Here is a 57,671-nt window from a genome sequence, read left to right on the forward strand (position 1 = left end):
GTTCTGTATTCTTTGGTTTGTTTATCTTGTAATTTGTTGTATTTTTTTTGTAAATTGATGGGGTGCTCTCCTTTATTAAACTTTATCCAAGTATTTTTTAGGGAAAACACTAAATTAAAATTAGGCTCAAGATAAGTTAAAAACTTTCAAAGGAGTTTTTCTCAAAGAGTGTGCAAGCACAAGAACTATGATCCTGCCGATGAAAAACAAGTATATAATCCATTCCCGAATTTCAGAAAAGAAATTTAGAGAAATTCTCAAGTATTTTGCAGAGGATATAGAGGCTACTAAAATAGCAAATTTAACCGGGATTTCTAGAATTTCCATCAACAAAATTCTAAAAAATATCAGAATTCTTATGTCTCAAGAGTGTGAAAATATAAGCAAATTTAGCGGTGAAATTTCCAGCTCGCAAGCTCGCCTAGAAGCTTCGCTTTGAGATTGACGAAATTACTTCGGAGCCAAAAGAGTAAGAGGTAAAAGAGGTAGAGGAGCAGCAAATAAAACTCCGGTATTCGGTATGCTTAAAAGAGACGGTATGGTATATACCCAGATAGTTAAAAACTGCTCTGCTAGTGAGTTGATACCGATATTATCGGAATTTAGCGAATTAGACGAGAGTGTTATTCATTCTGATTGCTGGAAAGCTTATGATGGATTAGTAGATTACGGAGCCAAAGCTCATTATAGAGTAAAACATTCAAAGAATGAATTTGCAAATGGTAAAAACCATATAAATGGCATTGAGAATTTCTGAGGATATGCCAAACATAGATTATCTAAATTTAAAGGCATTAAGAAAGAAAATTTCTTACTTCATCTTAAAGAATGTGAATTTAGATATAATAACAGCAAAGATACGAAGGAGCTCTATCATATTTTATTAAAGATGATAAGAGAGAATCCGCTTAGCTTATCTTGAGCCTAAAATTATTTGGAGCATCATGAGTATTTACGAGCTAAAACCCAAATTTCAAAACCTGCTTCGTCCCCTAGTAAAACTTCTTTACAGTGCTGGTGTCACGGCAAATCAAGTCACATTAGTAGCCTGCGTTTTGTCTATTTTGCTAGGTGCATTACTAGTCAAATTTGCCGACGTCTACACTCTATTTTTTCTTCTACCGATTTGGATGTTTTTACGCATGGCATTAAATGCTATCGACGGCATGCTGGCCCGCGAATTTAATCAAAAAACGCCGCTAGGAGGCTATCTAAACGAAGCTACCGACGTCATCTCTGATGCCGCTCTTTATATTCCGTTTGCTTTTGTGGCGCCTTTTGGCTGGGGTGTTATCTCGCTCGTTATTTTTCTGGCCTTTATGAGCGAGTTTTTAGGTGTTCTGGGGCAGGTGCACGGTAGCGGTAGGCGTTACGATGGACCTATGGGTAAGAGCGATCGCGCATTCGTATTCGGGCTTATAGGCACTATATATGCGGTATTTGGTCAGCTGCCCTCATGGTTTAGTTGGACGCTTTACGCGGTGGCGCTTTTACTTGTGCTTACCTGCATAAATCGCGTAAGAAGGGGTTTAAAAAGCTAGTTTAATAAAATACGTGGCATAAATTTAAGGAATGAAGCAAAAATAGGATGACGTATTTTTGCAAATTTATGCCTAGACTCCCATAAATCAAACGATATAAATCCCAAAACAATATCCAACTGCAATGCTATAACATTTGGCGTAGTTTACGGTACGGCCAAATTTGGTTTAAAAGTTTTATAAAGTACTAGCGTGGGGTTAGTGAGCAAGCAGTAAATTTCAATCTATGCGCAGATAAAATCTTTAAAAAATAGCCGAAAAATATAGCATGGTCGTGGGGAAACTTTATCAAAAAGATAGCCAAATTTACGGATGACGCAAGCTAGTCAAATTTAAAAAACAAGGATTACGATAACCGTACAAAAAACTAAATTTGGCGAGCATATCAAATTTATAAATTCAGTTTTTACTAAAGTTATCTCATTGCCAAGGCGAGTGGGTATTTTCGTTTGAGTGTATGTTTGGTGGTTAAGATCGCTTTTATTAAGCAAAGACTATGTAATACTCGTGTTGTAAAACGAAATTTGTCGCCCACCGAAATTTTAAAATTTAGCGAGCGGGAGCGGATTACGGGTGCGAGAGAAATCGCGAGAAATTCTGCGCGCTGTTTTATGCGGCGTTCACGTGCCCGCAAAGATTGCCCAAGCGACGGTTATTCGCCCAGGAAGTATTTCAGATCCGCCTGTGCGTCGCCGCTGATTAGGCGAAGGCCGAAATTTTGCACCAAAAAGCCTAAAATTTCGTCGTTGAAAAACTCAGGCACCGTAGGGCCCACGTTGATATTCTTAACGCCTAGGCTAAATAGTGCAAGCAGGATGATGACCGCCTTTTGCTCCATCCACATCAGCACGATCGAGACCGGCAGATCGTTTACGGCGATGCCCGTAGCCTCGCTAAGCGCTAGGGTGATCTTGACCGCGCCGTTGCTGTCGTTGCACTGGCCAAGGTCGATATAGCGCGGAAGCTCGGTGCCAGGTACGTTTCCGAAATCCACGTCGTTGAAGCGGAATTTGCCGCAGCTGGAGGTCAAAATCACGCAGTCCTTCGGCAGGCTAAGCGCTAGCTCGCGGTAATACTCGCGTCCCTTGCCCGGCGCGTCGCAGCCGGCGATGACGAAAAAGCGGCGGATTTTGCCAGATTTGATCGCGTCTAAAATTTGCGGCGCAAGGCTCAAAATCGTCTTGTAGTGTCCGCCCGTCACCAAGCTCTCGTCGCTATCCATGCTCACGTCGCCGCATGCGAGCGCGCACTCGATGAGCGGCGTAAAATCGTCGTTTTGGATATGCTTGACGCCGTCGGTGCCCGCGATAGAGTAGCCAAACAGCCTGTCTGCGTAGCTACAGGATGAGCGAAGCGGCACGATGCAGTTGGTGGTCATCAAAATCGCGCCTTTAAATTCGTTAAAAAGCTTGGTCTGATCAAACCACGCCTTGCCGACGTTGCCCTTTAGATGCGGATACTTGCGAAGTTGCGGATAGCCGTGCGCAGGGAGCATCTCGGAGTGGGTGTAGATATTGATGCCCTTGCCCTCGGTCGCTTTTAGCAGCGCCTCAAGAGCGTGCAGGTTGTGGCCGCTAACCAAAATCGCCTTGCCCTCGACCTTGTTTTGGCTAACTTTAACCGGGGTCGGTACGCCGAATTTTGCGGTATGCGCCTCGCTTAAGATATCCATCATCTGCACGCCCGCGCTTCCGACGGCCATCAGCTGCGCGATATGCTCGTCAAAGTTAAAATTTGAGTTCGTCAGCGTGAAATACAGCGTGTCTGCCATAACGGTATCGACCGCGCTAGTATCGGCGCCGAGCTCGTGCGCGTGGTGGCGGTAGGCGCTAAGGCCCTTAAGCCCGAAAACCATAGTGTCTTGAAGTAACGCCAGCGTGGAGGTTTTGCCGCAGGTGCCGCGGTCTTGGCCCTTGGCGCCGCAGCCTTCGGGCGCGCTCATTTGACACTGATGACAGAACATCTCTTGATTGTAACTCATAGAAAATCCTTTATAAAAAAATTAGTTGAAGATTTTAAGATTTTATTTATAATAACGACTTGATCGCCGTCAAGAAACGGCGAAAATTTATCAAAATTATTTATAAAATGAGAATTTAAATTTTACAAGTCAAATTTGAGTTCTTGCGGGGCCGGGGCGTTGTGCAATTTTGAGTCAAATTTTAAAATTCCAACTACAAAATCGCGATCGGCGCACTATGCTCGGGTAGTAAAATCGCTCAGCAAACGAGCCAACGCTATGGCGCGACTACAATCTTGACGGCTCTACTAAATCTGGGTGGTTGCGGCAGATCGGCGGGCTGTGGAGGCAACTAGTTGCCGCGCAAAACGATCAATAAACATAGGTTGGCAAATTTAAAGGTATTTCCCCAGGCGTAGCAACCAGCAGGCGTAAGGATGGGATTGCTTGCTTCGCTTAAAGAATGCGAATTTTGGGTATAATACCGCAAAAATACAAAACAATCGAAGTGATATTTCTATAAAAGAAATTTATCATATTTTTAAAATCAATAAGGGTTTTGTAGACGGCAAGTTGGAGTCGCAGCTAAAATCTGCCTAAGTTTCTTTAAACTTATATTTGGAGCATCATGAGCATTTGCGAGTTAAAATCCAGAGCTTCAAACCCGCTTTGTTCGCAGGCAGGCGTCGCCGCAAATCTGCGCTACTCGTCAAATTTGACGCGCAAACAAGGCAAATTTAACACAAAGGACGAAAGATGAAAGAGTTTTTAGCGGCCGCGCTTGATTTTATCCTTTGCCGCATCACGATATTTATCACGGGCGTACGGCCGCCGCAGGAGCTTTTAAATATCGGCGAGGGCTCTAAAATTTACTACGCAAACCACGCTAGCCACGGCGATTTTTTGCTGATTTTCGTCTCGCTGCCCTACCGCGCGAGAAAGCGCGTGCGCCCCGTCGCGGCGGCGGAGTACTGGGAGAGCGGGCCGGTGCGTAGGTTTCTTGCTAAAAACGTGTTTAATATGGTGCTAATCAGCCGTCATAAAGATCCGTTAGAGGCGCTAACGCAAATGAGCGAGGCGCTGCAGACGCACTCTCTCATCATCTTTCCCGAAGGCACGCGCAAGACGGACGACGATCTCGCGCTACAGCCGTTTAAAAGCGGGATATTTCGCCTGGCGCAGCAGTGTCCTGACGTCCCGCTAGTACCCGTATGGATCAAAAATGCGCGCAACGTCCTACCTAAAGGCTTTATGATACCCATTCCGCTGCTTTGCGAGCTGATAGTGGGCGAGGAGATAACCTACGGCGGCGAGGGCAAGGGCGAGTTTTTACAAAAGGCGCAGGACGCGCTGCTAGCGATGAGCGATACGCAAAATGATAGAACGAAAGCATAGCGCGGCGGCTTTGGCGAGGGCGGTAAATTTGAGTCCTATAAATTCGCCACGCAAGACGGGGAGATTTGCGACCGATTTTTACGGCAAATTTGACGGCGAGCCTTCTAAAGCGGCAGCTAAAAGCGTCAAATTTAAAAACAAAGCCCAGGCCAAAACGCTCGCCTCGCCGCAAATCAAATTTGACCTAATCGCAAGTCCAAAACGCGAGCTTTTTTCGCTAACAAATTTAATCAAGCAAGCGATCCGAAGGGCAAACCAAATGCGCGTAAATTTGACTCGCTCGGGCGCTTCAAAACAGACGTCAAATTTAGCTTCAAATTTAACCAAAAGGCACTAAAATGAACCCGCAAAATCATATCTTAAATCTATTTTTAGGACTCATCGCGGTGCTGGTCGTATCTAGCGCCATTGCATTTATGCTAAAGGCAAAATTTGGCGCCGAGAACAAAACCATTGCAAATTTAACCTCGCGCATAAACGCCTGGTGGGCGATGATTTTGGTGATTTTTTCGTTTACGTATATGGGCAAAAACGCCGTGATATTTTTGTTTTTGCTAGTATCTTTTGCCGCATTGCGCGAGTTTTTGTCGCTCATCTACATCCGCAGGGGCGATCACATCGCGCTCGTGGCGTGTTTTTACGTGATTTTGCCGGTACAGTATATATTTATCTATGCTGATTGGTACGCGATGGCGATGATATTTATCCCGGTTTACGGATTTTTGTTTTTGCCGATTTTGGCGGCTATTTGCGGCGATGCGGCATATTTTTTAGAGCGCTCGACGAAGATCCAGTGGGCGCTGATGATCTGCGTGTTTTGTATCTCGCATATCCCCGCGCTTCTTTTGCTGGATCTTGAGCGCGGTAATAGCATGGAGCTGATGCTGTTTTTGATTCTGGTCGTGCAGGCTAGCGACGTGCTGCAGTATATCTGGGGCAAGCTTTTTGGCAAGCGCAAGATCGCTCCTAGCATCAGTCCGTCTAAAACTGTGGTCGGTTTTGCGGGCGGGGTTCTTAGCGCTAGCGTGCTGGCTGCGTGCCTGCATCATCTCACGCCTTTTGGTGCGGTAGGGGCGTTTTTCATCGGGCTTGCCGTTTGTATGATGGGCTTTTTAGGAGGGCTCGTTATGTCTGCGATCAAGCGCGATCTGGGCGTCAAGGACTGGGGCTATATGATCAGCGGGCACGGCGGGATGCTTGACCGTATGGACTCGCTGTGCTTTGCGGCGCCGATATTTTTTCACATAGTTAGATATTTTTACGCGTGAGGTTTTGATGAAAGTTTGGAGCAAAATTTTACTTTTAGCACTCGCGGCAAATTTTGCCTTTGCATTTTCGGCCGAAAAGCTCGTGCAAGACGCTAGAGCTCAGGTCGGGCAGACGCTGTTTTACGATCCTTCGTACGAGAGGCTAGCCTATCCGATGGGCGACGTGGATATGATAAAAGGCGTTTGCACCGACGTCGTCGTTAGAGCGCTGCGCGGACAGGATATCGATCTGCAGCGACTCATCCACGAGGACATGGGCGCAAATTTTAGCGCCTATCCAAAAAACTGGGGCGCGAAAAAGACCGACAAAAACATCGATCATCGCCGCGTGCCAAACATCGCGACCTATCTAAAACGCAAGGGCTACGAGGCGAAAGGCGAGTTTAAAGCCGGCGATATCGTGACGTGGCGGCTGGATAACGGCAGGCCGCACATCGGTATAGTTTCGGATAAATTTGCCGCTAGCAAAACCCCGCTCGTGATCCACAACATCGGGCTTGGCGCGCAGGAGGAGGACGTGCTAAAGGGTTACGAGATAACGGGGCACTTTAGGATAAAATAAGTAGAAAAATCGATAAATTTAAGCGAGAAAGGCGAAAAATGGAGTTTAAAGAGAGCTATTTTATAACCAGCGACGGGGCGAGGATATTTTACAGATACCGCCTTGCTGACGACGTAGCGTGCGAAAACCCGAGCGATCGCGAAGTAAATTTGGGTTCGGATAGTAAATTTGACGGGTCAAATTTGAGCGCCGAGGCCGCAAACAAAACGTCAAATTTGGCTAGCGAGCAAGCGCGCCGCGCGGATGAAAATGCGGAGCTAAATTTAAGCGGCGAAGGTAAATCTGGCGAGCAAAATTTACCAAACGGCGGCGAAAATTCGGACTCAAATTTAAGCGAAGCTAGCAAATGCGGCGCGTCAAATTTGAGCAAGACGCCTGGCGAAAACGCCGAGCAAAATCTCAAATTTAAAGCCGCGCCAAATGCCAAAGCCGTAGCGATATTTCACCGCGGACACGAGCACTCGGGCAGGACGACGCACGTAGCCGACGGGCTAGCGGATGATAGTTTTAGCTATTTTGCCTGGGATCAGCGCGGACACGGCAAAAGCGATGGCGAGCGGGGCGACGCGCCTAGTATCGGTCGTCTCATCGCCGACGTGGACGAGTTTGTGGCACACATCGAGCAGAGATTTGGCTTTGATACGCAAAATCTAGCCGTGATAGCTCAAAGCGTGGGCGCCGTGCTGGTCTCTGCGTGGCTGCACGACTACGCTCCGCGCGTTCGCTGCGCGGTGCTAGCTAGTCCCGCGTTTAGCGTGAAGCTTTACGTACCGTTTGCTAGAGCCGGGCTAAAGGCTCTCTACTCCTCGCGCGGAAATTTTTTCGTAAACAGCTACGTCAAGGCGCACTATCTCACGCACGACAAACAGCGCCAGGCTAGCTACGACGCCGACTCGCTCATCACTCGCGCGATCTCGGTGCGCATATTGCTTGGGCTTTACGAAGCGGCGCAGCGCGTGGTTTCTGACGCTGCCGCGATCACGACGCCTACGCTGCTACTGATCTCGGGCGATGATTGGGTCGTGGAGCACGCCCCGCAGCACGAGTTTTACAACGCTCTTGGCGCACGCGTAAAAAGGCGCGAGGTTTTAGAGGGATTTTACCACGATACGCTGGGCGAGAGCGAGCAAGAGAGGGCGTTTAGGATAGTGCGCGAGTTTGTCGGCGAGCGCTTTAGCGCGCCTTTTAGCGAGGTGGACTGCACGCATGCGGACGAATACGGCTTTAGCCGCGAGGAGGCCGATAGGCTGGCTACGCCGCTGCCGAGATTTAGCCTGAAAAATTTGCGGTTTAAATTTCAGCGGATATTTATGCAGGCGGTTTCGCCGTGGGTCGGCGGACTAAAGATCGGCGAAAATACCGGCTACGATAGCGGCAGTACGCTTGACTACGTTTACCGAAACGAGCCGCAAGGGGCGAATAAATTTTTTAAATTCATCGACAAATTTTACCTAAACGCTATCGGCTGGCGCGGTATCAGAGAGCGCAAACGAAATATCAAGCTAGCTATCGATCAAGCAGTAGCAAAGCTACAGGAGCGAGGCGAGCCGCTACGACTGCTCGACATCGCCTCGGGTCACGGCAGATACATACTAGACGCCGCGCAGGGGCATAAATTTGAGCGCATAACGCTGCGCGACTACAGCGACATAAACGTAAAAGCCGGTAGCGAAATGATAAAGGAGCGCGGGCTAGAGGACATCGCGAGCTTTACGCAGGCAAACGCCTTTGACGCCGCTAGCTACGATGGCTTGCAGGGCGCATATACGCTTGGCGTCGTGTCGGGGCTATTTGAGCTCTTTCCGGATAACTCGGTCGTGCGCACCGCGCTGCAAGGCTTTTCAAGCAGCGTAAGAAGTGGCGGCTACCTCATCTACACCAATCAGCCGTGGCACCCGCAGCTTGAGATGATCGCGCGCGCTCTATCCAGCCACAGGCAGGGCGCCGCGTGGATCATGCGCCGCCGCAGCCAGGCCGAGATGGATCAGCTCGTGGCAAATGCGGGATTTAAGAAAGTAAAAGAGTGGATAGATGGGGATGGGATATTTAGCGTGAGTTTGGCTGTTAAAATTTAGCCTTTAGCGGCTTGTCTTTTGAGCGTCTTTGAATGAGCTAGAAATTTTCTCCCTCGATGAACCAAATGTTCTATCTTCGGTCGAAAATTGCTTTGCAACATTCAAATCCATCTCAAAATACTTCGCCTTAACTTTTTATGTTCAAATTTGAAGTCAAATTTTGCTCGCCGAGACCCGCACCGCAAAAATGCTAAGTTTAAATTTGCGACGCTTTGCTCGTAGAGCAAAGCCATGTCGCCACCTCTAACGTGCAGTGGGGTTGGTGGGGGTTTGGGGGCGGAAGGGGCGACGCTTCGTAAGTAGAAACCCCTTCCGCCTCCCAAGAAAAAGAAAAACTAAAAATTTTAGAGAATTTTAAATTTGACAAAACCAAATTTGGTATTTTCAAGATGCAGGTCTCGGCGAGTAAAATTTACAAATTTACGTCAAGCGAGCGATCTCGGGCGATTAAGCCGTAAAAGTGCAAACCCGCTAAAATTTGATAGAATTAGCAAAAAAGGCAAAAATGAAAATAAAATCGTTTTTATCGCAGCTGGTCGCGCTAGTCGTCGTTGCGGCGATATTTTACGCTAGCTACGGCGCCACGAACGCCCTCGCGAGCGCTCGCGCAAACGTGCCCGAGATCTATTTCGCGTGGGAGCGCGCAGTGCCGTTTTGGGCGTGGAGCATCGTGCCGTACTGGTCGCTAAATTTGCTCTACGCGCTTGGATTTTTCCTCTGCCGTGACGCCGGGGAGCTCGCGCGCTACGTTACGCAGCTGCTAGTCGCTCAGATGATCGCGACGCTGTTTTTTATCGCTTTTCCTCTGCAAATGTCGTGGGAGAAGCCCGTGGTTTCGGGCTTTAGCGGCTTTTTGTTCTCAAGCCTCGCCGCTTTTGACCTCCCGTTTAATCAAGCTCCGTCGCTGCACATCATACTTTGCGTCGTGGTGGGCGCATTTTACCTTCGCAAGGCGCGCGCGGTTTGGCTCAAGGCGGCGCTTGTCGCGTGGTTTGCGCTCATCGGCCTTAGCGTGCTGACCACGTATCAGCACCATTTTATCGACATTCCTACGGGGCTAGCCGCGGGCTGCTTGGTGTTACTGATTTGCCCGCTCGATGGCGCGCCGCTTAGATTTGCCATGGCTAGGGAGTTCTCGCGCTACAAATGGGCGGCGCTATATCTGGGGCTTGCGTTTTTGACGCTTTTTGCGGCGATTTTGGGAGCTAAAATTTGGGGCGCGTGGATGCTGTGGTTATCTTGGGTGAGCCTTAGTTTTGCGCTGGTTGCTTGCGGTTACGCGTTTTTAGGCGCTGGAGTTTTTGCTAAAAACGGTCAAGGCCGTCACGCCGCCGCGGCTAAAGCTTTACTTTTCCCGTATCTTTGCGTCGCGCGGTTAAATGCACTTTTTTGGCTGCGCGGACGCCGGCTTTTAGACGAAATTTTGCCCGGACTTTATCTAGGCTCGGTTAAGGAGGCGGGCAAATTTGACGCGGTGCTAGATCTCGCGGCTGAGTTTGAGCGGCCTGGCGGCGCTCAAATTTATGCGAGCCTAGCTATGCTAGATATGATAACGCCGAGCACGGACGAGCTAAAACGCGGCGCGGATGAGCTTGAGCGGCTCGTAAAAAGGGCTCTTTGCGGCGGCGAAAATTTACCGCAAAGGACGGCGGAGCTAGGATCAAATTTTAGTGCCGAAGCAAACGATAAAAAGGTGCTGGTGTGCTGCGCGCTGGGCTACGGTAGGAGCGCGTCGGTGCTGCTTGCTTGGCTGGTGATTTACGCGGGACTAGGATTTGACGAGGCGCTAAATTTGCTAAAATCTCGCCGCGAAAAGATCGCGGTCGCTAGCTCGCTGCGCGATCAGATAGCGCGGCTAGCCGCAGAAGCCCGCGAAATTTGAAAGCGAAGTAAAGAAGCGGCAAATTTAAGCGCGAAATAGGCGCAGGCTAAATTTCATCAAGTCCGGTTTGGGGGATCAAATTTAAAAAATCTGCTGGCTAAATACAAGCGGCATTTCAAAATTCTCGGTGAAAACAAACGGGAATTTAGCCAAAGGCAAATGTCCAAAATGAGGAGAGAAAATGACGAATGCGGAGCAAAACGAAAAATCGGCGCAAGGCGAGGAGCAGGAATGCCGCCAAAGTATGGACGATAGAGGCTTGGCGCTGGTTACGGCTAGGTTTTTGGCGACGCATAGGCTATTTTTCTTGTTAAATTTACTTCAGCTTGCCGTCTGTCTTACGATTTTTACGCATTTTGCCGTCATTGCGGGCTTTTTGGCGGCTTTTGCGGTTTTGTTTTATCTGCACGTTAGGCTGCATTTTGATGCGCTGATTTTTAGAGATTTTGCGGAGGGGAGGCTTGATTGCGGCAAATTTGACGCGGCGCTTACGGAGCTAAATTTAGCTAGCAAGCCGCCCAAAATCCGCGATATGAAAAGTCGCTGCGCGGGAGCTTTGCGGCTATATAAATTAACGGCCGCGCTTACTCTCATCGCCATCGTCGCGGCTTTAGCGAGCTACTATTTGGGCTAGGTTTAGTAGCCGAATTTGAGCGTAAAATTTAACTTCCGCAATCCGTAGATTTATGGGGTTTAAAAGATAAATTTAGGCGCAAACGGTTAAATTTGCGCCCGAGGTTTATTTGATATTTTCTAGAGTGCTGCAGCACTGATCCGAGCCTAGATCGCAGCCTTTTTTGAAGTAAATTTTGGCCTTTTCAAGATCTTTTGCGACTCCGCTTGCAGCCGGCGGCATGTAGTAGGTGTAGCCCGCAAACAGGCAAGGCCCTTGTCAAAATACTCCGTAGCTTTGGCAAACTGCTTTTCTTGATAGTGCGCAGATCCTGCGTATTCGCATCCGAGAGCGATCTTTGCTTCGCAAGCTTTTGCGGCGTTGTCTTTATCTTTTACGTATTTTCCGGAGGCTTCATGCTCTTTTTTCGTGAAGGCCAGGAGATAGTACTCGTACGCTTTTGCTTCGTCTTTTTTGCCGTAGGTATCGTCTTGGTAGATTTCGCCCAGCTTCGCGCACCCGTCAAACCTTTCGCCTTGGCAAATTTCGCTTAGGATTTCGATAGCTTTGTCTATATTTTTCTCTACGCCTTTGCCGTCTCTATAACCCATCGCTACAAATTTACAACCGTCGTCGTAGCCGCTATCGCAAAGTTTTGAAAATATCTCAAAGCCCTTTTTAGGATCGTGCTCGGCTCCGTTTTTGCCCTCGGTGTACGAATACCCCGTCCATAGGCATCCTAAATTTGAACCCAGATCGCAAGCTTTTTGGTAGTATTTGACGTCTTGTTTTTCGTAAGCGTAATCTATACAAGTCGCCGCGTTGTTATTTTCGCAACCTTTTTCAGCGCTTACTGTCGTTTTGTCTTTTACTTTGTCGCAGCAGTTGCTTCTCTTGCCGAACGATATCTCGCAGCACTTTTCATAGGCCTGCTTTGCGAGGCCGGAGTCTTTTTTGACGTCGGAACCCTTGCCAAACTCATAAAGCTGCCCAAGCTCCTTGCAAGAAGAATCAACCTTTTCTTTATAGCAGCCTAGCTTAAAGTAGTTCTCCGCGTCCTTCCACTGGCCTTTTGATTTTGCGGCCAGGCCGTCGTTGTGATTCGGTCCGGCCTGTGCTACCGACAGGTAACAAAATGCTAAAACAAGGTTAAAGCTAACTTTTTCATAAGGCCCTCCTTGCGAGTAATCTTAAGCATTTAGCCTGTTTGCTATGTTTTTAACCTAAATCACGACCACTTCGGTTTTTAGCTCTATGCCGAATTTCTCCAAAACGCGCTCGCGGGCTAAATTTATGAGTCCCGTCACATCTGCAAAGCTCGCGGCGTTAAAATTTACGATGAAATTTGCGTGCTGCTCGCTAAATTTAGCCCCGCCTATCGCGTAGCCCTTTAGCCCCACCGCTTCGATTAGTCTGCCCGCGTAGTCGCCCGGTGGATTTACGAAACAGCTGCCAAAGCTAGCGCCCTTTGGTTGATTTGCGCGCTTGGCGGCAAAATCGGCGGCGAGCGCTACGTCAAATTCGCGCGAAATTTTAAACTCGGCGCCCAAAATCGGCTCATCTATCCCGCTTTTGCGGTAGCTAAAGCTTATCCTCTCGCGCTCTACCCAGCCGCGTCCCAGCCGCACCGCGAGCAGGTCGTCGCTGATACTAACGCCGCAAAGTCCCGCGTTCATTTTTATTAGTCCGCCAAGCGTGCCAGGGATATTTTGCAAAAACTCAAATCCGCCGATATTATGCTTTTTGGCGAAGTTGTAAATTTTGCCCGACTTCGTCGCAGCACCGATACTAAGCACGTCGCCGCTTAAATTTGTATAATCAAACGCGCCGCCTAGCATCATCATCGAGGGCGGGTTTGGCGAGACTAGTAGGTTATTTGCGCCGCCTATCATCACGCGGCCGGCAAATCCAGGCTTTAGAGCGTCCTCAATGCTTTCTAGCACCGCCACCTCGTGCACGCCGCCCACTCGCACCGAGCTAAATTTGGAAAAGTCTATAAGCTGCGTCATTGCACGAAATTCGGGATAAACTCTATCATACGCGTAGTAAAATCGACCATCATCGAGACCATCCACGGCATCAAAAATATAATCACGACGACGACGAGGATGATCTTTGGCACGAAGCTTAGCGTCATCTCGTTTATCTGCGTCGTAGCCTGAAATATACTGATGATAAGGCCCGCCGATAGGCCCGCCAGCAGCATCGGGAAGCTTAGATAAAGCGCGATCTTAAATGTTTCGATGCCGAGTTCTATGAGCGTTGATTGCATTAGCTAAACCTTATATCGTTGTACTCGGTCGGCACTAGGTAGTTTTTCGCATCGATAGGCAGCGGATAAAATCCGCGCTCGTAGCCAAGCGAAAAGAGCCTATTTACCGCCTTTAGCTGCGTTTCGTTCATCGAGACGGAGCTATCGTTTGCGTAGAGATTTAGGTAGGTTTTTAGCTTTTCTTTATCGACGCGGATCAAATTTCGCTCCATGAGCATATGCGACAAAAAGGGCTTATGCGCAGTGGCGATACGCACGCCCTCCGTTAGCACGCGCTCGCACTCGATGGCGTCCGTTATCGGCAGGCTGCGGCGAACCGCCATGCCTCCCAGCGGCAGCGGCAGATTTTCGCCCGCTAGCTCGCTCCAGATATCCCAGATCTCGCGCTCCACGCAAAGCTCGTCCGAAAAGTCCAAAATGCTCTCGTGTATCAGCACGCCCGCGTCCACTTCGCCGCTTAAGACCGCGCCCTCAATCTGCAGAAAGTTTTTATAAACTATGCGCGCCTGCGGGTATGCCATGCGAAAAAGCAGGGCATTTGTCGTGTGTTTGCCGCTGAGCGCGACTTTGAAATTTCGCTTTAAAACCGCGCCCTTTTTCTTAACGAGCTTTGGGCCGTAGCCCTCGCCGAAGCTCACCGCCGTGCGCAAAAGCGCGTATTCCTCGCAGATAAGCGGATATAGCGCGAAGCTAATCGCCGTGGCCTCATATGTGCCCTTTAGCGCCTCGTCGTTTAGCGTCTGGATATCAAGCGCGGTTGCGCTAAATTTTAGATTTTTGGAGCTCACCCAGCCGAAATCAATCGCCTTATACATAAAAATATCGTCGGCGTCGGGCGAGTGAGCGACGTTTATATGCTTAAAAATCTTCAAATTTTATCCTTTTTGCTCCGCTTTAAATTTCGCGCGCGGCTAAATTGCGAAATTATAGTAAATTTTTGCTACAATCGCCATAAAAATGCGGAATTTATAAAGAAAAATATGGAAAATCAGACGTATTTAAAAGAGCAAATTTTAACTTATCTCGGCAACAAACGCTCGCTTTTAGGTTTCATCGAACAGGGCGTAAATATCGCAAAAGAGGCGCTGGGTAAGGAAAAACTAAGCTGCTGCGACCTTTTTAGCGGCAGCGGAATCGTGTCGCGGTTTTTAAAATCCCACGCAAGCTTCATCATCGCAAACGACCTGGAGCTTTATAGTCGCGTCACAAACGAGTGCTACCTAGCTAACGCGGACGCGGAGTTTAAAAAAGAGCTTGATTTTTGGCATGAAAAACTAACGCGCGAAATCGGCGCAAATTTGCGTGAGGGCTTTATCTGCGAGCTTTATGCGCCAAAAGACGAGGCAAATATTTCGCCTGCTGACCGCGTCTTTTACACTAGAAAAAACGCCGCCTACATTGACACTGCGCGCCAGATTATCGAGGCGCTAGTGCCGCAGGAGCTACGCGTTTTTTTCGTCGCTCCGCTGCTGTATTCGGCTAGCGTGCACGCCAACACCAGCGGCATTTTCAAGGGTTTTCATAAAAACAAGGACGGCCTTGGGCAGTTTGGTGGACGCGGCAAGCACGCGCTATCTCGCATCACGGCAGACATCAGCCTGCTTAAGCCAGTTTTTTCAAATTTTAACGTCGAATTTGACGTGCAAAGACGAGGCGCCGAGGAGCTTGCCGCCGAGCTTCCGCCGCTTGATCTAGTCTATCTTGATCCGCCTTATAACCAGCACCCCTACGGCTCGAACTACTTTATGCTAAATTTGATCGCTAGCTACGAGCGTCCGAGCGAAATATCGCGGGTTTCGGGCATCGCTCGGGGCTGGAACCGCTCGGTGTTTAATCAAAAATCAGCCGCCGCGCCGGCATTTTTCGAGCTAATCTCAAAGCTAAAAGCTAAATTCGTGCTCATCTCGTTTAACTCCGAGGGCTTCATCGCGCGCGAGGAATTTAGCCAAAATTTAGCCGGGCTTGGCGAAGTGCAAATTTTGGAGCAAAAATACAACGCCTTTCGCGGTAGTAGAAACCTAGCCAGCCGCCCGACGCACGTGAGCGAGCTGCTTTACGTTTTAAAAAAGGCGTAAATTTAGAGCAAATTTGACCGCGCCCAGACCCGCCTCAAATTTACGCGAATAATCAAAAATTCATCTCAAATTTGATAAAATCAGCACGATTATTTTAAATTTAAGGAAGCCGATGGCAAAAGAAAAAGAAGAGAAAAAGATAGTCCCGCCGACAAACGATTCGGACAAGAAAAAGGCCTTAGACGCGGCTTTAAAGCAGATAGATAAAGCATTTGGCAAGGGTACGCTGATCCGCCTTGGCGACAAGCAAGTCGAGGCGATAGACAGCATCTCGACCGGTTCGCTAGGACTTGACCTAGCCCTTGGCATAGGCGGTATCCCAAAGGGCCGTATCATCGAGGTTTACGGACCTGAGAGCTCGGGTAAAACGACTCTGACGCTACACATCATCGCCGAAGCGCAAAAAGCGGGAGCCACGTGCGCCTTTATCGACGCCGAGCACGCTCTAGACGTGAAATACGCGGCAAATTTGGGCGTAGATACCGAAAACCTCTACGTCAGCCAGCCTGATTTTGGCGAACAGGCGCTAGAAATCGTAGAAAACCTCGCTAGAAGCGGCGCGGTCGAGCTTATCGTGGTCGATAGCGTCGCGGCGCTAACTCCAAAAAGCGAGATCGAGGGCGATATGGGCGATCAGCACGTAGGCTTGCAAGCGCGGCTTATGAGCCAAGCGCTGCGCAAGCTCGCGGGCGTCGTGCACAAGATGAACACGACCGTGATCTTTATCAACCAAATTCGTATGAAAATCGGCGCGATGGGTTACGGCACGCCTGAGACCACTACGGGCGGTAACGCGCTTAAATTTTACGCATCCGTGCGCCTAGACGTGCGAAAAATCGCCACTCTAAAACAAAACGAAGAGCCTATCGGCAACCGCACGAAGGTAAAAGTCGTAAAAAACAAGGTCGCGCCTCCGTTTAAAACGGCGGAATTCGACATAATGTTCGGCGAGGGTATCAGCCGCGACGGCGAGATCATCGACTACGGCGTGAAGCTCGATATCATCGACAAAAGCGGCGCGTGGTTTAGCTACAAAGCCGCCAAAATCGGCCAAGGCCGCGAAAACGCAAAAGCCTATCTTAAAGAGCACCCCGAGATATCAGACGAAATCGTAGCGACAATAAAAAGCTCGATCGGCCTAGATAAGCTAATAAGCGGCGCGGGCGGCAAAGATAGCGATGACGAAAGCGAAAGCATAGAAGAAAATACGGAGGAATAAAATAATGGTATTTATAGAAGACGTAACCGCGATAGAAGTACTTGATAGCCGCGGCAACCCGACCGTGAAGGCGACCGTGGCTCTAAGCGACGGCACCGTAGCAAGCGCGATAGTCCCAAGCGGCGCAAGCACGGGCAAACGCGAGGCGCTGGAGCTTCGCGACAAAGACGAAAGATACTGCGGCAAGGGCGTGCTAAAGGCGGTAGAAAACGTAAATTCGCAGATCGCCGAAGCCGTGATCGGGCTGGATGCGTTTGATCAAAAGGCGCTTGATGATGAGATGCGCGAGCTTGACGGCACCGATAACTACTCAAATTTGGGCGCAAATGCGGTGCTTGGCGTATCTATGGCGGTAGCGCGCGCGGCGGCTAAAAGCCTTGACGTGCCTTTGTATCGCTACCTTGGCGGCGCGAACGCTAGCGTGCTACCCGTGCCGATGTTTAATATCATTAACGGCGGCGCGCACGCGAACAACAGCGTGGATTTTCAAGAATTTATGATTATGCCGTTTGGATTTGATAAATTTAGCGACGCGCTGCGAGCGGCGACTGAGATTTACCACACGCTAAAAGGCCTTCTAAACGCGGCCGGTCACAGCACGGCAGTGGGCGACGAGGGCGGATTTGCGCCAAATTTAAACGATAACGAAGAGCCGATCAAACTAATCATGCAGGCTATCGAAAAAGCGGGTTACAAAGCAGGCGAGCAGATCAAGCTAGCCCTTGACGTCGCAGCTAGCGAGCTGTACGAAAACGGCAAATATAAGCTAGAAGGCAAGGAATTTAGCAGCGAAGAGCTGATAGAGCGATACGCGCAGCTTTGCGAGAAGTATCCGATATTTTCGATCGAAGACGGCCTAAGCGAGGACGACTGGGCGGGCTGGGCGAAGCTAACGAGCAAGCTTGGCTCTAAAGTGCAGCTCGTGGGCGACGATCTTTTTGTAACGAACGAGAAAATTTTGCGCGAAGGCATCGCCAAAGGCGTAGCTAACGCGATTTTGATCAAACCAAATCAAATCGGCACCGTAAGCCAAACTATGCAGACGATCCGCCTAGCTCAGCGCAAAGGCTACCGCTGCGTGATGAGCCACAGAAGCGGCGAGAGCGAGGATAGCTTTATCGCGGACTTCGCCGTCGCGATGAATACGGGCCAAATCAAGACGGGCGCGACCTCAAGAAGCGAACGCAACGCCAAATACAACCGCCTGCTTGAGATCGAGCGCGAGACGGACGAGTTTTTGGGAAATCAAATTTGAGCGAAGTCCTAGACGAATACGTCGAGAAAAAGCCTTTTGATTTCAGGCTTTTTCTCAGATTCACGCTTATAGCGTTTTGCGTGATATGTTTTGGTATCTACGTGGGCAATATAATCTTTGGCAAGCGCTCGCTAGACGTGATGCTAAGCCTGCAAGAGCAAAAAACGCAGCTAGAACGCGACGTCGAAACGCTAAAAAAACAAAACGCCCAGTTGCAAAAGGCGTATTTCGAGCTAAAAGAGCTTGAGCCTAGCAGCGGCGGGTAAATTTAGCTTTATAAATTTAAAAACGGGGGAGTTATGAAAATCGGTAAAATTTGGCTTTTGGCGCTGGCTTGTGGGTTAGCTTTGGGCAGAGAAAATCCTTTCGCGCCCTCGGGCGACGTAAACGCGAGCATGGCTAGCAGCAACGTCGTGGAAAATTTGCCGCCTTTTGAGAAGCAGAGTTTCAAATTTCCCGCCGACGCTAGAAACTTCATCTCCGTCACGCTAAAATACAAAAGCCTGGACGGCAGTATCAAGGAAAAAACCGTCGACATAAACAAAAGCATCTCGTGGCAGGATGAGTTTTTGCTAAGCAAGATCGCAGTACCGGTCGTAGTCGAAAAGCCCGACGTCTCGGTCACTAAAGAGGAGTCTAAAGCCGCCGCGATAGATGTCGCGCCAAAGCCTACCGAGCGCAACATGACCGCGCAAGAGCCGCTAAAAGACATCGTCATAAAGCCTCTTGAAAAGCCGCAACCGCAAAAGCAAATCGTCTATAAGCAGACGAAATTCGAGATCTATCCGATGCAGATAAAAATCCTCACGACCGACGAGAAGCTCAAAGATTACTCGATCAGTAAAGGCACCAAGGTCGTGATCGATTTCGCCTCGCAAACGGACGTAAACACGAGAAAAGACGAGCTTGACTGCGGCGCGTTTAAAACGGCACTTTTTGGCTCGCACGGTAAATTTTACCGCGTAGTTTTTGATCTGGACGGCAGCTATAAACACGAGATCGAAAAGACGCAGGACGGGTATCTGCTAAAGCTTTCTAGATAAATTTGATTTTTGCGCTCCGAGTTTTCGGCGTATAAATTTATAGTGATAAATTTCTCGCGGCGAGGGTTAAATTTGAGCCTTCGCCGCTCTTTTTTAAATTCGGCTTTTAAATTTAGCCGATTTTCCCTTGATATAAATTTCCCCGCATTTTTCAAATCCCCGCCTCCGAATTCACCAAATTTAACCGCCCCTTGGCTAAGATTTCGTAAATTTAACGAAGCAAAAAGGATCAAATTTGCATGCCTTGCTAAAAATATTTAAAACAGTTTTATACGCCGCGTTATTTTTAGGACTTTATCTTTTGGCGGATAAGTACGGCTTGTTTGCTAAATTTATCGACTAAATTTATCGGCTCGACTTTGCCAAATAAATTTTGAGTCGAGAGTTGGATGTTAAATTTAATCGTCTGTTTGTGGCGTTTCTTGAGTCTTTTGTGGCGAGCGTAATATTTTGCTCTTCTACTCTCGTTTTACTCTCCTTTAAAGTAATTTTTAAATCTCGCATCAAAATTTAGCAACACGTATCCTATATTTAAATCCATTTTTGGAAAAGTGTTCATAACTAAAGGAATTCTTTTATCATCGCATATATACTTTCCGCTATACCCGCCAGCGCTATAATCGGTTAACCTCTTAAACATAAAATATCTCTGTTGAAAAGCAATGGTTTCATTTGTTTTATTATCTATGATTCTCATTGTGTCGGAGTGAAAAAATTTCGAAGTGATCTGGTTTAAACTCACCTTATCGTAAAATACGGTATAGTTCATCTTAGGCATCTTGTCTTTCGTGGTTATGATTTTATTCGAGTCGATTATTTTTATGATTCTAGCCCTGATATCATCATAATGCGACGTCTTTTCTCCTAGCTCTTGCTTGACTTCTTGCACTATCTTGTCGTATTCGTCTTGATTTTTCTCGTAATGATATATGGCAACGTTTCCATTGGGTAAATTTAAGGCTAACGTCTTTAGATGGATGCCGTCAAGGTAGTTATTCATCATATTTTCTATATCTTGCTCGTTAAAGCCGTTAAAAACATTATCCTCAAAATAAATACTCTCCGGATACTCTACCGTTTCTTTTATAAAGGCCTTTGGAGCGGTAGCGCAGTAATACGCCCCAAGAATGTTCGTGATAATGATGTCGTAAGTGGGGATTAGAAATAGCGCGGCCGCTACGATGCCTCTGATCCAAATTTTATTAGTCTGTTTTAGGGTAATAGCCATCACTATGGCGCTAATTGCCAAGTAAGGAATAACGTAAAAAAGTAAGATTATCATACCCATAGCGTATCCTTTTTAGTTGTCGCCAAAACAGAGACGGTACGTTTTGCCTCGTGCCTAAAATATATAGGTCAATAAAGCCCGCAATCGCTTTAAATTTGACTGCTTCGCATCTTTTGCAAATCATTGATAAAATGATAGTGCCGTAAGGCTTAAGGCGGAGTTAAATTTGAACTTCGGCAAGCGCTAGTAGTCAAATTTGACGCTTGTTTCACGATTTTGAATATCGTAAATTTAACCTCGCAAGTTATTTTTTGTGATAAATTTGCTCCAAATTCGAACCTAAATTCAAAACAAAATTTAACCGCGCCAAAGCTGCCCGCGCATTTACCGCAAAATAATCGGCCGTCAAATTCACTCGTTTTATAAAATGAAACTAAAATTTCAAATCTAATTTAGATATTTTAAAAACAAATTTCGGTAATATTGCGTTAGTCAAAAATTTTATCCGAAAGGAGCTGTTATGAGCGGTATTGCTCTCATCGTCTGCTTCGTCATCGCGGTCGTCGTTATGATCGTGCTGATTTCTAAGTTCGGGGTTCACCCCTTTATAGCGATCATGCTCGTCTCGCTCGCCCTAGCCGTCGTCGCGGGTATCGACCTGGTCAAGGTTCCCGCGATCATCGGAGAGGGATTTAGCGGGATATTTAAAAGCATAGGCATCGTCATCATCCTGGGCGCGCTCATCGGTATGGCGCTGGAAAAGACGGGCGCGGCGCTAAAGCTGGCCGACATGGTCGTGCGCTGCGTAGGCGACAAGCGCCCCGAGCTAGCTATGCTCATCATGGGCTGGATCGTGGGTATCCCGGTCTTTTGCGATAGCGGCTTTGTGGTACTAGATCCGATCCGCCGCGCGATAAAGGAAAAAATCGGCGCCAACCCCGTAGCTATGGCCGTCGCGCTCTCGTGCGGCCTATACACCTCGCACGTGTTTATACCGCCGACACCTGGCCCGATAGCGGCCGCCGGACTCGTGGGCGTGGGACACAACCTACTGCTAGTCATCGCCGTGGGCGCGGTAGTTTCGATACCGGTTCTCGTCGCTGGCTATATTTTTGCTAAGACTATCGGCGCAAAAGTGAGCCTAAAGGAAGATCTCGCAGATGTCGGTAAGAGCTACGACGAGATTATCAAAGAGCACGGCAAGCTGCCTTGCGCGTTTTTGAGCTTGGCGCCGATTTTTATGCCGATTTTGCTGATGGCGCTGGGTTCGGTCGTCTCGATACTAAAGCTAAAAGGCTCGTTTGCGAATTTCGTTTTATTTTTGGGTAATCCGATCATCGCGCTTGGCGTTGGCGTGCTATTTGCCGTTATCTTGCTGGCCAAAACGGGTAAGCTGGGCGAATTTAACTTCATGACCAACGAAACGCTAAAGATCGTCGGACCGATCCTTTTCATCACGGCTGCGGGCGGCGTGCTAGGTAACGTCATCGCTAAAGCGGGCTTTGTCGAGTTTATGAAGGCAAACGCCCATCTCATCGGCACCGTTGGCATATTTTTCCCGTTTGTTATCTCTGCTATCATCAAGACCGCTCAGGGCAGCTCGACCGTGGCGCTTACGACGACGGCCTCTATCATGGGGCTTTTCACCGATAGCGGCTCGATGATGAGCGCGCTAGGGCTAACTAGCGAGATGGGCGCGGTGCTAACGGTGATGGCGATCGCTGCGGGCGCGATGACGGTTTCGCATGCTAACGATAGCTACTTCTGGGTCGTTACGAACTTTAGCAAGATGTCGCCGGAGCAGGGCTACAAGACCCAGACGATGCTTACCTTTATAATGGGTATCGTGGGTATGGCGACGGTTTGGGTAGCGTCGCTCGTGTTACTGTAAATTTGACGACTAAATTTGAGTGCGGTTTTGGCGTGACGAGACTGCACTTTTTACGGTATGAACGGTAAATTTTCAAATTTGTCCGCCCAGACCCGCATCTTGAAAATGTTAAATTTGGTTTGGTTAAATTTATCATTGCGCATTAAATTTAATCTTTCTTGTTAAGGGGGAAGGGGCTTGAATTACGCTCTACTTGCAGCTCTCAAAGAGAGTGCGTCCTAACAGTAGCAAACGAAGTGCAGCTAAGCACAATGCGAGGCAAAGCCGAAGCAAAAGAGCTCCCCCGCTCCATTTAATTCCCTCCCCCTACGACGTGAGAGGTTGCCGCACTGCGTGCAGGTTTATGTGGCGCTATCGCGCCGCGCGTTTTTAAATTGGCAATGAAGCTAAATTCGGCTCGCGATTTAAAACTAAATTTGATAAAATCTGACCGTAAAATTTAAGGCGAAGTATTTTGAGATGATTTTTTGGGGTTGCGCAGATACAATTTAGCTCAGGCTGGACTTCTGCTTGCAGTTGCGAGTGCAACGAAGCAAAAACAGTCCGCCGAGCTAAATTTTAGCCAGCTCCGCAAAAAGCGCTCAAAAGACAAGCCTTGCCAAAAAGGAAAACAGATGAAAATACTAATAGCAATCGACTCATTTAAAGGCTCACTCAGCTCCCTCGAGGCCGGCAACGCCGTAAAAGAGGGCATCGAAGCTTTAGCCGGCGAGATAGACGAGGCGGTGGTTAAGCCCATAGCAGACGGCGGCGAGGGTAGCGTGGTGGCGCTAGCGGACGCGCTAGATGGCGAGTTTATCGACGTCATCGTGCAAAATCCTCTCGGCGAAAAAATCCCCGCTAGATACGCGCTAGCAGGCGAACTTGGCATCCTCGAGATGGCGTCTTCTAGCGGGCTCATGCTGGTGGAAAAAGAGTGCCGAAATCCGATGAAAACGAGTACTTACGGCTTTGGGCAGATGATTTTGCATGCTATTGGCAAGGGCGCGCGTAAATTTATCGTCGGTATCGGCGGCAGCGCGACGAACGACGCGGGCACGGGCATGCTAAGCGCGCTGGGATACGAGTTTTTTGACGAAAACGGCGAGCTGCTCGAGGGCAAAGGCGAAAACCTCATAAAAATCACGAAAATCTCAAACAAAAACGTAGTACCCGAGCTGCAAGAGTGCGAATTCCTCGTGGCTTGCGACGTGGATAACCCGCTCTTTGGCAAAAACGGCGCGGCCTACGTCTACGGCCCGCAAAAGGGCGCGGACGAGCAGATGGTAAAGGATCTAGACGCTGGGCTTATAAGCTTTGCGAGCGCGACGAGCGAGCACTTTTCGAGCGAATTTTGGAACTTCAAGGGCGCGGGCGCGGCAGGCGGGCTAGGGTACGGGTTTGTGAGCTACCTAAACGCCAAACTAAAGCCCGGCATCGACATCATCATGGAGGAAATCCGCCTCGAAGAAGACGTGAAAAACGCCGATCTAGTCATCACCGGCGAGGGGCGACTGGACTTTCAAAGCTCGATGGGCAAGACCCCGACCGGAGTGGCGAAGATCGCCAAAAAATACGGCAAACCGATCATCGCGCTAGCAGGCAGCGTGGCGCCGTGCGCCGGCGGCTGTAACGAAAACGGCATCGACGCGTTTTTTAGCGTATTAAACGAGCCCGTGAGCCTGGAAGAAGCGATGGATAAGCAAACCGCGATGCGCAATCTCAAAATGACCGCAGAGCAGGCATTGAGACTATATTTGTTAGGGCGCAAGGGGTAAATTTACGTTTTGATAAGGCGACGGGGCCGGCGAATTTATCGGTTTGCCGGCTTGAGCTTTGTTTGCTCGGTATGATTAGCGAGCTTGGGTGGGTGCTTTGCATTTTGTCGCATTTTTGCCTTTCGGCGCGGCAGTTTTGCGGATTTTTAAATTTACAAAAATCTAGGCTAAAAACTCAAAATTTAACAAGCTAAAGCCCAAAAAATAGGCTTTAGGCTTATGTTAGGGATTATTTTTCTTTCGCTTCGACTTCGATCTCTAGCTCGACTTTGTCAGATAGCGTGATTTCTGAGGTATCCAGCCCGATCTCAAAGAGCTTGCGTTTCGTCTCGCCCTCTAGACTAAAGCCGATTTTTTCCTTGCCGTTTTTATCCGCGGTAAAGCCGCCAAGCTCGAATTTTAGCACCACGGGCTTAGTGACGCCGTGCATCGTGAGCGTGCCAACGACCTTGCCTTCGATGTCGCTTTCTTTCTCAAATTTGACCATTTTGTAGGTGATTTTGTCGAATTTTGCCGCGTTAAAAAAATCCGCGCTTCGCAAGTGCTCGTCGCGTTTCTCGTTTTGCGTATTTACCGAGGCGGTCTCGATGGTGGCCTCGAGTGCTTTTAGCTCCTTGGCGTCCTTGTCGTAGTCGATCACGGCGTCAAATTTGCCGAAATTTCCGCTGACTTTTGAGATGCTTAGGTGCTTGATCTTAAAGCCGACGTTGCTGTGTGCCGGGTCGATCTCGTATACCGCGGCGTTTGCGAAGCTCGCTGCGAGCGCTGCAACTAGCGAAAATTTGATTAGTTTTTTCATTTTTTCTCCTTGTGATTTGGGTTTGAAAGTGTATTTTAAAAAAGTAAATATATAACTTTTTCACAACATTTTGAGAAAAATTTGAATTACTTTTTGTCGCCAGCAATAGCACGGAACAATAATCAGGCTAAATTTACCCCAAAATTTCCCCGGTAAAAAACAGCGCCGACATCGCAAACGTGCAGAGCGCGACGACCTTTAACTGTCCGTCAAAGTCGCGACATTCCCGCACTTTTGAGACGAAAAATAGGTGCCGAATAAGCGGCACGAAGCTAGTTATGTAGAGTAGTTTTACGCCTGAATCGCCGCGTAAAAACGAGTAGCAGAGCATCAATCCTGCTCCGCCCGCGATCAGCGCGTAGTGATAGCACTTGGCTGCGAGCAGTCCGATACGCACGGGGATCGTGCGCTTGCCCTTGAGCGCGTCGTTTTGGATATCGCGCATGTTGTTTAGATTTAGCACGGCCGTACTTAGCATCCCGCACGCGCACGCAGGCAGCAGCAGCACCGCATCGAGCGAACGCGCGTGTAAAAAGTATGAGCCCAGCACGCTAAGTAAACCAAAAAACAAAAACACGAAAACGTCGCCAAGCCCCAGGTATCCGTATGCGCCGGCTCCCACGGTGTATCGGATCGCGGCATATATCGACGCGCCGCCTAGCGCCAAAAATAGAATCACGAGATAAAACCGCTCGCCAAATGCCAAAACGCTTAGCGCGAGGCTCGAAAGCGCCGAAAGCAGTGCCGTAGCGACGATGACGCGCTTCATCTGCTTTGCGCTCATCTGCCCTGTTTGGATCGCGCGGCGCGGCCCCAGCCTGCCATCGTCGTCGGTGCCTTTTACCGCGTCGCCGTAGTCGTTAGCGTAGTCGCTTAGTACCTGAAACAGCAGCGTCGTAAGTAGCGCCAGTGCGAAAATATCCGCTCTAAACGCGCCCGCGTCGTATGCCGCGCCGCTACCGAGTAGTACGCCTGAAACGCTAAGTGGTAGCGATCTAAGCCTTGCCGATGCGTAAAGAGCCTTTGCGGTTATCATTTTTTGCCTTTTTTGATTTTTGAGTGCCGAATTTACGGTAAAATTGAGTTCAAATTTAGCACTCGAATGCAAAAAATAATATAAATTTGAGCGAGTTTGGTAGTTAAATTTTAAAATTTGATGGCGGATATTGTTGCACTTGGGGCCTTTGAAATCAGTCAAATTTGCCGCTAAAGCCGCCTGTGCTTAAATTTATCAAATTCCAGCCATTTCTCGCCAAAACTCAAGCGCCTTATCATCGCTTGCTTGGACGAATTTAGCGATTTCTTCCGCGCTTGGCACGGCCTTTTTGCTTAGTCTCGCGATATCGATGCTTCCAAGCGCTATAAAAAATCTCTCAAAATCGCTCGCGACACGCCTGCCACAAAGCTCTTCGTCTCCGAGTAGCCACGCATAAATCGCGCCGTCCGCGCAATCAATCAGAAATATCCACGGATCGCCCACGGCAAAAACTATCAAATTTGCAGGACGCGTATAGCTGTGCCACCATTTGCCGCCGTATTCGTCGGTGCTGTTTAGCTGCACTAGCTCGCTAGCGTAGTCGCCGCCGGTGCCAAAGCGTACGTTGCAAACCTCAAATTCGCCAAAGTTAAATTCGCAAACTAGCCGCGAAAGCGCAAGCGGGAATTTGACGCCTAGAGCCTCTTGCGCATTTTCTAGCGCCCGCGTGGACGCGTCGGCATCGCTTTGTGCTAGCAGTCTCATGCCCGTTATCCCCTTTTGCTCCAGAGGCAGGTAGATCTCGTCTAGCTCGCGAGCGATCTCATCTAGTTTTAAAAACATATTTTTCTCCGCTCTTGGTTTATCTGAGATTTTTTGTTTCGGTTTTTATGATTTCGCCGTTTTCGCCGTAAAATTTCGTAGTCGCCGTGCCCGCTTTTGCGTCGGTTACGACCTCTTTTACGAGCTCGCCTTTTTCGTTAAATTCCTTTTGTATTTTGACCGCCTCGCTAAGCGGCTTGCCGATCGTTTGGCGCTGGTCTATCACGCTTTTTAGTTTGCCGCTCGGGTATAAAAACTCAAAATACGCAGACTCGCCGCCTATCTGGTATGCGCGGCTGTGCAGGAGCCCGTTCTCGTCGTACTTTTCAAAAGTCGTTTCTTTTTTGCCCGTTCGGACGCTGGTAAATTCCTTATACGACGGTTTGCCGTCTCTGCGGTATTCGGCTATGTTATTTTCGGTAAAAAAGCCTAAATTTGCGTCGAAGCGTTTGGTTTTTCGGTACAGTTTTAGCACTTCGCCTGTGTCAAAAAGTTCCAGTAGCTCCTTTTCTAGCCCATTCCATAGGCATCTTTGGGTGATGAATGCAGGCGCGTCTCGGTGCTCTTTTGAATAGACTTCGAGTAGCACCCAGCGCTCGTTTTTGCGGACGGCGAGCGAGATTTTTAGCTTTGTGGAGGGGTTGTCCGGGATCTTGCGCTTGTACTTTTCATCCGCTTCGTCGATGACGTAGCGATCCAGCTGCGCGCCGCTCGCGTCTAGCCAGGTGACGTAGAGTCTGTTGCGTATTTTGCCGTTCTTGTCCTTTTCACCGTTGCGTAGGTTGTATTTAAAAAATATATCATAGGTTGCGATTTGTTCGTCGTTTTGCTGCCTGGGGACGTAGTTGCCGCCTGCTTGTAGCGAGGTCGCGCAGGTCAAAATGATAAAAAACCTTAATAAATTTTTCATCTATCTCCTTGGGTTTTGCGCTTATGTTGCGGCGGCGACCTTGCGTAAATTTAAAGCCCGTGCCGCGTTTGTAATTTTTAAAATTTACTCTCGCGCTTTGCTATGCGCATTGCCCGCTCGTCAAATTTGCCGCGCTTATCTGTGTGGGGAAATTTGACTTATCGCTCTTCGCTGTTTTGCCGCGATTTTTACCTTACCTGCGCCGCTTGAGCGCGCTAGCCTTTTATTTCAAAATCGCAAAGCCGATACCGACTTTATCGGTGTGGCGGTTGTAGTCGATGAGGCTTTCGCCGTATCCCGTAAAGTACTTCACGTAGCCGTAAACGCCGCTCTTGCCAAACGGAAACAGCCAGCCAAGTTCGCCCGCGCCGCGGTTTGTTTTATCAAAATGCAGGTTGTTTCGCACCATCGCCGTAAAGATGTGTCCGCGGTAAGGCAGGGCGAAATTTATATCCATGTTGCCGAGGTATTTTTCGATGTCTGGGTTATCGTCGCTACCCTTGCTCTCAGGGATGCGCGCCCACGCTCGTGGAATTACGACGAGGCTACCGGCGTAAAGCTTGGCCTCGAGATAGACGCGGTTCCACGAGCGAGACTTCTCGCCGCCCTGGCCGTTACTCTCGTGCAAAAGCCCCGCGCGCAGGTAGTCAAGGCTCGGTAGCGCCTCAAATCTCATCGGGACGGTCACGAAAATCTCGGGGCGATAGTTGGTCTCGCGAAACGGCGTCGAGCCCTTGGCCGTCTGCCACCACGAGCTTTGCGAGTAGCCAGCCGAGATCGTTTCGTTCATATCAAACACGTCGTAAAAAAGCGGCTTTTGCAAGCTAATCTGAAAAGCGGTCTCAAATCGGCGCCTATCATCAACGTCGTTAAACGCGTAGGTTGCCGGCAGGAGGTAGTTTAAGTGGTGCATTTTTAGGCCCAAAATTTCATCCACGTCGTATGCCTCGCCGCTTTCAAATTTCGCTGCGGGGCGCTCTTTGGAGGCGATCTTTTGCTCCTCTACGGGCGCGTCAGCTACGCTATCTGAGGGCGCTATCACGGAGCGCTCCATAGCAGCCGTTTCGCCGTCCTCGTCCGTAAATATCGCCTTTTTAGCCGCCAGCTTATAAAGCTGAAGGGCTCTTGTTTTGTCGCCTTCATGCTCAAGCTTTGCGGCAGCCTCGTATAGGTGCTTGGCTTCGTCTTTAGCGGTCGGCTCGGTTAAATTTTCAGCTAGATTTTCTGACTGCGAGGTTAAATTTTGCTTCGCCGTTTCCGCCTGGGCGGCTAGGGCTAAATTTAGCAAAATAGCCAGCAAAACGATAATTTTTTTCATATTTTTCCTTCTTTTAAGGCTTGTTCGTAATCTGCCTGGTAGTTGATGTTAAAAAACTCGTCTTCGCGCACGAATTTTACGATCTTGCAGCGGCAGCGGCTACGCAAAAGTCCGATTTTGTGCTCGCCCGCGGCAAAAAGCTCGCCCGCGGCGTTCGCTAAGTCCCCGCTAAAAAACCCGCAAAGCGAGTGCGTATGCGACTCGTCCGCAGCGATGACCATGTCGTATTCGCCGGCAAATTTATATAGCTCGCGCACGCACTCTTCGCTAACAAAGGGCATGTCGGCCGGGACGATAAAGACGCTTTCGTTTGGGAAATTTTTAAGGATACTATAAAGCGCTAGCATCGGAGAAAAGGCTAGCTCGCTCAAATTTGACGTATCTTGCGCCAAAATTTGAGCGGAGTTTGTCGTGGTGTCGTTTTTATCGCTTACCGCGTTCAAATTTGACTGAGAGATCTCGTCTGCGTCGGCGTCTTTGATGAGCGGCAGGGGTGGGTTAAATTTTTCAAATTTAGAGCTAACGAATACGCGCTCGAAAATCCGCCCGAATTTATACGCTCCGTAGTGCGTGAGCGTCGCAAATCCGCCAAAAGGTAGCAACGTTTTGTCGCGGCCCATTCGCGAGCTTTTGCCTCCGGCTAAGATGACGCATGTTTTCATTTTTTTCCTTAAGCAAAATTATAAGGCTAACTTTAGCTAAAAACGGCTTTGATTTACCAAAATGCGCCCGCCGCACCCCAAAAAATAGTATAATACGAATTTTAAAGGAGAAAAAATGAGCGAGAAAAATTTACAAATTTTAGGCTGGATAGGCACGTGCCTGTCGGTCATTATGTATATTTCCTACATCCCGCAGATAATGGGCAACCTCGAGGGCAACAAAACGCCTTTTATCCAGCCTCTAGCCGCAGCGATAAACTGCACGATCTGGACTAGCTACGGCTTGCTAAAAGCTAAAAGAGACTACCCGCTAGCGGCTGCGAATTTACCCGGCATCATCTTTGGACTTTTGGCGACGATAACGGCGTTTTAATACTCTATTTGGATGTTGTGGTGAAATTTAATTTAAAGCAGTCAACGCAATAAAACATTATCTATATCTCTACAACAATCAATTCTTAATTAATTTTATAGTTTTTTTACTATTTCAGTCAATTTTTCTTTAATTTTATTGCCTTTGGAATTCAATAAAAAAATTATTTTTGTTAGTTTCTCTATTATTTCTTTCATGTTTTTATCATCATTGTCTGAAGTTTTAAGCCTTTTTGCGGTAAGTGGGATAAATTCCTGATATGTGATCATAAAATCTTTGTAGTCTTCTTGTAGCTCTGGTGCATAGAAACTAATTAGTAGGTGTAATTTGCTAGTATCTATTTTCGGACTTTCTATGCTTAAATTTGGGTCTACCAATAAAGATGCCTTGTAATGTAATCCTCCTAAAATATCACCAATTATAATAAACGCTTCCTCTAGCTTTTGTCGCCTGAGTTTATTTTTATCTTTTTTATTGGTTATGTAGGTATGCACTATTTGGCCACAAACTGCTAAAAGTGCACCAAGGCTAATCTTTATTACATCTGTCCATAAATTGTCCACAGGGATGCCCTATATAAATGTTTATAAATCGCGCGGATCGGCGATCTTGCCTGCGACGGCGCTAGCTGCGGCGACAGCCGAGTTTGCTAGATACACTTCGCTCGTGCGATCGCCCATACGGCCGACAAAGTTTCTGTTCGTCGTGCTTACGCAGCGTTCCCCAACGCCCAAAATACCCATATATCCGCCCAGGCACGCGCCGCAGGTTGGATTTGAGACGACCGCGCCCGCTTCTGCGAAAATATCCATCAGCCCCTCTTTTTGCGCTTGCAGGGCGATTTTTTGCGTTGCAGGCGTGATGATGAGGCGGGTTTTGCGCGCTACTTTGCGGCCTTTTAGGATCTCGGCCGCGATGCGTAGATCCGAGAGTCTGCCGTTCGTGCAGCTACCGATAAAGGCCTGATCGATAGCGATATCGTCTTTTACCGCTTCGCGCACGCTCTTGCCGTTGCTAGGCAAAAACGGATAGGCGATCACGGGATCGAGCTTGCTAACGTCGATCTCTAAAATTTGCTCGTAGTTCGCGCCCTCGTCGGAGTAGTGCAGCTTCGGCTCGGCGCGTAAATTTTTACCTTTTAAAAACTCTTTCGTAGTTTCATCGACCGCGATGATGCCGCTTTTGCCGCCGGCCTCGATCGCCATGTTGCACATACTAAATCGCCCGTCCATATCGAGGCTCTCTATCGTCTCGCCCGTAAACTCCAGCGCCTTATACAGCGCGCCGTCCACGCCGATGCGGCGGATGATCTCTAGGATGAGGTCCTTGCCGTAGACGTGGCGGTCGAGTTTGCCGCGAAAAATCACTTTGATAGTCGGCGGCACTTTAAACCAGTTTTTGCCCGTTATCATCGCGTAGGCTAGATCGGTGCTGCCCATACCCGTGGCAAAGGCTCCCAGCGCGCCGTGCGTACAGGTGTGGCTATCGGCGCCGATGATGACGTCGCCCGGCACTACGAGGCCTTTTTCTGGCAAAAGCGCGTGCTCGATGCCCATATCCTTTTCGTCGAAATAATTTTTCAAATCGTGCTTATACGCAAAATCGCGGCTGATTTTGGCTTGGTTGGCGCTTAGGATGTCTTTGGCGGGGATGTAGTGGTCCATCACGACGCTAAAGCCGTCCGGATTAGCTAGCCTTGTCGCGCCGCTTCGCTCAAACTGCTTGATGGAGATAGGAGTCGTGATGTCGTTGCCGATGACCATGTCGATGTCGCTTTCGATGATTTCGCCCGCGAAAACCTCGCGCCCTACGTGCTCGCTGAAAATCTTTTCGGTGATGGTTTGCTTTGAGTTTTGCATAAATTTTCCTTTTTTGCGGATGCCGCGCGTTTTTAAAATTTAGCGATTTTAGCGAAAAATGGATAAAAAGAGATTGAGATTAAAATTTGAGCGTTGCAAATGTGAACTCGGTTCGGCTAAATAGCGCAGTGCGCCGCGGATTTAAAACCGAATTCGGCGTTTTTAGGATGCGGGTTTGGACGAGCTAAATTTGAAGCGGAAAATTGCAAATTTGATTTAAAGTCTGAGCGTAAGAAGCGAGGGCGAGGTGCTTTTTAATAAACTTTAAATTTGAACAAAAAGAGCCGAGCGGAAATATCGCACGGCTAGGCTAGGCGGTTTTAAAATTTAAGCGTGCGCTAGGCATATAGCCTACGGAGCGCCAAATTTTAAAACCCTCTGCTCGCAGTTGCGACCAGAGGAAAGCAAAGCGACGTATAGTCGGGCGAGATAACGCGTTAAATTTTAAAATTTAACGCTAGCAGTCAGCATAAACTGCCTCGCATACCCCGGCTGTATCGGTATGATATTAGCCTGCGTGCCGGTAGATGAGGACGTATAATAAAGCTTGTCGGTCAAGTTTTTGACGTTAAACGAGAAATTCGTCTCGTAGCCCGCGATCTTGGTATCGTAGCTGATAAAGGCGTCGTAAACGACCGCGTCGTCCATCTTAAAGCCCGTTCCCGCAGGTACGGCCGGTAGATTCGTCCTCATGTAGTAGGTGTACCATGAGCCAAAGTACCTCGCTCCGCCGCCGATCCTTAGGCCCTTTGCGCCTAGGTGGCTAAAGTCGTAGTTGGCAAAGAGGCTGGCTTGGTGCTTAGGCGTGGCTTCTAGCGGTTTGCCCACTAGCACGGCAAACGCGCCGCTATCCTTGTGCACTTCGGTTTTAGTGTATGCGTAGTTAGCGCCCACGCTTAGTCCTTGCGTCACGCGGCCGTTAAAGTCAAACTCAAATCCTCTAGAGCGCGCCTCGCCCACTGGCGTACTCACGCTATTTACGGTGCGCATGATGTTTTTCTTATTGATATTAAAAACCGCCGCGCTAGCCGTTATGCTATCGTTTTGAAATTTAGTTCCCAGCTCGACGCTTTTGCCTTCTTCGGGTTTTATGTCGCCTATGTCGCCGTTCATAGCCATCTGCGGGCTAAAGCTTTGCGCGTAGTTGGCGTAAACGGACCACTCGGGCGTTAGCAGGTATAAAAGTCCCGTCTGCCAGGTAAATTTGCCGTCTTTTTGGTCGGTGGAGTTTGGTCCGCTAACCGTTCCGCGCGCGATTTGTCTGTAAAATTCATACCTCGCGCCCAAAGAATAGATCAAATTTTCGGTCAAATTTATGCTATCTTGCGCGTAAAATCCGATCGTTTTTAGCGTTTGATACTGGATGCCTGACTCCCTTACCGTCGGCAACCCGACTCTGCCGTAGATTGGATTATAGATATTGATATTTAGGTGGGCGCCCGTGTCTCTTAGGCCGCCCGGTCGGTAGCGGTAGTAGCTTTTAGCATCGATGCCAAAGAGCAAATTGTGCTCGACCTCGCCCGTTTGCGCGTAGCCGTTTAGCGTGAGCGAGCCTGCGTGCGTGCGATGGATGAAGCCGTCGTAGTATTCGTTTCGTCTAGTCGCCGTTCCGGTGTTTAAATTTACGTTCATTAGTCTGATGTGGCCGTACTCGTGCTTGGAGCGCGAAAATGCGTAAGCGCCCTTTAATAGCCAGTCCTCGCCGATATTTTTTTCAAAATTTACGTCCACGGTGTCAAGCGTCGTTTTTAGCTTGTTAAACGGCTCGTCAAGGCGTCTTTTCTTGTCTATCGGCAGCAGTTTGCCCGTGTTTGGGATGAGGTACATACCGCGGTCGATCGGATCGATTGATTTAGAGTGGGCGTAGGCGAAATTTATGCGGTAATCATCTCCTTTATACGAAAGAGATGGCGCAAAGAGGATGTTTTTATATTCGCCAAACTCCCTCCAGTAGTCTTTTTGCATCATATCAAATATAAATCTATACGCAAAGCCGCTCTCCGCGATCGGTCCCGTGGTGTCAAAGCCCGCGTTCCAGTAGTTGCGGTTGCCGATACCCGCCCAAATTTCGTTTGAAAAGTCGTATTTTGGCTTTTTAGTAACCATATTTATGATGCCACCAGGTTCTTGCGCGCCGTAGAGCAAGCTAGCCGGGCCTTTTAATACCTCGACGCTTTCTACGGTTTTGTTAAAGCTATGCATGACGCTAGCAGGCACCCCGTTTCGCATGATCGAGCCGTCGCGTCCGCCGCCAAATCCCCTTTTTATGATCGCGTCAAAGATGCCGCCCGTGGTGTTTCCGTAGCTAACGCCGCTTACGTTTTGAAGGCTTTCGGCTAGAGTTTCGGGTTTTTTATCCTTTAGTTGCTGCTGGGTTACGACGTTTACCGTCTGCGGAATCTCTAAAATGGCGTATTCGTTTTGCCTACTTCGCTGGTTTTGGCGCGGTATCCGTCATCCGCGCTCTCGCTAATCTCGACGCCTTGCAGCGCTACGTCGGCGGCGAAAATTTGAGTTAAAAGCAGCGACGAGGCCGCTAAACTTAGGCTAAATTTGTTCATTTATTTTTTCTCCGTTTTAAAATGCATTATCATTATATTATTCTTATGCTTAAATTTCGGTCGCATTTTAGGCTATAATTTCGGCTATGAAATACGCAAATTTAAAACAAGTACAATCTTTTCTAGGCAAATTTAAAAAAATAACCGCAATCAGACGCGCGGGCGATATGGCGATATTTATCGAATTTGACGGCGAGCTCGGGCTGTTTTTTGACCTTAGCAAAGCCGACTCCGCGATCTACGCAAATCCTGATTTTCTAAACGTAAAAGAGTACAAAGCGCCCTTTGACGTCGCGCTTAAAAAGAGGTTCTGGGGGGCTAAAATTTTAAATTTAAGCGTGCCCGAGGGAAATAGAATTTTAAAGCTGGAGTGCGAATTCCAAGGCTCGTATAAAAGCCTGGCTTCGAGCCTATTTTTGGAGTTTACGGGGCGCTTTACCAACGCGATCATCACGGACGAAAAGGGCGTCATAATCGAGGCTTTGCGCCATATAGACAATAATTTTCGCGTGATAAAACCGGGGCGAAAGCTGCTTGAGCTGCCGCCGGCTACGATAAAAGAGCGAGAGATACCGCTGATAACGGACTTTGAGCGGTATTTTAGCGAGGAATTTAAGCGCGTAAATAACGCAAAGCTAGAAAATCTGCGCGCCGTAAAATCGGCCGCGATAGAGCGAAAAATGCAAAATTTAAGCGAGATTTTATCAGGCCTTGAAAACGAAGCGGATCTAAATGCGCAAAGCGAAATTTTAAGCAAAAACGCTGGGCTGATCCTGTCGAATTTACACGCGTTAAGGGACTACGAGCGCGAGGTAACGCTAAATGATTTCGAGCGAGGCGAGGTGAGGCTCGTGCTAGACGCCAGCCCCAAAATCGCCGCAAACGCGATGTTTGCCAAAGCAAAAAGGCTAAAGCAAAAGGCGGCGGGTCTAACGATAGAGCGGCAAAATTTGACCGAAAAGCTAGAGTTTTTATCAAATTTACAAACGCTCGTAAATGAAGCTAAAAGCGCCGAAGAGCTAGAAATCCTAGCGCCTAAAAAAGCCCGCGCCGTAAAGCAAAAAGAGCAAAATCAAAACGTCGAGGATTTTTATATCGAGGGCTATAAAATCAGCATCGGACGCAACGAAAAAGGCAACGTCTGGCTGCTAAAAAACTCGAAAAAAGACGACGTCTGGATGCATCTAAAAGACCTGCCGTCCGCGCACGTCATCATCAAAACCGCAAAAAGCGCTCCCAGCGAGGAAATTTTGAGATTTGCGGCGAAAATTTGCGTAAATTTTAGCGTCAAAGGCGGCGGGACGTACGAGGTTGATTTTACTAAACGTAACAACGTCAAAATTACGAGCGGCGCAAATGTAAATTATATTAATTTTAAGACGATATTAGTAACGAAGCACGACTAAAAGGAGGCGAAAATGGCTGTAACACCCCTTGGCAATACGATTTTTATCAATCAAAACGTAAATATGGTCTCAAACAAGGTCGCCGACGTCCAAAATAGATTTGACCTGCAAAATCTCGCCGCCGCATCGCTAGCAAGCGACGAAAAACAAGAGGTCTCCGAGGTGCGACCGACCGAGGAAACCTACAAAATCGACCCCGAAAACGAGCACGAAAAGCAAAAAGGCAGGCAGGAGCAGGGCGAGCTCGCCTCGGAGCAAAATGGCGAAAACTCTGATGACGACGAAAGCGCCGAGGAGCGCGTCGCGGCTAACGACTTTCCGCAGGCATCGCCCGTATTTCATCATCTTGATCTTAAAATTTAAGCTTGCGCGCTTAAATTTGCCGCTCGCGGCTAGGCTGGTAAATTCGGCTTGTTTTGGAGTAAATTTGAACCTTCGTCCGCCAAATTTAAGCAGCCGTTTTTAGCAAAAACAAAATCTAGCGCAGCTGGTTAAATCTGCGCCGAATTTGCCGCCTCGCTCGGTAAAATTTAACCCAAATCCGCCAAATTTACCGCCCCGTTTTAATCAGAACTAAAACTTAACGCAAAACCGTTAAATTTAACCGTCCCTTAAAGCCCGCAAGCGTAAATTCGCCTCAAATTTCGGCGCTTTTAAGCGAAAATTTTATACAATCGTTACTCAAAAAGGAAAAATCATGAAAACGCGTATAATCACCGGCATCGCGCTATTTGCGGCGGTTTTGGTCATCTTTTTCGTCGATAGTTATCTGTTAAATTTCGCCATATTAGGCTTCGTGCTTTACACGGCCTTTGGCGAAGCCGTGAGGCTCTACGGCCTACAAGGAAGCTCCCTTGCGCTCGTGGCGGTTATTTTTTACCTACTCACGCCTTTTTCAAACCCTGTATTTATCGCTATTTTAGCGGTCTTGCTCGTTGTTAGTTTTCTCGCGCACTTTAAGAGCGAAAATCTAACGCCCGTGCTACCGTTTTTGTATCCGATGACGCCGATTTTTCTCATCTGGATGCTTTATTCGCAGTACGGCGTGGGCTACTTGGCGTGGCTGATTTTAACGGTCGTGGCGTGCGATAGCGGGGCATTTTTCGTCGGTAAATTTTGCGGCAAGCACGCCTTTAGCCAGACTTCGCCGAACAAAACCTGGGAAGGCGTCGCGGGCGGTATCGCCGTAGCTACGGTCTTTGGCGCGGGCTTTGGCTGGGTGCTGACCGACAGCTTTTGGCATAGCCTCATCACGGCGTTTTTGGTTGCGACTTTCGGCGTTTGGGGCGATCTTTTCGAGAGCTACTTAAAGCGCCGCGCGGGCGTCAAAGATAGCGGCACGCTACTGCCCGGTCACGGCGGTATGCTTGACCGCGTCGACGGCTATCTTTTCGGCGTTGCGGCGATGCTCTGGACGCTATCGTGGTAGTGCTGGGCTCGACGGGCTCGATCGGGACGAATACCCTAAATTTGGCCCGCAAATTCGGCCTTAGTATCGAGGCGCTTAGCTGCGCGTCAAACTACGAGCTTTTAAACGAGCAGATCGCCGAATTTAAGCCCAAATTCGTCTGTATCGCCGAGCCTAAATTTGCTAAATTCGTAAAGCACAAACGCGTTTTTGCGGGTGCACAGGGCATCTGCGATATGCTAAAAGAGTGCGAGAGCGAGCGCGTCGTAAATTCTCTGGTCGGCTTTGCGGGCCTTGCTCCGAGCCTGGCCGCGCAAAAGCTGGGCAAAAAACTAGCGCTTGCCAACAAAGAAAGCCTCGTCGCGGGCGGCAAATTTTTAGATAGGGGCGCGATAAATCCGGTAGATAGCGAGCATTTCGGGCTTAAATTTCTGCTCGCGAACAAAACCCCGGTCGCTAGGCTCGTCATCACGGCCTCGGGCGGCGCCTTTTACAAAACCCCGCTAAAATCCCTAAAAGACGCCCGCGCAGCAGACGCGCTAAAACACCCGAACTGGAGCATGGGCGCAAAAATCACGATCGACAGCGCGACGATGGCGAACAAGCTTTTTGAGGTGCTGGAGGCCTTTTGGCTCTACGGCGTGCGGGATATCGAGGCGCTCATCGAGCGCACGTCCACGGTGCACGCTCTGGTGGAGTTTGCCGACGGCTCGACTACGGCGCATCTATCTAAAACCGATATGATTTTGGCCATCGCGCATGCGATTTTGGGCGAGGACGGAGCACTAAATTTGAGCGCGGCCGATACGAAAAACGGGCAAATCGTGCCGAATTTAGACCTAAAAACATTGGAAAATATAAAATTCGGCGAGATAAATTTGAAAAAATATCCTATCTTTTCGCTAAAAGACCAAGCTTTGCAAAACCCGGATCTCGGCGTTGCGATAAATGCCGCAAACGAAGTCGCCGTGTATAAGTTTTTGCGCGGCGAATGCGGATTTTTAGATATCTCTCGAACGGTTTTAGCCGCGGCAAAGAGGTTTGAAAATGAGAAGATAGAGGGCGAAAGCAAGATCTTTGAAGTAGATTCAGAAGTGAGAAAGTGGGCGGAAAAGTCGCTTAAATAGCGGCTTGTCTCGCGAGCGCTTTTCCGAGATTTCGCAAAATTTTCGCTCCGCAGGCTATATGCCTAGCGCACGCTCAATTTTGCTTCAAAACTCGAAAAATCATCTCGCGATACTTCGCCTTGTCGTTTTACGTTCAAATTTGAAGTCAAATTTGCAAATTTTACCCACCGAGACCCGCACCCTGAAAATATCAACTTTAAACTCAGAACCCCGCGACGCTTTGCGTCAGCAAAGCAATGTCGCCACCTCTAACGTGTAGTGGGGTTGGAGAGGGCATGGGAGAGGAAGGGGCGACGCTTCGTAAGTAGAATCCCCTTCCTCTCCCAAAGAAAAGAAAAAAGGGAGCTCTTTTGTTTCGGCTTTGCCTCGCCTTGTGCTTAGCCGCACTTCGTTTGCTACTGTTAGGACACACTCTCTTTGAGAGCTGCAAGCAGAGCGTAATTCAAGCCCCTTCCCCCTTAACAAGAAAGATTAAATTGCGCAAAAACTCTAATTTATAACGCTAAATTTAACCAAACCAAATTTGGCATTTTTGCGGTGCGGGTCTGGGCGAGTAAATTTAAAATTTGCTCGAAAAATTTGCTTAAAACGACACTTTTTCGTCGCCGTAATCGTTGCTAATATGTTATAATTTTGCGAATTTTAAAATCGCTTTGTGTTTAAATTTGGCTGCAAAACAAGACAAATGCCGCAAATTTCAAGAATCAAAAAATAAGCCGCAAAATAAAAAGAGGAAAAAATGGAAAAATACGAAGGCTACAATCTCAGGCTACGCGACGCTCTCGTCGGCGTGCAGTTTTTATTCGTCGCATTCGGCGCGCTAGTACTCGTGCCGATTTTGACGGGGCTTGATACGTCCGTAGCACTGTTTACGGCGGGTATCGGCACGCTACTGTTTCAGCTAATCACGCGCAAAAATGTCCCGCCGATCTTTCTCGCGTCTAGTTTCGCGTTTATCGCGCCGCTAAGCTTCGGCGTGAAAGAGTGGGGCATCGCTGCGACGATGAGCGGGGTGATCGCGGCGGGGCTGTTTTACGTGGCTTTGAGCTTGCTTATTAGGCTCAAAGGCGAGGGGTTTTTGCATAAAATTTTACCGCCCGTAGTCGTGGGCCCCGTCATCATGACAATCGGCCTCATCCTCTCGCCCGCGGCCGTAAATATGGTCATGGGCAAGGGTAAAGAGGTGCTTTACACGCAGGGGCAGTCGCTTATTATCGCGCTCATCTCGCTCTCGGCGGTTATCGTCGTTATGATGTTTGGTCGCGGCATGCTGCGCCTAGTGCCGATACTTTGCGGCATCGCGGCTGGATACTGCGCGTCGCTGTTTGTCGGGATCGTGGATTTTACGCCGATTCTAAATGCGCCGTGGTTTGCGCTGCCAAATTTTACCGCGCCGGTTTTTAAGCTCGAAGCGGTGATCTACATGGTGCCTATCGCGATCGCGCCAGCGATCGAGCACATCGGCGATATGCTTGCCATCAGCAACGTCACGAAGGAAAATTTCCTAAAAAACCCGGGGCTCAAAAGCACGCTGCTGGGCGATGGGCTCGCGACATCGCTAGCAGGCTGCTTTGGCGGACCGCCGAACACCACTTATTCGGAGGTCACGGGCGCGGTTAGTATCACGAAAGCCTACAATCCCGCCATCATGACCTTTGCCGCGCTTACGGCGATACTGCTAGCTTTCGTGGGCAAGCTCGGCGCCGCGCTCTCCACGATCCCCGCTCCCGTCATCGGCGGCATCATGCTGCTGCTTTTTGGTATCATCGCTAGCGTGGGCATGGAGACGCTCATCAAAAACGGCGTGGACCTGGCCGAGCCGCGCAATATGATCATCGTCGCGCTTATCTTCGTCTGCGCGATTGGCGGCATGGTGCTGGACTTCGGCACGATGAGCTTTAGCGGAGTGGGACTTGGCGCGATTATTGGTATCACGCTAAATTTGGTGCTACCGAAGACCAAGCATTTTGACGGATACTAAGTTAAATTTGCGCGAAGCTTGAGTAGTTTAGCGCGGTTGCGGGTAAATTTGAGCTTTGCCGTCAAATTTACCCGCAGTTTTCGCCGCTAAATTTACCGCGCCTAAATTTTAAAATTTTCCCGCAAACGCTTTCAAATTTCTAACGTTTTAAACTAGCAAGATATATAATTGCCTTATGAAAAAGGCAGATAGTTTAAGCAAATTTGATAAAAAGGCGCTAAAGCTCCTCTTTGCGGTACTTTTCGTGCCACTCTTCGTCTCGCTCGTTTACCGCTCGCGCGAGCTGCCCGCGGGCGCGCAAAAGATCGGGGGTTACTACAACATCGGCGGCAAAATTTATCTACGCTCTTGGAATCTCGCTCCCTACGAGCTAGAGGGCGACGCGGACGCGGCGAGTTTTCGCGCGCTTGATACCGACAGATACTCCTACACAAACGTCGGTATGGACGCTATTAGCGTATTTTGCGGCGCTCGAAAGATGTCGGGGCTGAATCCCGCGCGCACGCAAAAGATAGGCTCTCGCTACTACAGCGACGGGCGCGTGAGCTATTTCTGCTCGGACGTGACCCAGCGCACGGGCGGCGCGATAAGTTACATTTACAAGGTGTTTTTCACGCCTTTGGGCTCTCCAAATGGCCGCAGGAGTACAACTACCCCTACGCTAGACTTGATACTAGCGCGCCTATCTCGTCTTTGACCGAGAGCCCTTACGTCGCTACCGACGGCGAGCGGGTATTTTACGAGGGTAAAATTTTAGAGGGTGCGGATGCAAAAAATCTAAAACAGATAAGGCGAAAAATCATATACGAAGATGGCCCCGAGCTGCCCGCGCACTTTCGCCTGGTCGATCGGTGGCTGAGCGACGGACGCAGCGTCTATAAGGGCGGCGAGAGGCTAAATTTCACGCCTAGCGAGCAGATGTATCTGATGGAACCAAACTCGGGCATAGAGTTTCTTTATGATCCCGCTACGGGCGCGGTGCTTATGGACGGCGAGAGATTTGATGCCGTAAACGAGCCCTATACGCCGCTAAATTTTCAGAGCGGGCATCAGAAATACATGCTGTTTGCGAGCAAAAACGGCATATTTTATCTAAGCAAGGATAAAATTTTAAATCGCCCGCGCGGCAGCGGCATTGAGGGTCGGCTCAAGGACGCATTTTGGTACGTGTATTATAAATTCGGCGCAGACGGCAATCCGCTAAGCGCGCTAAAAAGGGCGGGCGACAATCCGTTTAAAGGTGCCGTGCGGCAGATCTCGGAAAAGCTTTTTAAGGACGACGCGGGATTTTACTATCTAAATTTCTACTCGCATAGCGTTTACGTCACGGGTCGCAGCGGCAGGTATCTGGATAAGCGGACAATTTCATTGATCTGCGAAAGATCACGCTTGGCGTGCATGATGATGAGGTGATGACGCAGATCGCGGATGAGGCGGCGCGAAACCACGAGATGTCGCAGCCCATTTTTAGCGCGCAGGACGTGGAGTATGAAAACGGCGCGGCCTTTTATATGTATTGCCTCGCGGCGGTTTTGTTGCTCGGAGCTTGGGTTTATAGCTATTTTAGAAAGCGTAGCTTGCAGCGCGGTTAAATTTACCGTTTGATGTCGCCGTCAAATTTGCTCTAAATTTACAACCTTTCTTACCGATTTATTACGATTTCTAGCTAAAATCACAGTGAAAAAAATCAAAAGGAAATCCAATGGAAAACAAAATCATGGATAGCGTCAAGGGCGGATTTTGGACGAAGCCCGTCATTATTTTCGTCCTGCTTTTGCTGCTGCTTATCCCGCTAGGTTTCATCAGCTCAATGATCTCTGACCGCGCCTACGTCAAGCAAAGCGCCGAGGAGTCCATCATGCAGCCGGTTGGCGGCCCGCTTAGGATCGAGGGCGTTTTGATCTCGGTACCGTATAAAAAACAAGCGGCCGTCTATAACGAAAACGGCGTAGCAGCGGTATCGCAGACAACCGAGCAGATCATGATAGCGCCGCAGTCTTACGAGCTATCGACCCAGCTAAATCCGCAATATCTAAAGCGCGGTATCTTTAGCGTGCCCGTCTTTAACGGCGACGTCGCGCTAAAAGCAAAATTTGCGCCGCTAAATTTCGAGCAGCTAAATATCGCGGAAAGCGACGTTTTACTAAGCGAGGCGACGCTGATTTTGGGCGTAGGCAGCAAAAAGACCTTTACCGCATTTCCCGCACTAAAAGCAAACGGCCAAGATCTCGCGCAGTCTTTTGCGCCGCCTAAATACTCGCCCTTTACCCAAAGCGTCCACTACAAACTACCTGCAAATTTAGCAAGCGGCGGCTTTGAGCTAGCGGGCACGCTATCTATGCAGGGCGGGCAGAGCGCGAGCTTCGTTCCCGTAGGGCAGGATAATAAATTTGACGTAAAATCCTCGTGGAGCTCGCCGTCTTTTAGCGGCGGGTGGCTGCCGAAATCTCGCGAAGTTACGAGCAGCGGCTTTAACGCGCAGTGGGAGATCTCGGGCCTTAGCACCGGCGTTCCGCAGGCGTGGATCATGGACGGCAGGCGCGAGATGCTGGAGAGCGTCGAGGCTAGCTTCATCAGTCCCGTAAACAACTACTCGCTCATCGCGCGCTGCGTGACCTATGCGATCTTGTTTCTAGCGGTGCCGTTTTTGGCGATCTTTTTGTGCGAAATTTACAGCCGCGCCCGCATTCACCCGATCCAGTACCTACTCATCGGAGCCGCCGACGTGCTATTTTACCTGCTCGTGCTCTCGTTTTCCGAGCACATTAGCTTCCTAGCTAGCTATCTCATCGCGGCCGCAGCCGTGTGCGCGACGATACTTTTCTACGGCTCGGCGATCTTTCGGGCTCGCAAATGGGGCGTATTTATCGCGCTCGTGCATGCGGTTAGCTACTGCTTGCTCTACGGTATCTTGCAGTCCGAAGACTACGCGCTTTTGATGGGTAGCGTTATGATATTTGCGGTGATTGCGCTGGTGATGTATTTGACCAGGAAGATAGACTGGTACGAAAACGGGCTGAAAATTTAGCTTTTTTGGCTTGTCTTTTGAGCGCTTTTTGTGGATTTTGTTAAAATTTGACTTGATAGGCTATATGCCTTATCTTCGTCAAATTTTAACTTCAAAACCACAAAAATCATCTCAAAATACTTCGCCTTATCGCTTTACGCTCAAATTTGTAAATTTGACGCACCGAGACCCGCGCCCTGAAAACATAAATTTAAATTTGCGACGCTTTGCGCAAGCAAAGCTATGTCGCCACCTTAAGAGCGTCGTAGGGGGAGGGGGATTAAAGGGGGTGGGGAGCGACTTCGCCATTCAAGCCCCCACCCCCTTTACAACAAAGTAAAAAACAACCTTAAACGGTTGTTTTTTACTCAAAGAATTTAATTTGCAATGCCAAATTTAACCAAACCAAATTTGCATTTTCAAGATACGGGTCTCGGCAAGTAAAATTTAAAAATTTATCCAAATTTAACGCTATAATCACGCTCGTTTTAAAAACGCACAAATTTAAAGGATAAAAATGAAAAATTTTCTCGCGCTATTTTTGGCGCTTAGTTTTGCCGCTTTGTCGCAGGCATTTGGCGGCGAAAAGCAGAGCCCAGCGAAGCAAAACGCTCAAATTTTACCCCCGAGCGAGCTAAAATTTACCCCGCGACCAAAGCTAAAAGGAAAGCAAACGGGCGAGCTGGAGATGAGGTTTAGCTACGACGTAGAAAGGACGGGCGAGTACGATCCGGAAAGCCGCCTCGAGCTAAACAACGTCTATGAGCGTATCTATACTCCGGACGGCGAGACGCTATTTTACGGTAGGTTATACGGCTACATCAAGCCGCCCTTGTATCACCCGCAAAAGCAGATCGTAAAATTCATCAAAAGCGGCCAAGAGCGCTGGATCGAGATAGATTTTTATCATGCGGACGGTATGCATAGCGGCACGCTGCAGCTGTGCTTGTGGGACGACATAAACGTCGAAGTCAAGGAGGCTTTTGACGAAGGCAACGTCGCCGGGCTATACAAATCAAGCAATAAATTCGACGTGATGCTGGGTATCTTTTCGGACAACAACAACTTCTCCTACTCTAGTAGCAGCAAACCGCGCCAAAAGCACTTTATCACGGTGCGCTCGGGCCCTAAGGAGGATTACTACGAAAACTACGACGAAAACGGCGCGATCGATAACACGAGCTACCAAAAAGACACGGTATTTATCTGGATAAAGACGTTTTATCCAAACGGCCGACTAAAGTCGCTTAACGACTATGAAAATAGGACCGAGCGGGAGTATGATGAGAGGGGGAAGATAATAAGAGAGGAGAAATTTTGAGGTTTGCGGCTTGTCTTTTGAGCGTCTTTGAATGAGTTTGAAATTTTAAGTCTGCGGCAGACTACTTGTCTAGCCTTGACTTAAAATTTCTGCACAACATTCAAATCCGTCTCAAAATACTTTGCCTTATCGTTTTGCACTCAAATTTGAAGTCAAATTTGCAAATTTGACTCGTCGAGACCCGCATCGCAAAAATGTTAAACTAAAAAATGTGCGGCGCGACAGCGCGGTCGCACCCCCTTGAACGTGCAGTGGGGTTGGAGAGGGCTTGGGAGAGGAAGGGGCGACGCTTCGTAAGTAGAAACCCCTTCCTCTCCCGAAGAAAATAGAAAGGTGGATACAAAAGGGAGCTCTTTTGCTTCGGCGTTGCCTCGCAACTGCAAAGCAGAGCGCAATTTAAGCCCCCATCCCCTTTACAACAAAGTAAAAAACAACCTCAAACGGTTGTTTTTTACGCAAAGAAGCTCGGCTTGCAAGACTAAATTTGATCAAACCAAATTTGGCACCTTAAAGGTGCTGGTCTCGGTGCGTCAAATTTGGATTAATCGCAAATTTACGGCAAGCGATTTGCGCGCGTATTTGGCAGCCTTTGCAAAGAAGCGGGCCGAATTTATAACCGCAAAAGCAAAAAGCGGTAAAATGCGCTAAAAAAGGAAAAACTACAAAATGAGCGAAAATTTACGACATAGCAGTGCGGGCGGGCTGATTTTAGGTATAGAAAGCAGCTGCGACGATAGCTCGGTGGCGCTGCTCGACATAGAGACGCTGGAGCTAAAATTTCACAAAAAAATCTCGCAAGATGCCGAGCATTGCGCATTTGGCGGAGTGGTACCGGAGCTAGCCGCGCGCTTGCATACGGCTGCGTTGCCTAAAATTTTGGAGCAGATCAAATCAGGACTACCCCGCGCAAAAGCCGTCGCCGTCACGAGCGAGCCGGGGCTATCCGTGAGCCTAGTGGGCGGCGTCGCGATGGCAAAGGCGCTCGCCTCGTCGCTGCGCGTGCCGCTAATCGCCGTAAATCACCTCGCCGGGCACGTGTATTCGCTATTTTTGTCGCAGGAGGCGCGGCTGCCCGTGGGCGTGCTGCTAGTTAGCGGCGGGCATACGATGGTGCTAGATATCGGCGCGGACGGGGCTGTCGGCGTACTAGCCGCGACGATGGACGATAGCTTCGGCGAGAGCTTTGACAAGGTCGCAAAGATGCTGGGGCTTGGGTATCCTGGCGGCGTAGCGGTCGAAAAGGCGGCAAAAAGCGGGCGCGAGAGGTTTAAATTTACCGTGCCGCTGCTTGGCGACGCGCGCACGGCGTATAGCTTCTCGGGGCTAAAAAATCAGGTTCGCGTCGAAACCGAAAAGCTCGCCGCAAGCGGGAATCTGGGCGCGCAGGAGATCGCCGATATCTGCTTTGCCTTTGAAAATACCGCTTGTAAGCATATCTTAAACAAGCTAGAAAAGATATTTGCCCAGCGTAAATTTGAGCGTTTCGGCGTCGTGGGCGGAGCAAGCGCGAATCTAAATCTGCGCTCCCGTCTGCAAGCTCTGTGCGAGAAGCACGGCTGCGAGCTCATCTGCGCGCCGCTGGAGTTTTGCTCCGATAATGCTGCGATGATCGCGCGCGCGGGACGAGAAAAATACCTGCGCGGCGAGTTTGCGGGGCTTGATCTGCAGGCAAGTCCTAGAAGTGAGCTAACGAGGATTTAGATTTCGGCTTAAGGCCAAAATTTGCTTTTTAGCTCAAATTCGGCGATTATTACCCCAAATTTAGCTTTTTGTGGCGCTGTTGCGAGCGGGCGAGTATAAAGCACGGCAAATCTAAATTTGGCGCGGTGAACTAAAAGCGCCAAATTTATAGAATCTAAAATCGTTTCGTTAAAAAAATACTGCGACAATCGCCGCAAACGCCAAAACCGAATAGATTAAGATTTTGTATGTGTTTGTCTTTGCACCCGCTTTTCGCTCGTAAAATACGCTTAGTTTGTATTCCGAGCTCTTAAGCGTGCGCCACGCCGCAACAACCGCCATAACTAAAAGTAGCGAGCAAAATTCTCGCGACGGCAAGCCTCTAAAATCCTCCAAAAATAAAATGGTCGCAAGAAGCGTCGCCAAGCAAAACAGCATAAAAAATATCCAGCTCAAAGCGATGAAAAATACGGCGCCCATCCTGCAATCTATGCCGTGATTTTTATATGCTGCGACCCTAAAGCCGATATAAACGGCAAGCAATGCGCAAGATAGTATCGTGAGCGGGTTAAATAGCGCAGAAAACGTCATTTGGCCAGTCTCCGCGCCCAAGATAGACGCCATGGGCGCAAAAGTAACGAAGGCGCAAAAGTAAAAAAGGATAAATAAAATTCTAGCCTGGAAAATGACGCTAAGAACTGATTTTATGATTTTTAACAAATGTTTCCTTTAAACGTTTGGCGACTTAGGGCTTGAAATTTGACTACGATTTTAGCTAAATTTTAAATGAAATTTATCGACTCTCGTCTAGCGGGTCTTAAATTCGGCGTTGCTATATAATGGTATTTGCTTGAGCCGTTTAAATTTGTAATGTGGCGAGTCGTCTTTTGGTTTATAAATTTAGCTCTTTTATCGCTCGTAAAATTTCATCCTCGCGGGCTAAAAAATCCTTTGCGATGACTATAAATTCGTTATTTTTTAGCGAGGCTGCGTCGTAGATCGGGGCTTTGAGCGTCGCTAGATCGATCATCTTTGCGCCCGCGCCCGCATCGATAATCTCGCCCGCGGCGTTGTCCCAGATAGAGCTTGGCGAGTAGCGCATGTAAGCGCCCGCGAGATTTTCGGCGATGCGGCAGTATTTGATCGCCGAGCTTAGCCGAGCGATGCCCAAATTTAGGGCGGCTGCGAGCTTGCCGGCCGTTACGTTTTTGCCGCGTTTGCCGCTGATTATCGTTTGCGGCGCTCTCTCGTTTACGGCTAGAGTTTGCGGTATAAACGCGCCGTTTTTATAAAGCTCTTTTTGCGTTCGTCCGCCTTTTGCCGCGCTATAAATTTCGCCGGTAACGGGCACGTAGATGACGCCAAGAACGGGGCGGCCGTCCTCTATGAGCGCGATGCAGACGCAAAACTCGCCGCTGCCCTCGATAAAATCCTTCGTGCCGTCTAGCGGATCGATGAGCCAAAACGTCCGCGCGGACTCGCCCAAAATCTTTTCCTCCGAGCAAATTTGGATTTGCGAGCTTTTTAGCGTTTCAAATATCGCAGCGTTTGCCGCAAGATCGGCCGAAGTCACGGGCGAATGATCGGTTTTTAAATTTACCTCGAAATCCCGGCAGTTTTGGCTAAATGCGCTTTCGGGTAAGGTCGAACGAGCCGCTAAAATCTCGTCGTCAAAGCCCTTGTGGGCGTAAAATTTAAGTATCTCGTCGCCTGCTTTTATGGCCGCAAGCTTGGCTAGGTTTAGTAAATTTTGCATTTTTGTTTCTTTTTGCTGCATTTTTAATATTTTGATTTTTATTGTTAAGGGGGAAGGGGCTTGAATTACGAAGTCGCTCCCTTCCCCCTTAACAATCCCCCAACCCCTACGACGTGAGATGTGGCGACACTGCTTTGCTGACGCAAAGCGTCGCGAGCTTCGTAAATTTTGATGGAGTTAAATTTATAAATTTGACTTCAAATTTGAACGCAAATCGATAAGCGGCTGTATTTTGCGATGAATTTAAATGTTGCGACGGAAATTTTGAGCAAGACTAGACAAATAGTCTGTCGCAGCTCAAAATTTTCTAGCTCATTTAAAGGCGCGCAAAAGACGACGCGTCACTTCGGCGTCCTGTTCGTTTCCCCGACGTATAGCTGCCTCGGCCTTACGATCTTGATGCTCTCCTGCTCTTTTAGCTCTATCCACTGACTGATCCAGCCCGGGATCCTGCCGATGACGAAGATAACCGCAAACATATCGTTTGGTATGCTAAGAGCCTTTAAAATCAGTCCAGAGTAAAAATCGACGTTCGGATAGAGGTTGCGCGAGATGAAATACTCGTCGTTTAGCGCGATCTCCTCGATCTTTTTGGCGATTTTTAGAAGCTCGGTGTTTATGCCGATCTCGTCAAATAGCTTATCGCACATAGATTTTAGCACCTTGGCGCGCGGATCGAAGTTTTTATACACGCGGTGACCAAAGCCCATCAGCCTAAACGGATCGTTTTTGTCTTTGGCGCGGGCGATGTATTTATCGACGTTTTCTACCGAGCCGATCTGCTCTAGCTGACGGATGACGCCTTCGTTTGCGCCTCCGTGAGCCCAGCCCCATAGCGCTCCGATACCAGCGGCGATACACGCATACGGGTGCGCGTGCGTCGAGCCTACGGTGCGAACGGTCGTCGTGGAGGCGTTTTGCTCGTGGTCGGCGTGTAGCATAAAGACCGTATCAAGCGCCTTGACCTCGATCGGGCGCAAATTTACGTGCTCGTACGGGTAGCTCCTCATCATGTAGAGGAAATTTTCCGTAAAGCCGCGGTCTAAATTTGGATAAATGATCGGCAATCCGCGCGAAAATCTATAAGAAAACGCCGCGATGGTCGGGATTTTAGCGATTATTCGCATCGCCATCTCGTGGTATTCCTCGGGCTTATCCATGTTTAGGTGATCGAAGTAAAACGCCGAAAGCGCCGAGACCGCCGCCTGCAAGATCGCCATCGGATGCGCCTTGTCCGGGAAAGCATCGAAAATTTTCATCATGCCCTCGTGGATGAAGCTGCGTTTTTTAAGCTCGAGTTTAAATTCGTCGTATTGCTTTTTATCCGGCAGCTCTTTATTTAGTAGCAGATACGCCACGTCGATGAAGGTTTTGTTCTCCGCTAGATACGCGATGTCGTAGCCGCGGTACATCAGCTCGCCTTTTAGCCCGTCGATATAAGTGATGCTAGAGCGGCACATCGCCGTCGAGGTATATCCGCGGTCAAACGTAAACATCCCCGTATCGCTAAAAAAGGTCGAGATGTCGATGACGTCGGGCCCCATGGTGCCATGAAGTATCGGAAAGTCGTAGCTTTTGCCGTTTCTGTTGTCGGTTAACGTAACCGTATCGCTCATCTTAGCTCCTTTGTAAATTTGATTTTACGCTCATTAAAATTTTAATACATATCGTGACTATTATAGCCTGAGTTAGGCTTGCTAGTATGAAAGAGAAGTAAAAATTTTCATTTATACCGCCTGTTTTGTAGGCTATGGTAGCAACGGCGATGAGAAGCGTCAGCGGCATCGAGTGCGAGAGTGCGAAAAGGACGGTATTTTTTAGCCCTAGGATGTTTAAAAACACCGTGCTAGCCGCTAGTCTAAAGCCTATCATGACGCCAGTTATCAGCATCGCGTCGCGCACGACTCCGTCTATCATAAAGGCGTTAAGCTTAAACGTCGAGCCGATATGGACGAAAAAGGTCGGCACTAAAAAGCCGAAACCAAAGCTAGCAAGCTTGTGCGGGAGGTCTTTTTTGTGATCGAAAAACGTCGCGATAAAAGTCCCCGCCACAAACGCGCCGAAAGCTATTTCTAAATTTAGATAAAGCATAAGCGCGATGATGCCGAAAAACAGTGCCATGCACAGGCGGATGTCTTTTTCGGAGTTGTCGTAGTGGGGCATCAGGATGACGCGCAGCTGCGGATACCACCAAAACAGCACGTTTAGCGTCTTGTACCCGATCACCGCCGCGGCTAAAAATCCGCTAAGATATATGATCGAAAACGCCAGCTCGCTACCGGCGCCAAATTTCATATACGCGCCGACGAAGGTTAGTAGCGTGATGCTCACGACTTCTCCGATCGAGGCGATGAGCATGCCGATGTTTAGCCACTCTTCGTTTTTGCCGTACTCCTTAAATAGCGTAAATATCATACCCACGGCCATCAGCGGCACGATTAGGATAAAAAGGCGGTTTAGATCAAACGAAAAGGTTAGAAGCGCCGAGAGCAGGTAAAGTATCGCCAGATAGATGACGCCCGTTTTTAGGATCTTTTTATCTATCGTGAAAAATAGCTTGAGATCGACCTCCGTGCCAGCTAAAAACATGAGGTAGAAAAAGCCTACTTCGCTCACGATTTTAAACATTTCGTTATGCCCGATAAAGCCGAAATACCCCGCCAGCGAGCCCAAAATAATCTCCACAGGCGCGATAGGGATGCGTAAAATTTTAGAAAAATACGGCGACGTAAAGATGATAAAAGCTAGTGCGATGAGGATATTTAGCCCGTTTGCCTGCAAGAAAGTCCTTTGTAAATGGGGGATTATAACCTAAGGTTTTTTATTCTTTGATAAATTTGACTTGCTGGGGCTTGTCTTTTGAGCGTCTTTGAATGAGTTTGAAATTTTAAGTCTGCGGCAGACTACTTGTCTAGCCTTGACTTAAAATTTCTGCACAACATTCAAATCCATCTCAAAACAAGCGTAGCGTTTTTGCGAAGCAAAATGTTTCTATAAAATACTTCGCCTTATCGTTTTACGTTCAAATTTGAAGTCAAATTTGTAAATTTGAGTCGCCGAGACCCGCACCTTGAAAACGTAAATTTAAAACTTGCGACGCTTTGCGTCAGCAAAGCAGTGTCGCCACATCTCACGTGCAGTGGGGTTAGAGAGGGCTTGGGAGAGGAAGGGGTCACGCTCTACTTCGCTTCGCTCGTAGCTGCAAGCAGACCGTAAGTAGAATCCCCTTCCTCTCCCAAAGAAAAGAAAAAAGGGACTCTTTTGCTTCAGCTACGCTTCGCAACTGCTAGCAGAGCGTAGTTCAAGCCCTTCCCCCTAACAAGAAAGATTAAATTTAATGCGCAATGCTAAATTTAACCAATCTAAATTTAGCGTTTTAAAGATTCGGGTCTCGGCGGGTAAAATTTAGAATTTCAGCGAATCGCGGTGTCTAAATTGTAAAAATCCAAAACGCCAAAATACGTTAAAAATCGGGCTAAATTTGGCGTTTGCTCGCCAAATTTGCATCAGTGGCAAAGCGTAGCGAAGCTAAATCCGCGCGCCTTAAACTCGGCGATATCGCGGCTAGCGACCTCGCCCTTGGTCGTGAGGTAGTCGCCGATGACGACGGCGGAGACACCGTGATCGAAGATCTCGTATTGGCGTTCGCCTAAAATTTTCTCGCGACCGCCTGCTATCATCACGCGAGCGTTAGGTAACGCGCGGACGGTGTCGTCGATGATTTTTAGCGCCTCGTCCGCTGTCATAGGCGGCCGTTTGACGCGTAGCGCATCGTTTGGTATAAAGAAATTTATCGGGCTAGAAAAGGGATCTAGCTTGGCAAGGCTAGCTTGCAGGCTCGCGCGGTCGGCCTCGCTCTCTCCAAGGCCGTAAATGCCGCCCGTGCAGAGCATTAGCCCCGCTTCTTTGGCGTCGATGTTGGTCTGCCAGCGCTCGTCCCAGCTATGCGTCGAGCAAATTTGCGGGAAAAACTCGCGCGAGGTTTCTAGGTTGTGATTGTAGCTAAACACGCCCGCGCTTTTTAGCTCTTTTAGCTGCGGTAGCGTCGCCATGCCGTTGCAAGCGATCAGCATGAGGTTTGGGACTTCTTTATTTACGGCGCGCGCGAGGCGGGCGATCTCCTCGGTCTTTTTGTCCGTGAGTCTTGCGCCGCTGGTGACTAGGCAAAAGCCCAGCGCGTGATTGGCCGCCGCGATCTTGGCCTCGGCGACGACTTGCTCGACGCTTTTCATTTTGTATTTTTCGATGCCGGCATTTATACCTGCGCTTTGAGTGCAGTAGCCGCAGTCCTCGGAGCAGTTGCCGGAGCTCACCGAACAGATAGCACACAACATAATAGTTTTCATTAGATTATTCCTTTTTTAGCGGCTCGTCTTTTTGCTCTATACTTCGTTGGATTTAAATTTTACTCGCGGTCACTACCGACGAGGTAGCTCCCGTCGTAAAATTTAAATCCGCCTCGTCTAGAACAAAAATACTTCGCCTTATCGTTTTACATTCAAATTTCGCAAATTTAATTCTCAAGAATTTTTAAAATTTACGACCGAAAAGCTTTCGCCTCCAAATTTCGTGCTAAGCGATAGCGAAGCCGAAATTTGGTAGGCAACTGCTTTGAGCGAGTAAAATTTTAAAAATTTAGCTTTTGGATTTTAAAAAATCGTATTTAAAACGAGTGAAATCTTAAAAATTATTCAAACAAACAAAATTTACGAATTTTCTATTTGTACTTTCTTCTTACACTTCACGCACTCGTGAAACGTCCCTTTTTTGAGCTCTTTTTTGATCATATCGCCGCCGCATTCGTCGCATTTTTCGGCGACCGGCTCGTAGTTTGAGACGAAGTCGCATTTGGGGTAGTTTGCGCAGCCGTAAAATTTACCCCTGCGGCTGATGCGCTCGACGATGTCGCCGCCGCATTTTGGACACGGTACGTCGATCTTTTTGAGCTCTTTTTTCGGCTTTGCCGCAGCTTCGCCTTCCTGCGCGCCTTGATCAGCTTTTGCGATATTGCGCGAGTATTTGCACTTAGGGAAATTTCCGCACGCGATAAACTCGCCGTAGCGTCCTTTTCGCAGTAGCAGTTCGCCGCCGCATTCGGGGCACTTTTCGCCGATCGGAGTGGCGACTTTTTGGCTTTTTATGCCTGTTTTGCCGGCTGAAATTTTATCCATAAACGGATGATAAAAATCGCTCAAAAGCTTTTGCCAGTCGGCTTTGTCTTCTGCGACGTGGTCGAGTTTTTCTTCCATATTTGACGTAAATTCGCTATCTACGATATCGCTAAAATGCTCCTCCAAAACGCCCATCATCGTAAAGGCGATCTCGTTTGGCACGAGCTGCTTTTTCTCGACTTTGACGTAGTCGCGAGAGGTTAGCAGCGAGATAGTCGGCGCGTAGGTGCTAGGGCGCCCGATGCCTAGGCTTTCTAGCTTTTTAACGAGTCCTGCCTCCGAGTAGCGAGACGGCGGTTCGGTGAAGTGCTGCGAGCTTTTGATGCTTTGCAGGCTCATCTCGTCGCCGATTTTTAGATCGGGCAAAATTTTATCCTTATCCATATCGCCGTAAACGCGGTAAAAGCCGTCAAACAGCACCTTGCGGCCGCTTATTTTAAACTCGCCTTTTGCGCCCGCGACGAAAACGTTTTGCGTCTGGCTAATGCTAGCGCTCATCTGGCAGGCCAAAAAGCGGTTGTAGATGAGCGTGTAGAGGCGTAGCGCGTCTTTTTCGAGATATTGCGCGGCGATAGCTGGCGTGAAGCTAAGGTTTGTCGGGCGGATCGCTTCGTGGGCTTCTTGCGCGCCTTTGCTTTTGGTAGCGTAAATTTTAGCCTTAGAGGGCAGGTAGCGCTCGCCATACTCTTTCTCGATCGTCTCGCGCGCGGCAGCGACGGCTTCTTTGGCGAGATTTAGGCTGTCCGTTCTCATATACGTTATCGCGCCCATAAAGCCCTGATGCGTCTGCACGCCCTCGTATAAATTTTGCGCGATCATCATCGTTTTTTTCGGGCTAAAGCCTAGGCGGTTGCTCGCGCTTTGTTGTAGCGTCGAGGTCATAAAAGGCGGCGCGGGCTCGGTTTTGCGCTCTTTGGCTTCGATCTCGCGGACGCTAAATTTATCGCTTTTTAAATTTTCTACGATAAATTTGGCTCGGTCGCCGTTTGTTATCGTTAGTTTTTCTATCTTTTGCGCTTCAAATTTAACTAGCTCGGCGTCAAGGTCTTTTTTGAAAACCGCGTCGATGCTGTGGTATTCGATCGGTTTAAAGTCGCGAATCTCGCGCTCGCGGTCTACGATGATTTTTAGAGCGGCACTTTGTACGCGTCCCGCGCTTAGTCCTTTTTGGATTTTTAAATTTAATAGCGGCGAGAGCTTGTAGCCAACGATTCGGTCTAGTAGGCGGCGTGCTTGCTGTGCGTTTACGCTATCCATATTTATAGTGCGCGGGTTTTTTAAAGCGGCCTCGATGGCGCTTTTGGTGATCTCGTGAAACACGATGCGAGGCAAGCTCTCGGGCTTTTTGCCGATGGCTGCGGCGATGTGGTAGGCGATGGCCTCTCCTTCGCGGTCCTCATCGGTCGCGAGGTAGATTTGGTCGGCGCTTTTAGCTAGTTCTTTGATCTCTTTTACTATTGCGGAGTGATCGGCGCTTATTTTGTACTCGGGCGTAAATTTTTCGCCCTCGATCTTGATGCCGAATGCCGTCTTTGGCAGATCCCTGATATGGCCTTTTGATGCGATGACGTCGTAGTCTTTACCTAGAAAGTTTTTTATCGTTTTGGCTTTCGCGGGAGATTCCACGATGATTAAGCTTTTCATTAATATAGCCTTTTTATTTTTTGCGGTAATTGTAGCAAAAATTTTGGCCGAAAAAGAAATTTGAAAATTTTTTCATTTACCCCTAAAGTTTTTTTGATTTCATCCGATATAGTTTTCGTGCGACAAGAAGTCGTAACTAAACTTTAAAAGGATTTACAATGAGTTTTCGTATTAACACTAACGTAAACGCACTTAACACACACGCTAACGCAGTTAGCAACAACCGCAACCTTTCTCTTTCTTTGGGTAAACTTAGCTCAGGTTTGAGAATCCAAACAGCAGCAGACGACGCTTCCGGTCTATCGATCGCAGACAGCCTTCGCTCTCAAGCTTCTGCTCTTGGTCAAGCTATCGCTAACGGTAACGATGCTATCGGCATAATCCAAGTAGCCGACAAAGCTATGGACGAGCAACTAAAAATTCTTGATACTATCAAGACAAAAGCTACTCAATCAGCTCAAGACGGCCAGACAAGAGACTCTCGTCAAGCGCTTCAAGCAGACATCGTTCGCCTAATGGAAGAGCTAGACAATATCGGTAATACGACGTCTTTCAACGGTCAGCAGCTACTAAACGGAACATTCTCCAACAAAGAGTTCCAAATCGGCGCTTACTCAAACCAAACAGTTAAAGCCTCTATCGGCGCTACTACGTCAGATAAGATCGGTCTAACTAGATTTGAAAGCTCTAAGCTTTTAACGGCTGCCGGTAAAGTTACGCTTACTTTCTTAAACGTGGACGGCGTAAATAACGTAAAAGTAGCTGGAACTACAATAGGAACCGGTCTTGGTCAAGGCGTAGGTGCGCTAGCTGAAAATATCAATAAGCTAACCGATAAAACAGGCGTAAGGGCTACATTTGACACTACTATGATAGCTGCTAACGATATAGCAGAGGGCACCCAGCTTGTATCTTTTACTATTAACGGCGTAAAAATCGGTGATCTAAAGCTAAAAGAGAGAGACGGCAATAACGCCCTAGTCAATGCTATCAATAAGGTAAAAGATCAGACCGGAGTCGAGGCTTCTACAAACGAAGCTGGTAAATTAGTATTAACTAGCCGTGACGGACGTGCTATAAGCTTTGGCGACGGTCAAAATGCTAACGGATTTGATAAACTTGGCTTTGATAAAAAACTTTCAGCCTCTAAGGCGGGCTTTGTCGGACGCCTAAACCTTGTTAGACTAGACGGAAGGGATATTAATATCTCAGACGGCGGCGGCGGTGCTGGTGGTGGCTTCTCTGTCGGTGTTTTCTCTGCAAAGGGTGGCGCATCCAGATCTGTAGCCATGAGAGAGATCAAAGGTCAAATAGACAAAGAGCTCGCTACTGCCATGGGCTTCCAAAGAATGAGCGTAGCAACGCTAACTTCTAACCAATCAGCCGGCGTTATGACTCTACGCGGTGCGATGGCTGTTATGGATATCGCTGAGTCTGCTCAAAAAACACTTGACCAGATCCGCTCAGACCTAGGTTCTGTTCAAAATCAGCTTGTTGCAACCGTAAACAACATCACGGTTACTCAAGTAAACGTAAAATCAGCCGAATCTCAAATCAGAGACGTTGATTTCGCTGCCGAGTCAGCAAACTTCTCTAAGTTTAACATCCTTGCTCAATCAGGAAGTTATGCTATGAGCCAAGCTAACTCCGTTCAGCAAAATGTCTTGAGACTACTCCAGTAGTCGAAAGCATTTCTACGCGAAGCGGGGTTTATCCCGCGTAGCTGGAAAAACGTTTTAAGACTACTTCAGTAGTTAACACTTTAAGGCCGCTTCGGCGATCTGTTTAGCGCGTTTATGTGTACGAAACTAAACCCCGAATCTGCTTTTGGCTGATTTGGGGTTTTTAAATTTAACGCAATTTAAAAAGATAGATTAAAATCTTCTTTTGGTTTGCCTATCTCGTTTTTGGTTATCAGTCCTCTTTTTTTAAGCTCACGAACTAAATTTTTAGAAGCCTTTTTGGTAACCTCTATATCTGCGTTTAATCCGCCTGCAGCCGAGAAAAGCCAATACTTATGGATTTCGATCCACTCAAGTAGTTTGTTTACTTTTTGAATCTTTGTGTCGCTTGGTGCGACTGAAATTTTAGCTAATTCTAGTTCTTGATGATATATTGCCATTTGTATGACGTTTTCTATAAATAGCGTAAATTTTTTGGCACTTAGAAATGTTTTTAACCTATCTATTTTGTTTACAATTTTTACTAGCTTGTTAAATAGGTTTTCGCTTATTTTATTCTCATCTCTGAGCTTAATCATCTCGTCAATTTTTGGTACAAGTTCTAAAAATACGGCTTCTATTCTATCTTTTGCTAAATTTTGAATAGTTATTTTTTTGATTAAGAAATTATAGGCTTTTAGCAGATCTTTGTCTGTGGCTTTTTCCTTATTTTTTGGTATATTCGGTAGTTTTTTTGGTTCTTTGCCTTTGGTTAAATTTTGCATAGTTTCTAAAAAAGGCTCTTCTATAGTGCCGTTAATTTTGGCGCCGCCCTCGGTGCAATTATATGTTTTTATATCCTCTAAACTTGCTTGCTCGATATCTTTTTCGTATTGGTTTTTAAAGAGCTTCCAAACGTAAGTCGTGCGGACTTCTCCTTTGCCGCCGTAGGCCGGGACGTAAAGATATTCGTCGCTTTGTGCAAATGCATGTCCGCTAGCGTGGCTTTTGCCGTCCGGCGCAAAAGCCAAATCCTGACCTATAAGCACGATATTTTTATGCCCTAGCGCGTAAGCCAGCTGATAGGCTTGGTTTGCCGTGGAGTGTCCGATGCCTAGATATCCGTATTTTTTCATATTAAACGCTATCTCGCTTTGTTGAGGACGCATAGTAAGTACAAGGCGGCGCGGCAA

General features: G+C 48.4%; 53 protein-coding genes and 1 pseudogene (1 of these 54 running past the window's edge). 30 read left to right on the forward strand and 24 right to left on the reverse strand.

Annotated features, from left to right (window positions below):
- Window positions 1-187 precede the first annotated feature (187 nt).
- Together ACTTJF_RS05075 and ACTTJF_RS05080 are read left to right on the forward strand one after the other, a co-directional pair.
- A pseudogene (locus ACTTJF_RS05075) lies at window positions 188-922 on the forward strand (IS1595 family transposase).
- 22 nt (window positions 923-944) lie between these two features.
- Window positions 945-1,541 carry a CDP-alcohol phosphatidyltransferase family protein gene (locus tag ACTTJF_RS05080; protein WP_442551034.1) on the forward strand — a complete coding sequence of 199 codons (597 nt, stop codon included), beginning with the start codon at window positions 945-947 and terminating at the stop codon, window positions 1,539-1,541.
- 652 nt (window positions 1,542-2,193) lie between these two features.
- Here ACTTJF_RS05080 and hcp read toward each other — a convergent pair.
- On the reverse strand, window positions 2,194-3,522 hold the full coding sequence (gene hcp, locus ACTTJF_RS05085; protein WP_442551035.1) for a hydroxylamine reductase: 1,329 nt from the start codon (window positions 3,520-3,522) through the stop codon (window positions 2,194-2,196).
- A gap of 607 nt (window positions 3,523-4,129) precedes the next feature.
- Here hcp and ACTTJF_RS05090 point away from each other — a divergent pair.
- The 8 genes from ACTTJF_RS05090 to ACTTJF_RS05125 all read left to right on the forward strand — a co-directional run bounded on the left by ACTTJF_RS05090 (window position 4,130) and on the right by ACTTJF_RS05125 (window position 11,317).
- On the forward strand, window positions 4,130-4,261 hold the full coding sequence (locus ACTTJF_RS05090) for a hypothetical protein (RefSeq protein WP_442551036.1): 132 nt from the start codon (window positions 4,130-4,132) through the stop codon (window positions 4,259-4,261).
- On the forward strand, window positions 4,258-4,896 hold the full coding sequence (locus ACTTJF_RS05095; RefSeq protein WP_442551037.1) for a lysophospholipid acyltransferase family protein: 639 nt from the start codon (window positions 4,258-4,260) through the stop codon (window positions 4,894-4,896). The genes ACTTJF_RS05090 and ACTTJF_RS05095 overlap by 4 nt, the downstream gene beginning before the upstream one ends.
- Window positions 4,877-5,233 carry a hypothetical protein gene (locus tag ACTTJF_RS05100; RefSeq protein WP_442551038.1) on the forward strand — a complete coding sequence of 119 codons (357 nt, stop codon included), beginning with the start codon at window positions 4,877-4,879 and terminating at the stop codon, window positions 5,231-5,233. The genes ACTTJF_RS05095 and ACTTJF_RS05100 overlap by 20 nt, the downstream gene beginning before the upstream one ends.
- 1 nt (window position 5,234) lies before the next feature.
- Entirely contained in the window at window positions 5,235-6,164 is a 930-nt protein-coding gene (locus tag ACTTJF_RS05105) for a phosphatidate cytidylyltransferase (RefSeq protein WP_442551039.1), read from the forward strand.
- A 7-nt stretch (window positions 6,165-6,171) separates the two neighbouring features.
- Window positions 6,172-6,726 (forward strand): DUF1287 domain-containing protein, encoded by a 555-nt coding sequence (locus ACTTJF_RS05110; RefSeq protein WP_442551040.1) that lies wholly within the window; start codon window positions 6,172-6,174, stop codon window positions 6,724-6,726.
- Window positions 6,727-6,764: 38 nt separating this feature from the next.
- Window positions 6,765-8,801: a bifunctional alpha/beta hydrolase/class I SAM-dependent methyltransferase gene (locus ACTTJF_RS05115; protein WP_442551041.1), complete on the forward strand. Its 2,037-nt coding sequence runs from the start codon at window positions 6,765-6,767 to the stop codon at window positions 8,799-8,801.
- Window positions 8,802-9,306: 505 nt separating this feature from the next.
- Window positions 9,307-10,683 (forward strand): phosphatase PAP2/dual specificity phosphatase family protein, encoded by a 1,377-nt coding sequence (locus ACTTJF_RS05120; protein WP_442551042.1) that lies wholly within the window; start codon window positions 9,307-9,309, stop codon window positions 10,681-10,683.
- Between the two features lie 181 nt (window positions 10,684-10,864).
- On the forward strand, window positions 10,865-11,317 hold the full coding sequence (locus tag ACTTJF_RS05125) for a hypothetical protein (RefSeq protein WP_442551043.1): 453 nt from the start codon (window positions 10,865-10,867) through the stop codon (window positions 11,315-11,317).
- 146 nt (window positions 11,318-11,463) lie between these two features.
- Here ACTTJF_RS05125 and ACTTJF_RS05130 read toward each other — a convergent pair whose 3' ends face one another.
- The 4 genes from ACTTJF_RS05130 to ACTTJF_RS05145 form a co-directional block, all read right to left on the reverse strand.
- Window positions 11,464-11,907 carry a hypothetical protein gene (locus tag ACTTJF_RS05130; protein WP_442551044.1) on the reverse strand — a complete coding sequence of 148 codons (444 nt, stop codon included), beginning with the start codon at window positions 11,905-11,907 and terminating at the stop codon, window positions 11,464-11,466.
- A 612-nt stretch (window positions 11,908-12,519) separates the two neighbouring features.
- Window positions 12,520-13,305 carry a UDP-N-acetylmuramate dehydrogenase gene (locus ACTTJF_RS05135; RefSeq protein ID WP_442551045.1) on the reverse strand — a complete coding sequence of 262 codons (786 nt, stop codon included), beginning with the start codon at window positions 13,303-13,305 and terminating at the stop codon, window positions 12,520-12,522.
- Window positions 13,302-13,568 carry a flagellar biosynthesis protein FliQ gene (gene fliQ, locus ACTTJF_RS05140; protein WP_002953589.1) on the reverse strand — a complete coding sequence of 89 codons (267 nt, stop codon included), beginning with the start codon at window positions 13,566-13,568 and terminating at the stop codon, window positions 13,302-13,304. Before fliQ ends, ACTTJF_RS05135 begins: the two co-directional genes overlap by 4 nt.
- The gene (locus ACTTJF_RS05145) at window positions 13,568-14,440 is read right to left on the reverse strand and encodes a menaquinone biosynthesis family protein (RefSeq protein ID WP_442551046.1); all 873 of its coding nucleotides are present in this window, start codon (window positions 14,438-14,440) and stop codon (window positions 13,568-13,570) included. The genes fliQ and ACTTJF_RS05145 overlap by 1 nt, the downstream gene beginning before the upstream one ends.
- Before the next feature lie 108 nt (window positions 14,441-14,548).
- On the opposite strand from ACTTJF_RS05145, the gene ACTTJF_RS05150 reads away from it, so the two are divergent.
- From ACTTJF_RS05150 to ACTTJF_RS05170, 5 genes are all read left to right on the forward strand, one after another.
- Window positions 14,549-15,643, forward strand: a complete 1,095-nt coding sequence (locus ACTTJF_RS05150; RefSeq protein ID WP_442551047.1) for a DNA adenine methylase — start codon at window positions 14,549-14,551, stop codon at window positions 15,641-15,643.
- Between the two features lie 112 nt (window positions 15,644-15,755).
- Complete coding sequence (gene recA, locus ACTTJF_RS05155) at window positions 15,756-16,862, forward strand: recombinase RecA (protein ID WP_122862405.1); 1,107 nt, start codon at window positions 15,756-15,758, stop codon at window positions 16,860-16,862.
- A gap of 4 nt (window positions 16,863-16,866) precedes the next feature.
- The gene (gene eno / locus ACTTJF_RS05160) at window positions 16,867-18,117 is read left to right on the forward strand and encodes a phosphopyruvate hydratase (protein WP_009497016.1); all 1,251 of its coding nucleotides are present in this window, start codon (window positions 16,867-16,869) and stop codon (window positions 18,115-18,117) included.
- Window positions 18,114-18,383: an FtsB family cell division protein gene (locus tag ACTTJF_RS05165; RefSeq protein ID WP_002953583.1), complete on the forward strand. Its 270-nt coding sequence runs from the start codon at window positions 18,114-18,116 to the stop codon at window positions 18,381-18,383. The genes eno and ACTTJF_RS05165 overlap by 4 nt, the downstream gene beginning before the upstream one ends.
- A gap of 33 nt (window positions 18,384-18,416) precedes the next feature.
- Window positions 18,417-19,160, forward strand: coding sequence for an AMIN domain-containing protein (locus ACTTJF_RS05170; protein WP_442551048.1), 744 nt, complete (start codon window positions 18,417-18,419; stop codon window positions 19,158-19,160).
- Here ACTTJF_RS05170 and ACTTJF_RS05175 read toward each other — a convergent pair.
- Window positions 19,103-19,393 (reverse strand): hypothetical protein, encoded by a 291-nt coding sequence (locus tag ACTTJF_RS05175; protein ID WP_442551049.1) that lies wholly within the window; start codon window positions 19,391-19,393, stop codon window positions 19,103-19,105. The genes ACTTJF_RS05170 and ACTTJF_RS05175 overlap by 58 nt on opposite strands.
- Before the next feature lie 236 nt (window positions 19,394-19,629).
- The gene (locus ACTTJF_RS05180) at window positions 19,630-20,448 is read right to left on the reverse strand and encodes a hypothetical protein (RefSeq protein ID WP_442551050.1); all 819 of its coding nucleotides are present in this window, start codon (window positions 20,446-20,448) and stop codon (window positions 19,630-19,632) included.
- 460 nt (window positions 20,449-20,908) lie between these two features.
- On the opposite strand from ACTTJF_RS05180, the gene ACTTJF_RS05185 reads away from it, so the two are divergent.
- Entirely contained in the window at window positions 20,909-22,279 is a 1,371-nt protein-coding gene (locus ACTTJF_RS05185; RefSeq protein WP_442551051.1) for a GntP family permease, read from the forward strand.
- Window positions 22,280-22,893: 614 nt separating this feature from the next.
- Entirely contained in the window at window positions 22,894-24,036 is a 1,143-nt protein-coding gene (locus tag ACTTJF_RS05190) for a glycerate kinase family protein (RefSeq protein ID WP_442551052.1), read from the forward strand.
- 229 nt (window positions 24,037-24,265) lie between these two features.
- Here the strand turns inward: ACTTJF_RS05190 and ACTTJF_RS05195 are convergent, their stop codons facing one another.
- The 6 genes from ACTTJF_RS05195 to ACTTJF_RS05220 all read right to left on the reverse strand — a co-directional run bounded on the left by ACTTJF_RS05195 (window position 24,266) and on the right by ACTTJF_RS05220 (window position 29,523).
- A complete protein-coding gene (locus ACTTJF_RS05195) occupies window positions 24,266-24,835 on the reverse strand; it encodes a YceI family protein (RefSeq protein ID WP_442551053.1) in 570 nt (189 codons plus the stop codon).
- A 133-nt stretch (window positions 24,836-24,968) separates the two neighbouring features.
- Window positions 24,969-25,871, reverse strand: a complete 903-nt coding sequence (menA, locus tag ACTTJF_RS05200) for a 1,4-dihydroxy-2-naphthoate octaprenyltransferase (protein ID WP_442551054.1) — start codon at window positions 25,869-25,871, stop codon at window positions 24,969-24,971.
- 195 nt (window positions 25,872-26,066) lie between these two features.
- A complete protein-coding gene (locus ACTTJF_RS05205; RefSeq protein ID WP_442551055.1) occupies window positions 26,067-26,654 on the reverse strand; it encodes an SMI1/KNR4 family protein in 588 nt (195 codons plus the stop codon).
- Window positions 26,655-26,673: 19 nt separating this feature from the next.
- Window positions 26,674-27,543 (reverse strand): hypothetical protein, encoded by an 870-nt coding sequence (locus ACTTJF_RS05210; protein WP_442551056.1) that lies wholly within the window; start codon window positions 27,541-27,543, stop codon window positions 26,674-26,676.
- A gap of 223 nt (window positions 27,544-27,766) precedes the next feature.
- A complete protein-coding gene (locus ACTTJF_RS05215; RefSeq protein ID WP_442551057.1) occupies window positions 27,767-28,861 on the reverse strand; it encodes a phospholipase A in 1,095 nt (364 codons plus the stop codon).
- A complete protein-coding gene (locus ACTTJF_RS05220; RefSeq protein ID WP_442551058.1) occupies window positions 28,858-29,523 on the reverse strand; it encodes a molybdenum cofactor guanylyltransferase in 666 nt (221 codons plus the stop codon). Before ACTTJF_RS05220 ends, ACTTJF_RS05215 begins: the two co-directional genes overlap by 4 nt.
- Before the next feature lie 115 nt (window positions 29,524-29,638).
- Between ACTTJF_RS05220 and ACTTJF_RS05225 the strand changes: the two genes are divergently transcribed.
- Window positions 29,639-29,896 carry a SemiSWEET family transporter gene (locus tag ACTTJF_RS05225; protein ID WP_002951935.1) on the forward strand — a complete coding sequence of 86 codons (258 nt, stop codon included), beginning with the start codon at window positions 29,639-29,641 and terminating at the stop codon, window positions 29,894-29,896.
- Window positions 29,897-29,991: 95 nt separating this feature from the next.
- Here the strand turns inward: ACTTJF_RS05225 and ACTTJF_RS05230 are convergent, their stop codons facing one another.
- The 4 genes from ACTTJF_RS05230 to ACTTJF_RS05245 all read right to left on the reverse strand — a co-directional run bounded on the left by ACTTJF_RS05230 (window position 29,992) and on the right by ACTTJF_RS05245 (window position 34,316).
- The gene (locus ACTTJF_RS05230) at window positions 29,992-30,459 is read right to left on the reverse strand and encodes a hypothetical protein (RefSeq protein WP_442551059.1); all 468 of its coding nucleotides are present in this window, start codon (window positions 30,457-30,459) and stop codon (window positions 29,992-29,994) included.
- Window positions 30,460-30,480: 21 nt separating this feature from the next.
- Window positions 30,481-31,755, reverse strand: a complete 1,275-nt coding sequence (gene leuC / locus ACTTJF_RS05235) for a 3-isopropylmalate dehydratase large subunit (RefSeq protein ID WP_442551060.1) — start codon at window positions 31,753-31,755, stop codon at window positions 30,481-30,483.
- Window positions 31,756-32,199: 444 nt separating this feature from the next.
- Complete coding sequence (locus ACTTJF_RS05240; RefSeq protein WP_442551097.1) at window positions 32,200-34,206, reverse strand: TonB-dependent siderophore receptor; 2,007 nt, start codon at window positions 34,204-34,206, stop codon at window positions 32,200-32,202.
- Complete coding sequence (locus ACTTJF_RS05245; protein WP_442551061.1) at window positions 34,158-34,316, reverse strand: hypothetical protein; 159 nt, start codon at window positions 34,314-34,316, stop codon at window positions 34,158-34,160. Before ACTTJF_RS05245 ends, ACTTJF_RS05240 begins: the two co-directional genes overlap by 49 nt.
- Window positions 34,317-34,402: 86 nt before the next feature.
- Here ACTTJF_RS05245 and ACTTJF_RS05250 point away from each other — a divergent pair, with 86 nt between their 5' ends.
- From ACTTJF_RS05250 to tsaD, 11 genes are all read left to right on the forward strand, one after another.
- Complete coding sequence (locus tag ACTTJF_RS05250; protein ID WP_442551062.1) at window positions 34,403-35,722, forward strand: NFACT RNA binding domain-containing protein; 1,320 nt, start codon at window positions 34,403-34,405, stop codon at window positions 35,720-35,722.
- Between the two features lie 12 nt (window positions 35,723-35,734).
- Window positions 35,735-36,085: a hypothetical protein gene (locus tag ACTTJF_RS05255; protein WP_442551063.1), complete on the forward strand. Its 351-nt coding sequence runs from the start codon at window positions 35,735-35,737 to the stop codon at window positions 36,083-36,085.
- A gap of 334 nt (window positions 36,086-36,419) precedes the next feature.
- Window positions 36,420-37,151, forward strand: a complete 732-nt coding sequence (locus tag ACTTJF_RS05260; RefSeq protein WP_442551064.1) for a phosphatidate cytidylyltransferase — start codon at window positions 36,420-36,422, stop codon at window positions 37,149-37,151.
- A complete protein-coding gene (gene dxr / locus ACTTJF_RS05265; protein WP_442551065.1) occupies window positions 37,145-38,257 on the forward strand; it encodes a 1-deoxy-D-xylulose-5-phosphate reductoisomerase in 1,113 nt (370 codons plus the stop codon). Before ACTTJF_RS05260 ends, dxr begins: the two co-directional genes overlap by 7 nt.
- A 739-nt stretch (window positions 38,258-38,996) precedes the next feature.
- Entirely contained in the window at window positions 38,997-40,238 is a 1,242-nt protein-coding gene (locus ACTTJF_RS05270) for a uracil-xanthine permease family protein (protein ID WP_442551066.1), read from the forward strand.
- A gap of 175 nt (window positions 40,239-40,413) precedes the next feature.
- Window positions 40,414-40,935 carry a hypothetical protein gene (locus ACTTJF_RS05275; protein ID WP_442551067.1) on the forward strand — a complete coding sequence of 174 codons (522 nt, stop codon included), beginning with the start codon at window positions 40,414-40,416 and terminating at the stop codon, window positions 40,933-40,935.
- Window positions 40,932-41,651, forward strand: a complete 720-nt coding sequence (locus ACTTJF_RS05280; RefSeq protein ID WP_442551068.1) for a hypothetical protein — start codon at window positions 40,932-40,934, stop codon at window positions 41,649-41,651. The genes ACTTJF_RS05275 and ACTTJF_RS05280 overlap by 4 nt, the downstream gene beginning before the upstream one ends.
- Complete coding sequence (locus tag ACTTJF_RS05285) at window positions 41,633-41,830, forward strand: hypothetical protein (protein WP_442551069.1); 198 nt, start codon at window positions 41,633-41,635, stop codon at window positions 41,828-41,830. Before ACTTJF_RS05280 ends, ACTTJF_RS05285 begins: the two co-directional genes overlap by 19 nt.
- 110 nt (window positions 41,831-41,940) lie before the next feature.
- Complete coding sequence (gene creD, locus ACTTJF_RS05290; RefSeq protein ID WP_442551070.1) at window positions 41,941-43,266, forward strand: cell envelope integrity protein CreD; 1,326 nt, start codon at window positions 41,941-41,943, stop codon at window positions 43,264-43,266.
- Window positions 43,267-43,762: 496 nt separating this feature from the next.
- Entirely contained in the window at window positions 43,763-44,566 is an 804-nt protein-coding gene (locus ACTTJF_RS05295; protein WP_442551071.1) for a hypothetical protein, read from the forward strand.
- A gap of 702 nt (window positions 44,567-45,268) precedes the next feature.
- Window positions 45,269-46,267 carry a tRNA (adenosine(37)-N6)-threonylcarbamoyltransferase complex transferase subunit TsaD gene (gene tsaD / locus ACTTJF_RS05300; RefSeq protein WP_442551098.1) on the forward strand — a complete coding sequence of 333 codons (999 nt, stop codon included), beginning with the start codon at window positions 45,269-45,271 and terminating at the stop codon, window positions 46,265-46,267.
- 168 nt (window positions 46,268-46,435) lie between these two features.
- Here the strand turns inward: tsaD and ACTTJF_RS05305 are convergent, their stop codons facing one another.
- The 6 genes from ACTTJF_RS05305 to topA form a co-directional block, all read right to left on the reverse strand.
- On the reverse strand, window positions 46,436-46,966 hold the full coding sequence (locus ACTTJF_RS05305; protein ID WP_442551072.1) for a hypothetical protein: 531 nt from the start codon (window positions 46,964-46,966) through the stop codon (window positions 46,436-46,438).
- Between the two features lie 172 nt (window positions 46,967-47,138).
- Window positions 47,139-48,002 (reverse strand): 3'(2'),5'-bisphosphate nucleotidase CysQ family protein, encoded by an 864-nt coding sequence (locus ACTTJF_RS05310; RefSeq protein WP_442551073.1) that lies wholly within the window; start codon window positions 48,000-48,002, stop codon window positions 47,139-47,141.
- A gap of 341 nt (window positions 48,003-48,343) precedes the next feature.
- The gene (locus tag ACTTJF_RS05315; RefSeq protein ID WP_314748413.1) at window positions 48,344-49,618 is read right to left on the reverse strand and encodes a citrate synthase; all 1,275 of its coding nucleotides are present in this window, start codon (window positions 49,616-49,618) and stop codon (window positions 48,344-48,346) included.
- A gap of 1 nt (window position 49,619) precedes the next feature.
- Window positions 49,620-50,783, reverse strand: a complete 1,164-nt coding sequence (locus ACTTJF_RS05320) for a cation:proton antiporter (protein ID WP_442551074.1) — start codon at window positions 50,781-50,783, stop codon at window positions 49,620-49,622.
- Window positions 50,784-51,508: 725 nt separating this feature from the next.
- Entirely contained in the window at window positions 51,509-52,348 is an 840-nt protein-coding gene (locus ACTTJF_RS05325) for a biotin synthase (protein ID WP_314127834.1), read from the reverse strand.
- Between the two features lie 360 nt (window positions 52,349-52,708).
- Window positions 52,709-54,817, reverse strand: a complete 2,109-nt coding sequence (gene topA / locus ACTTJF_RS05330; protein WP_442551075.1) for a type I DNA topoisomerase — start codon at window positions 54,815-54,817, stop codon at window positions 52,709-52,711.
- Between the two features lie 158 nt (window positions 54,818-54,975).
- On the opposite strand from topA, the gene ACTTJF_RS05335 reads away from it, so the two are divergent.
- Window positions 54,976-56,499: a flagellin B gene (locus ACTTJF_RS05335; RefSeq protein WP_442551076.1), complete on the forward strand. Its 1,524-nt coding sequence runs from the start codon at window positions 54,976-54,978 to the stop codon at window positions 56,497-56,499.
- A 179-nt stretch (window positions 56,500-56,678) separates the two neighbouring features.
- Here ACTTJF_RS05335 and ACTTJF_RS05340 read toward each other — a convergent pair whose 3' ends face one another.
- Window positions 56,679-57,671: the 3' portion of a motility associated factor glycosyltransferase family protein gene (locus ACTTJF_RS05340; RefSeq protein WP_442551077.1), read on the reverse strand. 1,059 nt of this gene lie beyond the right edge of the window; 993 of the gene's 2,052 nt are visible here — the last part of the coding sequence; its start codon lies off the right edge, out of view; it ends in the stop codon at window positions 56,679-56,681.

Origin of the sequence: Campylobacter sp., assembly GCF_052170435.1 — a bacterium.
In the GTDB taxonomy this organism is placed as follows: domain Bacteria; phylum Campylobacterota; class Campylobacteria; order Campylobacterales; family Campylobacteraceae; genus Campylobacter_A.

Coding starts and splice junctions, on each gene's coding strand:
- ACTTJF_RS05195 (WP_442551053.1), bottom strand. CDS start 24,835: ATGAAAAAACTAATCAAATTTTCGCTAGTTGCAGCGCTCGCAGCGAGC.
- ACTTJF_RS05245 (WP_442551061.1), bottom strand. CDS start 34,316: ATGAACAAATTTAGCCTAAGTTTAGCGGCCTCGTCGCTGCTTTTAACT.
- ACTTJF_RS05310 (WP_442551073.1), bottom strand. CDS start 48,002: ATGCAAAATTTACTAAACCTAGCCAAGCTTGCGGCCATAAAAGCAGGC.
- ACTTJF_RS05150 (WP_442551047.1), top strand. CDS start 14,549: ATGGAAAATCAGACGTATTTAAAAGAGCAAATTTTAACTTATCTCGGC.
- ACTTJF_RS05100 (WP_442551038.1), top strand. CDS start 4,877: ATGATAGAACGAAAGCATAGCGCGGCGGCTTTGGCGAGGGCGGTAAAT.
- hcp (WP_442551035.1), bottom strand. CDS start 3,522: ATGAGTTACAATCAAGAGATGTTCTGTCATCAGTGTCAAATGAGCGCG.
- ACTTJF_RS05225 (WP_002951935.1), top strand. CDS start 29,639: ATGAGCGAGAAAAATTTACAAATTTTAGGCTGGATAGGCACGTGCCTG.
- ACTTJF_RS05250 (WP_442551062.1), top strand. CDS start 34,403: ATGAAATACGCAAATTTAAAACAAGTACAATCTTTTCTAGGCAAATTT.
- recA (WP_122862405.1), top strand. CDS start 15,756: ATGGCAAAAGAAAAAGAAGAGAAAAAGATAGTCCCGCCGACAAACGAT.
- ACTTJF_RS05255 (WP_442551063.1), top strand. CDS start 35,735: ATGGCTGTAACACCCCTTGGCAATACGATTTTTATCAATCAAAACGTA.
- ACTTJF_RS05135 (WP_442551045.1), bottom strand. CDS start 13,305: ATGACGCAGCTTATAGACTTTTCCAAATTTAGCTCGGTGCGAGTGGGC.
- ACTTJF_RS05295 (WP_442551071.1), top strand. CDS start 43,763: ATGAAAAATTTTCTCGCGCTATTTTTGGCGCTTAGTTTTGCCGCTTTG.
- ACTTJF_RS05185 (WP_442551051.1), top strand. CDS start 20,909: ATGAGCGGTATTGCTCTCATCGTCTGCTTCGTCATCGCGGTCGTCGTT.
- ACTTJF_RS05080 (WP_442551034.1), top strand. CDS start 945: ATGAGTATTTACGAGCTAAAACCCAAATTTCAAAACCTGCTTCGTCCC.
- ACTTJF_RS05120 (WP_442551042.1), top strand. CDS start 9,307: ATGAAAATAAAATCGTTTTTATCGCAGCTGGTCGCGCTAGTCGTCGTT.
- ACTTJF_RS05205 (WP_442551055.1), bottom strand. CDS start 26,654: ATGTTTTTAAAACTAGATGAGATCGCTCGCGAGCTAGACGAGATCTAC.
- eno (WP_009497016.1), top strand. CDS start 16,867: ATGGTATTTATAGAAGACGTAACCGCGATAGAAGTACTTGATAGCCGC.
- ACTTJF_RS05315 (WP_314748413.1), bottom strand. CDS start 49,618: ATGAGCGATACGGTTACGTTAACCGACAACAGAAACGGCAAAAGCTAC.
- ACTTJF_RS05190 (WP_442551052.1), top strand. CDS start 22,894: ATGAAAATACTAATAGCAATCGACTCATTTAAAGGCTCACTCAGCTCC.
- ACTTJF_RS05270 (WP_442551066.1), top strand. CDS start 38,997: ATGGAAAAATACGAAGGCTACAATCTCAGGCTACGCGACGCTCTCGTC.
- ACTTJF_RS05110 (WP_442551040.1), top strand. CDS start 6,172: ATGAAAGTTTGGAGCAAAATTTTACTTTTAGCACTCGCGGCAAATTTT.
- ACTTJF_RS05170 (WP_442551048.1), top strand. CDS start 18,417: ATGAAAATCGGTAAAATTTGGCTTTTGGCGCTGGCTTGTGGGTTAGCT.
- ACTTJF_RS05105 (WP_442551039.1), top strand. CDS start 5,235: ATGAACCCGCAAAATCATATCTTAAATCTATTTTTAGGACTCATCGCG.
- ACTTJF_RS05215 (WP_442551057.1), bottom strand. CDS start 28,861: ATGAAAAAAATTATCGTTTTGCTGGCTATTTTGCTAAATTTAGCCCTA.
- ACTTJF_RS05095 (WP_442551037.1), top strand. CDS start 4,258: ATGAAAGAGTTTTTAGCGGCCGCGCTTGATTTTATCCTTTGCCGCATC.
- ACTTJF_RS05220 (WP_442551058.1), bottom strand. CDS start 29,523: ATGAAAACATGCGTCATCTTAGCCGGAGGCAAAAGCTCGCGAATGGGC.
- fliQ (WP_002953589.1), bottom strand. CDS start 13,568: ATGCAATCAACGCTCATAGAACTCGGCATCGAAACATTTAAGATCGCG.
- ACTTJF_RS05325 (WP_314127834.1), bottom strand. CDS start 52,348: ATGAAAACTATTATGTTGTGTGCTATCTGTTCGGTGAGCTCCGGCAAC.
- ACTTJF_RS05090 (WP_442551036.1), top strand. CDS start 4,130: ATGAGCATTTGCGAGTTAAAATCCAGAGCTTCAAACCCGCTTTGTTCG.
- ACTTJF_RS05275 (WP_442551067.1), top strand. CDS start 40,414: ATGAAAAAGGCAGATAGTTTAAGCAAATTTGATAAAAAGGCGCTAAAG.
- ACTTJF_RS05335 (WP_442551076.1), top strand. CDS start 54,976: ATGAGTTTTCGTATTAACACTAACGTAAACGCACTTAACACACACGCT.
- leuC (WP_442551060.1), bottom strand. CDS start 31,755: ATGCAAAACTCAAAGCAAACCATCACCGAAAAGATTTTCAGCGAGCAC.
- ACTTJF_RS05260 (WP_442551064.1), top strand. CDS start 36,420: ATGAAAACGCGTATAATCACCGGCATCGCGCTATTTGCGGCGGTTTTG.
- topA (WP_442551075.1), bottom strand. CDS start 54,817: ATGAAAAGCTTAATCATCGTGGAATCTCCCGCGAAAGCCAAAACGATA.
- ACTTJF_RS05210 (WP_442551056.1), bottom strand. CDS start 27,543: ATGAAAAATTTATTAAGGTTTTTTATCATTTTGACCTGCGCGACCTCG.
- menA (WP_442551054.1), bottom strand. CDS start 25,871: ATGATAACCGCAAAGGCTCTTTACGCATCGGCAAGGCTTAGATCGCTA.
- ACTTJF_RS05180 (WP_442551050.1), bottom strand. CDS start 20,448: ATGGGTATGATAATCTTACTTTTTTACGTTATTCCTTACTTGGCAATT.
- ACTTJF_RS05115 (WP_442551041.1), top strand. CDS start 6,765: ATGGAGTTTAAAGAGAGCTATTTTATAACCAGCGACGGGGCGAGGATA.
- creD (WP_442551070.1), top strand. CDS start 41,941: ATGGAAAACAAAATCATGGATAGCGTCAAGGGCGGATTTTGGACGAAG.
- ACTTJF_RS05130 (WP_442551044.1), bottom strand. CDS start 11,907: ATGGGTTATAGAGACGGCAAAGGCGTAGAGAAAAATATAGACAAAGCT.
- ACTTJF_RS05125 (WP_442551043.1), top strand. CDS start 10,865: ATGACGAATGCGGAGCAAAACGAAAAATCGGCGCAAGGCGAGGAGCAG.